General features: G+C 46.3%; 44 protein-coding genes and 5 tRNA genes (2 of these 49 only partly in view). 38 read left to right on the forward strand and 11 right to left on the reverse strand.

Annotated features, from left to right (window positions below):
* Positions 1-439 carry the 3' portion of a Nif3-like dinuclear metal center hexameric protein gene (locus AC1RR2_RS03555; RefSeq protein WP_493220921.1) on the forward strand. Its footprint begins 329 nt before the window's first position, so 439 of the gene's 768 nt are visible here — the last part of the coding sequence; its start codon lies off the left edge, out of view; it ends in the stop codon at positions 437-439.
* Positions 440-521: 82 nt separating this feature from the next.
* Here the strand turns inward: AC1RR2_RS03555 and mscL are convergent, their stop codons facing one another.
* Complete coding sequence (gene mscL, locus AC1RR2_RS03560) at positions 522-953, reverse strand: large conductance mechanosensitive channel protein MscL (protein WP_493220922.1); 432 nt, start codon at positions 951-953, stop codon at positions 522-524.
* Between the two features lie 394 nt (positions 954-1,347).
* Here mscL and petA point away from each other — a divergent pair, with 394 nt between their 5' ends.
* The 8 genes from petA to AC1RR2_RS03600 all read left to right on the forward strand — a co-directional run bounded on the left by petA (position 1,348) and on the right by AC1RR2_RS03600 (position 7,037).
* Positions 1,348-1,962, forward strand: a complete 615-nt coding sequence (gene petA / locus AC1RR2_RS03565) for a ubiquinol-cytochrome c reductase iron-sulfur subunit (protein WP_493220923.1) — start codon at positions 1,348-1,350, stop codon at positions 1,960-1,962.
* On the forward strand, positions 1,962-3,374 hold the full coding sequence (locus AC1RR2_RS03570; protein WP_493221005.1) for a cytochrome b N-terminal domain-containing protein: 1,413 nt from the start codon (positions 1,962-1,964) through the stop codon (positions 3,372-3,374). The genes petA and AC1RR2_RS03570 overlap by 1 nt, the downstream gene beginning before the upstream one ends.
* A 24-nt stretch (positions 3,375-3,398) precedes the next feature.
* Complete coding sequence (locus AC1RR2_RS03575) at positions 3,399-4,163, forward strand: cytochrome c1 (RefSeq protein WP_493220924.1); 765 nt, start codon at positions 3,399-3,401, stop codon at positions 4,161-4,163.
* Positions 4,164-4,266: 103 nt separating this feature from the next.
* Complete coding sequence (locus tag AC1RR2_RS03580) at positions 4,267-4,878, forward strand: glutathione S-transferase N-terminal domain-containing protein (protein WP_186921835.1); 612 nt, start codon at positions 4,267-4,269, stop codon at positions 4,876-4,878.
* Positions 4,879-4,966: 88 nt separating this feature from the next.
* A complete protein-coding gene (locus AC1RR2_RS03585; protein ID WP_493220925.1) occupies positions 4,967-5,449 on the forward strand; it encodes a ClpXP protease specificity-enhancing factor in 483 nt (160 codons plus the stop codon).
* Between the two features lie 69 nt (positions 5,450-5,518).
* A tRNA-Thr gene (locus tag AC1RR2_RS03590) sits at positions 5,519-5,594 on the forward strand.
* A 308-nt stretch (positions 5,595-5,902) separates the two neighbouring features.
* Positions 5,903-6,295 carry a CidA/LrgA family protein gene (locus AC1RR2_RS03595; RefSeq protein WP_493220926.1) on the forward strand — a complete coding sequence of 131 codons (393 nt, stop codon included), beginning with the start codon at positions 5,903-5,905 and terminating at the stop codon, positions 6,293-6,295.
* Between the two features lies 1 nt (position 6,296).
* Positions 6,297-7,037, forward strand: a complete 741-nt coding sequence (locus AC1RR2_RS03600) for an LrgB family protein (RefSeq protein WP_493220927.1) — start codon at positions 6,297-6,299, stop codon at positions 7,035-7,037.
* A 17-nt stretch (positions 7,038-7,054) separates the two neighbouring features.
* Here AC1RR2_RS03600 and AC1RR2_RS03605 read toward each other — a convergent pair whose 3' ends face one another.
* Positions 7,055-7,261 (reverse strand): heavy-metal-associated domain-containing protein, encoded by a 207-nt coding sequence (locus tag AC1RR2_RS03605; protein ID WP_493220928.1) that lies wholly within the window; start codon positions 7,259-7,261, stop codon positions 7,055-7,057.
* A gap of 235 nt (positions 7,262-7,496) precedes the next feature.
* On the opposite strand from AC1RR2_RS03605, the gene AC1RR2_RS03610 reads away from it, so the two are divergent.
* From AC1RR2_RS03610 to AC1RR2_RS03645, 8 genes are all read left to right on the forward strand, one after another.
* The gene (locus AC1RR2_RS03610) at positions 7,497-9,893 is read left to right on the forward strand and encodes a heavy metal translocating P-type ATPase (protein WP_493220929.1); all 2,397 of its coding nucleotides are present in this window, start codon (positions 7,497-7,499) and stop codon (positions 9,891-9,893) included.
* A gap of 304 nt (positions 9,894-10,197) precedes the next feature.
* On the forward strand, positions 10,198-11,385 hold the full coding sequence (locus AC1RR2_RS03615) for a hybrid sensor histidine kinase/response regulator (protein WP_493220930.1): 1,188 nt from the start codon (positions 10,198-10,200) through the stop codon (positions 11,383-11,385).
* Complete coding sequence (locus AC1RR2_RS03620) at positions 11,382-12,023, forward strand: response regulator transcription factor (RefSeq protein ID WP_493220931.1); 642 nt, start codon at positions 11,382-11,384, stop codon at positions 12,021-12,023. The genes AC1RR2_RS03615 and AC1RR2_RS03620 overlap by 4 nt, the downstream gene beginning before the upstream one ends.
* A 120-nt stretch (positions 12,024-12,143) precedes the next feature.
* A complete protein-coding gene (locus AC1RR2_RS03625) occupies positions 12,144-12,524 on the forward strand; it encodes a response regulator transcription factor (RefSeq protein WP_493220932.1) in 381 nt (126 codons plus the stop codon).
* 190 nt (positions 12,525-12,714) lie between these two features.
* Positions 12,715-13,233: a chemotaxis protein CheW gene (locus AC1RR2_RS03630; protein WP_493220933.1), complete on the forward strand. Its 519-nt coding sequence runs from the start codon at positions 12,715-12,717 to the stop codon at positions 13,231-13,233.
* Positions 13,234-13,333: 100 nt separating this feature from the next.
* Complete coding sequence (locus tag AC1RR2_RS03635) at positions 13,334-15,037, forward strand: methyl-accepting chemotaxis protein (protein ID WP_493220934.1); 1,704 nt, start codon at positions 13,334-13,336, stop codon at positions 15,035-15,037.
* A 578-nt stretch (positions 15,038-15,615) separates the two neighbouring features.
* Positions 15,616-17,319 (forward strand): methyl-accepting chemotaxis protein, encoded by a 1,704-nt coding sequence (locus AC1RR2_RS03640; protein ID WP_493220935.1) that lies wholly within the window; start codon positions 15,616-15,618, stop codon positions 17,317-17,319.
* 139 nt (positions 17,320-17,458) lie between these two features.
* The gene (locus AC1RR2_RS03645) at positions 17,459-21,106 is read left to right on the forward strand and encodes an ATP-binding protein (RefSeq protein ID WP_493220936.1); all 3,648 of its coding nucleotides are present in this window, start codon (positions 17,459-17,461) and stop codon (positions 21,104-21,106) included.
* 174 nt (positions 21,107-21,280) lie between these two features.
* Here the strand turns inward: AC1RR2_RS03645 and AC1RR2_RS03650 are convergent, their stop codons facing one another.
* The 3 genes from AC1RR2_RS03650 to AC1RR2_RS03660 form a co-directional block, all read right to left on the reverse strand.
* Positions 21,281-21,565, reverse strand: coding sequence for a PsiF family protein (locus AC1RR2_RS03650; RefSeq protein WP_493220937.1), 285 nt, complete (start codon positions 21,563-21,565; stop codon positions 21,281-21,283).
* Positions 21,566-21,715: 150 nt separating this feature from the next.
* Positions 21,716-22,567, reverse strand: coding sequence for a transporter substrate-binding domain-containing protein (locus AC1RR2_RS03655; protein ID WP_493220938.1), 852 nt, complete (start codon positions 22,565-22,567; stop codon positions 21,716-21,718).
* Between the two features lie 194 nt (positions 22,568-22,761).
* The gene (locus AC1RR2_RS03660) at positions 22,762-23,382 is read right to left on the reverse strand and encodes a DUF938 domain-containing protein (protein WP_493220939.1); all 621 of its coding nucleotides are present in this window, start codon (positions 23,380-23,382) and stop codon (positions 22,762-22,764) included.
* A 271-nt stretch (positions 23,383-23,653) separates the two neighbouring features.
* On the opposite strand from AC1RR2_RS03660, the gene AC1RR2_RS03665 reads away from it, so the two are divergent.
* On the forward strand, positions 23,654-26,167 hold the full coding sequence (locus tag AC1RR2_RS03665; protein WP_493220940.1) for a TonB-dependent receptor plug domain-containing protein: 2,514 nt from the start codon (positions 23,654-23,656) through the stop codon (positions 26,165-26,167).
* 103 nt (positions 26,168-26,270) lie between these two features.
* On the opposite strand, the gene AC1RR2_RS03670 is transcribed toward AC1RR2_RS03665, so the two are convergent.
* Positions 26,271-27,587: a hypothetical protein gene (locus AC1RR2_RS03670; RefSeq protein WP_493220941.1), complete on the reverse strand. Its 1,317-nt coding sequence runs from the start codon at positions 27,585-27,587 to the stop codon at positions 26,271-26,273.
* 246 nt (positions 27,588-27,833) lie between these two features.
* On the opposite strand from AC1RR2_RS03670, the gene AC1RR2_RS03675 reads away from it, so the two are divergent.
* Entirely contained in the window at positions 27,834-28,166 is a 333-nt protein-coding gene (locus tag AC1RR2_RS03675) for an ArsR/SmtB family transcription factor (protein WP_493220942.1), read from the forward strand.
* A gap of 68 nt (positions 28,167-28,234) precedes the next feature.
* Positions 28,235-28,666, forward strand: a complete 432-nt coding sequence (gene arsC, locus AC1RR2_RS03680) for an arsenate reductase (glutaredoxin) (RefSeq protein ID WP_493220943.1) — start codon at positions 28,235-28,237, stop codon at positions 28,664-28,666.
* Positions 28,667-28,971: 305 nt separating this feature from the next.
* Here arsC and AC1RR2_RS03685 read toward each other — a convergent pair whose 3' ends face one another.
* Positions 28,972-29,481, reverse strand: coding sequence for a YciI family protein (locus AC1RR2_RS03685; protein WP_493220944.1), 510 nt, complete (start codon positions 29,479-29,481; stop codon positions 28,972-28,974).
* A 470-nt stretch (positions 29,482-29,951) separates the two neighbouring features.
* Here AC1RR2_RS03685 and AC1RR2_RS03690 point away from each other — a divergent pair, with 470 nt between their 5' ends.
* Together AC1RR2_RS03690 and AC1RR2_RS03695 are read left to right on the forward strand one after the other, a co-directional pair.
* Positions 29,952-30,731 carry a type 2 periplasmic-binding domain-containing protein gene (locus AC1RR2_RS03690; protein ID WP_493220945.1) on the forward strand — a complete coding sequence of 260 codons (780 nt, stop codon included), beginning with the start codon at positions 29,952-29,954 and terminating at the stop codon, positions 30,729-30,731.
* Positions 30,732-30,934: 203 nt separating this feature from the next.
* Positions 30,935-33,910, forward strand: coding sequence for a S9 family peptidase (locus AC1RR2_RS03695; protein WP_493220946.1), 2,976 nt, complete (start codon positions 30,935-30,937; stop codon positions 33,908-33,910).
* Between the two features lie 88 nt (positions 33,911-33,998).
* On the opposite strand, the gene AC1RR2_RS03700 is transcribed toward AC1RR2_RS03695, so the two are convergent.
* The 3 genes from AC1RR2_RS03700 to AC1RR2_RS03710 form a co-directional block, all read right to left on the reverse strand.
* Positions 33,999-36,272 (reverse strand): ATP-binding protein, encoded by a 2,274-nt coding sequence (locus AC1RR2_RS03700; protein ID WP_493220947.1) that lies wholly within the window; start codon positions 36,270-36,272, stop codon positions 33,999-34,001.
* A 19-nt stretch (positions 36,273-36,291) separates the two neighbouring features.
* On the reverse strand, positions 36,292-36,783 hold the full coding sequence (locus tag AC1RR2_RS03705; RefSeq protein WP_493220948.1) for a cache domain-containing protein: 492 nt from the start codon (positions 36,781-36,783) through the stop codon (positions 36,292-36,294).
* A gap of 188 nt (positions 36,784-36,971) precedes the next feature.
* Positions 36,972-38,885, reverse strand: coding sequence for a DUF885 domain-containing protein (locus tag AC1RR2_RS03710; protein ID WP_493220949.1), 1,914 nt, complete (start codon positions 38,883-38,885; stop codon positions 36,972-36,974).
* A gap of 300 nt (positions 38,886-39,185) precedes the next feature.
* Between AC1RR2_RS03710 and AC1RR2_RS03715 the strand changes: the two genes are divergently transcribed.
* From AC1RR2_RS03715 to AC1RR2_RS03790, 16 genes are all read left to right on the forward strand, one after another.
* On the forward strand, positions 39,186-39,932 hold the full coding sequence (locus tag AC1RR2_RS03715) for an MgtC/SapB family protein (RefSeq protein WP_493220950.1): 747 nt from the start codon (positions 39,186-39,188) through the stop codon (positions 39,930-39,932).
* 122 nt (positions 39,933-40,054) lie between these two features.
* Positions 40,055-40,139: transfer RNA gene (locus AC1RR2_RS03720), tRNA-Tyr, on the forward strand.
* A 42-nt stretch (positions 40,140-40,181) separates the two neighbouring features.
* Positions 40,182-40,255: transfer RNA gene (locus AC1RR2_RS03725), tRNA-Gly, on the forward strand.
* A gap of 42 nt (positions 40,256-40,297) precedes the next feature.
* Positions 40,298-40,372, forward strand: a tRNA-Thr gene (locus AC1RR2_RS03730).
* A 91-nt stretch (positions 40,373-40,463) separates the two neighbouring features.
* Complete coding sequence (tuf, locus tag AC1RR2_RS03735) at positions 40,464-41,657, forward strand: elongation factor Tu (RefSeq protein ID WP_493220951.1); 1,194 nt, start codon at positions 40,464-40,466, stop codon at positions 41,655-41,657.
* 73 nt (positions 41,658-41,730) lie between these two features.
* Positions 41,731-41,806: transfer RNA gene (locus tag AC1RR2_RS03740), tRNA-Trp, on the forward strand.
* 37 nt (positions 41,807-41,843) lie between these two features.
* The gene (gene secE, locus AC1RR2_RS03745) at positions 41,844-42,224 is read left to right on the forward strand and encodes a preprotein translocase subunit SecE (RefSeq protein ID WP_493220952.1); all 381 of its coding nucleotides are present in this window, start codon (positions 41,844-41,846) and stop codon (positions 42,222-42,224) included.
* A complete protein-coding gene (gene nusG / locus AC1RR2_RS03750) occupies positions 42,224-42,829 on the forward strand; it encodes a transcription termination/antitermination protein NusG (RefSeq protein WP_493220953.1) in 606 nt (201 codons plus the stop codon). Before secE ends, nusG begins: the two co-directional genes overlap by 1 nt.
* Positions 42,830-42,955: 126 nt before the next feature.
* Positions 42,956-43,387, forward strand: coding sequence for a 50S ribosomal protein L11 (rplK, locus tag AC1RR2_RS03755; RefSeq protein WP_315469670.1), 432 nt, complete (start codon positions 42,956-42,958; stop codon positions 43,385-43,387).
* Positions 43,387-44,082, forward strand: coding sequence for a 50S ribosomal protein L1 (gene rplA / locus AC1RR2_RS03760; protein WP_186891710.1), 696 nt, complete (start codon positions 43,387-43,389; stop codon positions 44,080-44,082). The genes rplK and rplA overlap by 1 nt, the downstream gene beginning before the upstream one ends.
* Before the next feature lie 319 nt (positions 44,083-44,401).
* Positions 44,402-44,938, forward strand: a complete 537-nt coding sequence (rplJ, locus tag AC1RR2_RS03765) for a 50S ribosomal protein L10 (protein ID WP_186921955.1) — start codon at positions 44,402-44,404, stop codon at positions 44,936-44,938.
* A 50-nt stretch (positions 44,939-44,988) separates the two neighbouring features.
* Entirely contained in the window at positions 44,989-45,360 is a 372-nt protein-coding gene (gene rplL, locus AC1RR2_RS03770; protein WP_186921956.1) for a 50S ribosomal protein L7/L12, read from the forward strand.
* A 261-nt stretch (positions 45,361-45,621) separates the two neighbouring features.
* Positions 45,622-49,728, forward strand: a complete 4,107-nt coding sequence (rpoB, locus tag AC1RR2_RS03775; RefSeq protein ID WP_493220954.1) for a DNA-directed RNA polymerase subunit beta — start codon at positions 45,622-45,624, stop codon at positions 49,726-49,728.
* A gap of 325 nt (positions 49,729-50,053) precedes the next feature.
* A complete protein-coding gene (rpoC, locus tag AC1RR2_RS03780) occupies positions 50,054-54,283 on the forward strand; it encodes a DNA-directed RNA polymerase subunit beta' (RefSeq protein ID WP_493220955.1) in 4,230 nt (1,409 codons plus the stop codon).
* Positions 54,284-54,731: 448 nt separating this feature from the next.
* Entirely contained in the window at positions 54,732-56,018 is a 1,287-nt protein-coding gene (locus AC1RR2_RS03785; protein WP_493220956.1) for a Glu/Leu/Phe/Val family dehydrogenase, read from the forward strand.
* A gap of 413 nt (positions 56,019-56,431) precedes the next feature.
* On the forward strand, positions 56,432-57,310 hold the full coding sequence (locus AC1RR2_RS03790; RefSeq protein ID WP_493220957.1) for an amino acid ABC transporter substrate-binding protein: 879 nt from the start codon (positions 56,432-56,434) through the stop codon (positions 57,308-57,310).
* A 261-nt stretch (positions 57,311-57,571) separates the two neighbouring features.
* Here AC1RR2_RS03790 and AC1RR2_RS03795 read toward each other — a convergent pair whose 3' ends face one another.
* Positions 57,572-57,671, reverse strand: partial view of a type II toxin-antitoxin system RelE/ParE family toxin gene (locus AC1RR2_RS03795; protein WP_493220958.1) — the 3' portion only. Its footprint extends 242 nt past the window's final position; the window shows 100 of its 342 coding nt (coding positions 243-342); its start codon lies off the right edge, out of view; the stop codon is at positions 57,572-57,574.

The following is a 57,671-nucleotide window of genomic DNA, read 5'->3' on the forward strand; positions in this document are numbered from 1 at the left end:
TATGGGAAATAACGCGCAACTGGCGAAGCTATTTGGATTTGAAGTGACGGGGCGTTTTGGCGACGATGATTTGGGTTGGCTGGGAAAATGGTCGGAGACGGCTTCGGCAAGCGCTGGCGATGTGGCTACCCGTATTTCAAACAAACTAGGACGAGAGGCGTTATTGATAGGGAATGCCGATCAGCCTGTAACTACGATAGCCTGGTGCTCAGGTGCCGCGCAAAACATGCTGAACGCAGCGATTGATGCTGGCGCGAGTATTTATATCAGCGGTGAAATTTCTGAGCCTACTGTACACTTGGCGCGCGAATCTGGCGCGGCCTATTTGGCTTGTGGGCATCATGCCAGCGAGCGTTATGGCGTGCAAGCTTTGGGGCAATGTATTGCGCAGCAATTTGGAATAGAACATCAGTTTGTCGATATTGATAATCCAGTTTAGTTGCACGGCAAATCAAAATGCCACAGCGCAGCTGGCATTTTGATTTACTTAAGATTGCTTCTTGATACTATTTTGATGCAAATTATTTCTTCAATGCGTCGCGAATTTCACGTAATAAGACCACGTCTTCTGGTGTTGGTGCTGGTTCTGCTGGCGCTGCTGCCGCTGCCGCTGCATCTTTTTTCTTCATTAAATTTACCAAACGTACCATTTGAAAAATGATGAAGGCGAGGATGAGGAAGTTCAATGAAATCGTTAAGAAATTACCATACGCCAACACAGCACCGGCTTTTTTTGCTTCGACCAAGGTCAAGCTACTAGCTTGACCATTGAGCGGCAGATAGTAGTTGGCGAAGTCTAAGCCTCCAAAAATTTTCCCTACCACCGGCATCACAATGTCACCCACCAAGGAATCAACGATTTTGCCGAAGGCGGCACCGATGATCACACCTACGGCTAGATCTACTACGTTACCTTGTGCCGCAAAGCTCTTAAATTCTTGCATCATGCCCATAAAATCCCCCTAAATAGTTTAAATGACTCAATTCGGCGCTGTCTGTCGATTGAGATCTGGCTTGTCATTAATTTCTCACCAGTAAAATATGGTAAAACGGCAATATAGTAATCCGCAAATTCAGCTATGTCTGCCGAATTATTGTCAAATCTTGTCAAGTCAGGGTCAAATTGTTGTAATTCAAGGTAGTGTTTTACCTTAAATCAGAGGATTTTCGGGTAATTTCGGTTCAGTTTTGTGAATTTGAGAGGAAAAAACCCGTAAATCGTCCTGCAAAGCATCTTTTTCTTTAAATCACCACTCAGCTCCTTTATAATTTAAGGTTGTAAGAAGTGTAGGGTCATTAGACTCTGGTGCTTCGTCAAGTTTTGATTTTTGATAGATTGGGGTTTGTATGAGTATCGAAAAGCAGGTCGATTCAGGCCGTCGCGGTCTACTCGTTGCAACGTGCGCGGCAGGTGGCGCGGCAGGATTGGCAACGGCAGGTGCGCTAGTTAGTACTTTTCAACCATCCGAGCGAGCGAAAGCTGCCGGTGCGCCAGTTGAAGTGGATATTTCTGCTTTGCAACCAGGTGAGATGAAAACAACAGAGTGGCGCGGTAAGCCAGTCTGGATTTTAAAACGTACGCCAGAGATGATGGAAAGTCTGAAAAAGACTGAAGATAAAGTCGCAGACCCAAAATCTGAAAAACCATACACCATGGATATGCCAGCGTATTGCGACAAACAAACTCGTTCACGTAAAGAGCATAGCGATATTTTGGTGACAGTGGGTATTTGTTCTCACTTGGGTTGCTCACCTAGCTCCAAATTTACGCCTGGTGCGCAAGCCTCTTTGCCAGATGATTGGCAAGGCGGTTTTATTTGTCCATGCCACGGTTCTACATTTGATTTGGCTGGTCGCGTTTATAAGAACAAACCAGCTCCACAAAATCTGGATGTGCCACCTCACATGTTTTTATCAGATACCAAAATCATCATCGGTAAAGATGAGAAAGGCGAGGCTTAATCATGGCATTTGTTGAGAAAAAACTCCCGGACGACGCTCCAGCGTTGGATAAGGCTTTGAATTGGGTCGATTCCCGTTTTCCACTAACTAAATTGTGGAATGATCAATGGGGTAAATACTACGCGCCGAAGAATTTCAACTTCTGGTACATCTTTGGCTCACTGGCGATGTTGGTGTTGGTGATTCAGATTGTTACTGGTATTTTCCTTGTGATGCATTACAAGCCAGATGCTACATTAGCGTTTGCTTCGGTTGAATACATCATGCGCGAAGTGCCGTCTGGCTGGCTGGTGCGTTATATGCACTCTACTGGCGCCTCTGCTTTCTTCATTATCGTGTATTTACACATGACCCGTGCTTTGCTCTACGGTTCATATCGTAAGCCTCGTGAATTGATCTGGTTGTTCGGTTTTGCGATCTTCTTGTGTTTGATGGCGGAAGCCTTCTTTGGTTACCTCCTGCCATGGGGTCAAATGTCTTACTGGGGCGCACAGGTTATCGTTAACTTGTTTGGTGCTATTCCATTCATCGGTCCAGATTTGTCTTTGTGGATTCGTGGTGACTATGTGGTGTCTGATGCGACATTAAATCGCTTCTTCTCTTTCCACGTTATTGCTATTCCTTTGGTCTTGTTGGGCTTGGTGGTTGCGCATTTGATCGCTTTGCATGAAGTGGGCTCTAACAACCCAGATGGTATTGAAATCAAAGAAAACTTAGATGCAGATGGTCACCCAGTGGATGGCGTACCTTCACATCCATACTACACATTCCACGATATTTTTGGCGTGACCGTGTTCTTGACGATTTTCAGCGCGATTGTTTTCTTTGCTCCTGAAATGGGTGGTTACTTCCTCGAGTACAACAACTTTATCCCTGCGGATCCTTTGAAAACGCCTCCGCATATTGCACCTACATGGTATTTCACACCGTTCTACTCCATCTTGCGTGCAACCACTTCTGAGTTCTTGTATGTGGTGCAGGCCGGTGTTGCCGCTTATGTGGCTTTGATCTGGTTGAAATCTAAGCTGAACTTCATGATTAAAGTTGCGATTGCAGTAGTAGCCTTGTTGGCGATTATCGGCATGATGCCTTTTGGTCTGGATGCGAAATTCTGGGGTGTGGTTTTGTTTGGTGGTTCTGTTGTGATCTTGGCGTTCTTGCCTTGGTTAGACGTATCTCCAGTGAAATCGATTCGTTATCGTCCAGATTGGCACAAATATGTGTATATCGTTTTCGGTATTTCGTTCGTGATTTTGGGTTACCTTGGCGTACAAGCACCTTCCCCAACTGGCGAACGCGTATCTCAGGTTTGTGCATTAATCTACTATGGCTTCTTCTTATTGATGCCTTGGTGGAGTGCGATGGGTACCTTCAAACCTGTGCCTAAACGCGTAACATTTGCAGCGCATTGATCAGATAAGCGAGGAAGAATTAGCATGAAATTACTTAAAAAACTGATCGTTACTTTGGCATTTGCACCGGCACTAGCTTTGGCTAATAGTGGTGGATACCCATTAGATCGCGCTCCAGATCGTGCAACTGATCTGCCAGCATTGCAAAATGGTGCAAAGTTGTTCGTTAATTACTGTCTGAATTGTCACTCAGCAGTCTCCATGCGTTACAACCGTTTGCGTGATTTGGGCTTGACTGAAGATCAAATCAAAAACAACTTATTGTTTACTGGCGAAAAAGTGGGCGAGTTGATGAAAACCAGCTTGAGCGCAAAAGATGCTAAAGAATGGTTTGGCGCAGTGCCACCGGACTTATCCGTAATTGCTCGCGCCAAAGCATCCGGTGAAGGCTCCGGCGCTGACTGGTTGTACACGTATCTGCGTACTTACTACAAAGATGATAGCCGTCCAACTGGTTGGAACAATATGCTGTTTCCAAACGTTGGTATGCCACATGCTTTGTGGGAATTGCAAGGCGTGCGCAGTGCGAAATTTGAAGAAGTGAAAGACGCACATGATGCATCCAAAACCGAACACAAATTTGCAGGCTTTGAAACTGTCTCCGCTGGCAAATTAAGCGCGGTGGAGTACGATAATGCCGTCGGTGATCTGGTTGCTTATTTGCAGTGGATGGGTGAGCCAGCACAAAATAGCCGTAAGCGTTTAGGCGTCTGGGTAGTTTTGTTCATGGGTTTACTGGCAACACTGGCATGGCGCTTGAATGCTTCTTACTGGAAAGAAGTGAAGTAAGTGTAAATTAGTCGTCCACTAACATCGTTGGTGGATGTGTCATCCCAGGGTGAGGTACGCTTTGATTGCGCCTCGCCCTAATCGTTTTTAAGGAACTATAAAAATGATGGTTCTCTACTCAGGTACAACCTGCCCATTTTCGCAACGTTGCCGCTTAGTCCTGTTTGAAAAAGGTATGGACTTTGAAATTCGCGATGTCGATTTGTTCAATAAACCAGAAGATATCTCGACCATGAATCCTTATGGTCAGGTACCGATTTTGGTGGAACGTGAATTGATTTTGTACGAATCCAACATCATCAATGAATACATCGATGAGCGTTTTCCGCATCCGCAGTTAATGCCTGCAGATCCTTTGCAACGTGCCCGTGCGCGTTTGATGTTGTTCAATTTCGAAAAAGAATTATTTGTTCATGTGCATACTTTAGAGAATGAAAAGAATAGTTCTTCTTCCAAAGTATTGGACAAAGCACGTGCAGAAATTCGCGATCGTTTGACGCAATTAGCGCCATTGTTTGTGAAGAATAAGTACATGCTGGGTGAAGAGTTCTCTATGCTAGACGTGGCAGTGGCGCCATTGTTGTGGCGCCTCGATCACTACGGTATTGATTTGTCTAAAACAGCAGCACCATTGTTGAAATATGCAGAACGTATTTTCTCTCGTCCTGCTTATATCGAAGCATTGACGCCATCTGAAAAAGTAATGCGTCGTTAAAATGTTGTCTTATCCAGCATGATCTTCCTTGGTGTTCGTCATGCTGGATACTTGAAATGAATTTTTACTTGAAAGTACTGCCAAGCTCATGTCAGAAATCTCAACAAAACCTTATTTAATACGCGCTATTTATGAGTGGTGCACGGATAACGGCTTTACGCCTTATATCTCGGTCAAGGTTAACGCGGCGGTGCAAGTTCCTATGGAGTTTGTGCGCAAAGGAGAGATTGTATTAAACATTGCTTTCACCGCGACCAGCGGTTTGACTATGGACAATGAGGCGGTCAAGTTCAAGGCACGTTTTGGCGGTGTTTCGCGTGACATCTATGTTCCCATCGCCAATGTACAGGCAATCTTTGCCAGTGAAAATGGACAGGGCATGGTGTTTGACCAAGTCGAATTCGAAGATGAGCCTTTGCCGTCAATGACTGCAGAACCGGCCAAGCCTGTTTTAGGACTGGCATCGGTTTCAGTGCGTGAAGCCGAGGCGCCGGCAGCTACCGAAAAAACAGAGCTTGAAGAAAAAAATCAAAAAAAATCAGAAAAGCCTTCCCTAAAAATCATAAAGTAGTCTATAATTTTGTTCTTCAAGATTCGTTGCAAAACAAAACGGATTGCAAATAGTCTTGAAACGATTTTCGCCGGTTTAGCTCACTTGGTAGAGCAGTTGACTTGTAATCATCAGGTAGCCAGTTCGATTCCGGCAACCGGCACCAGTAGTACTAAGGGCTCACAGAAATGTGAGCCCTTTTTTATTGTGTAAAACTAAATGTAGTTTGAGTTTAAAAACGAAATTCATCGTTTTATACAGTCTCTATTGCGAGGCTAAGTTGAGCCGCAAAATGCTATTTGCCCCAATTCCCACAAATAAATCCTAACAGTGCCTAGCTTTAGGCTTGTTGATCTGCAATTCCTCGGATACGCTCAAATATTCCTCGAAAATACTGCGCCCGTCCTGAAGTTAAAGTTCCAAAGTGTCGGTGTCATCGAGCCTTGTCTGCCTTTCATATTTTGACTGACTACTATGCTTTACACACTTGCCGTCTTAATGATTTTTCAGTGCCTCGGTGAAGCGCTGGCGTACTTATTAAAGTGGAATATCCCGGGGCCCGTGCTAGGGATGTTATTACTATTTGTTGCCTTGCTTATCTCGCCGCGTCTGATGGAAAAAATAGAGGAGTCTAGTCATCAAGTGCTGAAGCATATGTCACTTTTCTTCATTCCTGCGGGTGTCGGGATCATGGTGTCTGCCAGCGGTATTGCACAGCATTGGCTGGCCTTGGTGCTCGCGGTAGTGATTAGCACTCTACTGACTTTGGCCGTGACAGCCTTCAGTATGCGGTTTTTGATGGGATCACAGGGCAGTCATGCCAATTCAGTGCAGGACCAGGCTGCACCATCCGAGGCGGATAAATAATATGCACTATGTTCCTGAATTGAGCCTGGTCTGGACGTATGTAATGCACTCGCCCTTGGTGGCGATAGCTTTGACTCTATCGGCCTATCTATGTGCGTTGTGGATATCAGCACGATTCAATTTTTCACCTTTGGCCAATCCTGTTGTGATCGCCGTATTGATGGTGATTTTGGTCTTGAGTACATCAGGTATTTCTTATGCAGAATATTTTTCTGCCGCGCAGCCTATACATCTGATGTTGGGACCTGTGACGGTTGCATTAGCCATACCGCTGGCACGTCAGTTGCCACGATTGCGCCGCAGTTTTTTGCCAATAAGTGTGGGCCTTGTGCTGGGGTCGCTTACCGCAATCACCTCGGCCGTTTTGATTACGATTTGGATGCATGGTTCTTACGAACTTGCGCTTTCGATCGGGCCAAAGTCGGCGACTACGCCTATCGCCATGGGTATCGCTGAAAAGATCGGTGGCATTCCTTCGATCGCAGCAGCGATCGTGATTTTAACGGGAGCATTTGGTGCTCTGGTTGCGCGCTATTTATTTAACTGGATGCGTATTAGCTCACCGGAGATCCGTGGTTTCGCATTGGGTCTGGCGGCACATGGCATTGGTACTGCGCGAGCATTTCAAGTGAGTAAAGAGATTGGTACTTTTGCGGGTTTGGGTATGGGACTAAATGGTATTCTGACAGCGCTAATGGCACCGACTCTGGTGCCATTGATTGTGAATTACTTCTTTCGCTAAATCCACGTATTTTGCACTTACTCTGAGCTCACTAAGACCGGGCTATAGCCCGCTTCACGGATAACTTTTTCTAATGCTGTTGCATTGTGACTTGATTGTATGCTCAGCGTATGAGTGCTCAGATCTACAGAGATTAGCGCCTGCGCGTCAAGTTCCTTAATTGCAGTGCTGATATTCGCTTCGCAATGTTTGCAGGTCATATCTTGAACTTGAAATTGCGGCATAGTGTTGCTCCTGATTTTTCGATTATGGCCATTGTAGAGTTTTTTTGCGCCTCGATAGGTAGCGATAGTAAATCTTTTGCGTTTGCTCATTGTTTAGCAGATTAGCGGAAGATTTGCGGCAGGTTCTCTTGACCTTCCCATGATGATAAGCTGTACTGTGGTGTCAACCTCCGATCTTAGTATACTGTCACAGCCAAGTTTTCTTCCCTTTTCGTTAGAAAAAATCGAGCAAAATATGAATACCAAAATGAGTCTAAAAATTGAAGGAATGAGCTGTGCATCGTGCGTGGCGCGGGTTGAAAAGGCTTTGTCCGCTGTCCCTAGCGTGCTGAATGCTAGCGTGAATTTGGCCACCGAAAAAGCGAGTATCGAAACTGAAGTGGGCGTGAGTGTAGACAGTTTGATAGCCGCAGTGGAAAAAGCAGGTTATCAGGTAGCGACTAAAAATGTGGTGCTGAACATCGTTGATATGACCTGCGCTTCGTGTGTAGGACGGGTTGAAAAAGCTTTGCGAGCAGTGCCTGGCGTCATCACTGTTAGCGTGAATCTGGCGACTGAAAAAGCACAGGTGAAAATGCAAATAGAGAGTGATATTCAGCACTTGTTGGCAGCTAGCAAGAAGGCAGGTTACTTGGCTCAGGTGGCGCAAGATGGCGTGGGTATGACGCAAGTTAAAACAAGTCAGGGAAATGCTCAGGGCTGGCGAGTTGTATGCGCGGCCGCTTTGAGTCTGCCATTGATGGCACCAATGTTGTTGGCTTTATTTGGAATCGAATTGATGATTCCCGGCTGGGTACAGCTGCTGCTGGCGACACCTGTGCAATTCTGGTTAGGCGCACGCTTTTATAGGGCGGCTTGGAATGCAGTGCGCTCAGGTAGCGGTAATATGGATTTGTTGGTGGCAATCGGCACCAGTTCAGCTTATGGTTTGTCGCTGTTTTTGCTGTTTGAACAAAACGCTCATATTGCCCATGGCATGAGCCATTTGTACTTCGAATCTTCCGCCGTTGTTATTACCTTAGTTTTACTAGGTAAATACTTGGAAGCGCGCGCCAAGCATCAGACCGTACAGGCACTACGTGCTTTAGAAGCTTTGCGTCCGACCACGGCATTCGTGCGGCGTGCTGGTATTGATTGCGAAGTGCCAGTTTCGCAAGTAGGTTTGGGTGAGCTTGTTATCGTGCGTCCCGGCGATAGAGTGGCAGTTGATGCCGAGATAGTGGAAGGGAGTAGTCATCTTGATGAATCCTTATTGACTGGCGAGAGTCTGCCTGTGAGTAAGCATGAGGGTGATATGGCGATTGCGGGCTCTATCAATGCTGATGGACTATTGTTGGTCAGAGCCACAGCGATCGGTGGCGCCACCATGCTCTCGCAAATTATTCGATTGGTGGAAGATGCACAGGCGGTTAAGGCCCCAATACAAGCCTTGGTCGACAGAGTAAGTGCCGTTTTTGTGCCGGTCGTGCTCGCTATTTCCGTACTGACCTTAGTGGCGTGGGGTGTGTTCACCGGAGATTGGCAGGCTGCTTTACTCAATGCGGTCGCGGTGCAAGTAATTGCCTGTCCTTGTGCCTTGGGTTTAGCAACGCCGACCGCGATTATGGTAGGGACTGGCGTGGCGGCGAAATATGGCATTTTAATTAAAGATGCCTATGCCTTAGAAATCGCCCATGGATTAACGGCGATTGCATTTGATAAAACGGGAACCTTGACCGAAGGTAAACCCGCGCTGGTGAAAGTGATTAGCCGCGACTACACAGAGGTACAAATACTGGAATGGGCAGCCGCTGTGCAGCAACATAGTCAACATCCATTAGCGCGGGCGGTGCTGCAGAAGGCCGCACAGCTTGGTGTCGTTTGCCCGCAAGTGAGTGATGCCAAAGCAATACCTGGACATGGCGTACAAGCGAGCTTAAATGAGGTCACGATTTACCTAGGGAATTTAACTTGGATGCAAGCGCTCGGCATTAATACAGAGAGCCTGGATGAGGCCGTGCAGCTGGAGCAGCATGCAGGGCGATCGGTTTCTTGCCTGGCTTTGCAAAGCAATGGACAACAGGATGCAGTGCAATTAGCAGCTGTGCTGAGTTTTGGTGATAGCGTGAAAGCAAAGTCGCGTGAAGCAGTAGCGCGCTTGCAGGCGCTCGGTGTCAAATCGATTATGCTGAGTGGCGATAATTATGGCAGCGCCAATGCGGTGGCCATGGTGCTTGGGATTACCGATGTCAGAGCGGAAGTCCTGCCCGCGCATAAAGCGAATGTGGTACGTGAATTGCAGCAAGCAGGCTATCGAGTTGGCATGGTTGGAGATGGCATCAATGATGCCCCGGCATTGGCGGCGGCGGATGTCGGAATTGCGATGTCCACCGGCACCGATGTCGCCATGCATACGGCTGGTATCACCTTAATGCGTGGCGATCCGGTTTTGGTGGCAGAGGCAATTTCGATTTCGAAAAGAACTTATCGCAAAATTCGTCAAAATCTGGGCTGGGCTTTTATCTACAATATTGTGGGCATTCCACTTGCTGCATTCGGCTACTTAAATCCCATGATCGCTGGTGCGGCGATGGCACTTTCTAGTGTTAGTGTGGTGTCGAATGCTTTATTGCTGCGGAGTTGGAAACCCTAAGCGTGACATGCTAGTTGGTCTGAGCATGAACGCATCGCTACTGCCAATTTGTGACAGCCGAACTACAATTGAATGGCCAGAATGCCCTGTGCTTAATGAATTGTCCGCAGCCAATACATCTTGAGATGTGTTGAATTCTTGGATAAGCCCGATAGAGATACCTCATCGTTTGTGACAGTTTGTAGCAAGTGTTGTTAATTTGCTGGGTAGGTTTACTTCCAGCTTGCAACTTCGACTTGCTAGATTATGATGATGATCAATATTGAGACGAAAGAATTTCAGCTATGCAACAGGACAAGCAACAATGAACGAAGGCAATTTACTAATTGTTGATGATAATCCCAATAATTTGCAGATATTGCATCAGATCTTGGCAGAGGCTGGTTACAAAGTCAGACCCGCACTTTCAGGTGACATCGCGCTCAAGGCCATAGAGGCCGCTATGCCAGATCTCATCCTGTTGGATGTGCGGATGGCCGGTATGGACGGCTATCAAGTTTGTAAAATATTGAAAGCCAATCCAAAAACTGAAGGCATACCGGTAATCTTTATCAGTGCATTGCAGGAAGTGCAAGATAAGTTAAATGCCTTCCAAGCGGGTGGGGTGGACTATGTATCCAAACCCTTTCAAGAAGAAGAAGTTTTAGCCAGAGTGAAGACCCATTTGCAAATACATCATTTGCAAAAATATCTAGCCTATCAAAATCAATACCTGAATGAATTAGTCGAAATAAAAGCGGCACAACTTGCTACTGCAGAGCGTGAGGCGAGCAATCGACTTGACCAAATTGCCCACTTGAATCGCAGCATTACTTCGTCGATTTTTTCGTCAGCGATTGCACATGATTTACGTCAACCTTTGGCGGCGATTTTAAGTAATGCCGAAGCAGCAGAATTATTTCTGCAACAAGAGACACTTCCATTGCAAGTATTGAAGGACATCATGGCCGACATACGCCGTGATAACCAACGTGCCTCGCAGATTATTGATCGTATGCGACGAATGTTAAACAAGGGCGAGAGTCAGATTGTTCTCTGTAGTTTCAATAACATCGTTGAAGAGGTTTTGAGTTTCTTATCGGTGGAGGCAAAGCAGCGCAAGATTAGCATAGTCGCGGACCTGGATTGCTCGGTCTTTTTGGTCAAAGTGGATGCGATCCAAATTCAGCAAGTGATCGTGAATATGGTGTTAAACAGTATGGATGCCATCGCCGATTTACAAGATGAACAGCGTCGTATTCTGATTACGACCCGACCCAGCGGCGACAATGTCGAATTTGTCGTGGAAGACCGCGGCGTAGGATTTGGCGATAATTCAAGCCGTGTATTTGAATCATTTTTTACGACGAAACAACAAGGCATGGGGATGGGACTGGCGATCAGTGCCTCATTGATTCATGCACACCAAGGACAAATCGGCGCCCATAATAATCCGGGAGGTGGTGCTATCGTATTCTTCAAACTACCTCTGCAAAGCATGGAGTCGGAATGAAGGACTTCGCCGCGGCAATGCCGCAACGGGTGTATATCGTTGACGATGACGCCTCATTACGCACGGCGCTGGCACGCTTGCTCAGCGCATCAGGTTATAGCGTCGTTTTGTTTGAATCCGCCACACAATTTTTGCAACAGTTGCAGGCGACATCGCTTGAGCCAGGATGTATTTTGCTGGACATTAATTTGCCAGGCTTAAATGGCATGCAGTTACATGAAAAATTGATACAACAAGCGAATCGTATGCCAGTCATTTATTTGACAGGCGAAGGCAATATCGCGATGAGTGTACGTGCGATCAAAGACGGTGCCGAAGATTTTTTGACTAAGCCGGTAGAAAAAGAAGCCTTGTTGACGGCTATTGCCAACGCTCTGCAAAGATTCCAGGCGAACGACTCTCAATATCAATACCTGCAAGATATCCAGCGACGTGCTAATTCACTGACCGCGCGGGAAAAGGAAGTGTTTGACCTCGTCATTTTAGGGTTGCTGAACAAACAAATCGCCTTTCAGTTGGGCAATGCCGAACGCACAGTCAAAGCGCATCGCCACTGCATCATGGAGAAAATGCAAGTCAATTCTTTGGCCGAGTTGGTGTTGATGGCGTCGCAACTTGGATTGCTCGATAAAAAATAAATAGGCGTCTTAATTGCGGCGATATGCACTAAAGTGCAGGTTACAAAATTTTTGATAGTGGTTATAGTTTCTTTACGGGAGTTTCTCCACTGCGAGAGAGTTCTTAGTGGAGAAAAGGATATGCCAAATATTAATCAAGTGATCGCTGTGATAGAGAACGATGTCAGTCTCTTGAAGGCGATTGGGCGCCTCATATTTGCGATTGGCTATGAAGTAGAAACCTATGTCTCTGCCGAACTTTATCTAGATCGAATAAATAGCAAGCCAGTTGATTGTCTCTTGTTAGATATCAATTTAGATGGCATGTCAGGATTAGAGCTGCAGAAAATCTTACGTGGCCGTCAATTACATTATCCAATTATTTTTATCTCAGGCCGTGATGATGAGCAGACCATAGGTCAAGCCATCGATCAGCACTGCGCCGCTTACTTGCATAAGCCTTTTGATTCTTATGCACTGCAATCGATACTGGCAAATTTACTCGGCGAGCCGCGCGCTTAGTCACTAGTAAACCGATTTAAATTCCCCATCCATCCATCCGATCAAGTCGACGGCTAGGCTTCGCTCAGGCCTGTCATCTAGCTTAGGTTTCTTCTATAGATAATGTTGCTACATAGCACTAAAGTGCAAGTTACAGATCGAACTAACTTGATTACAGTGTCCTCCAGAATTTGTTAAATGGAGGATCATCATGTCAGATCAAGTCATCGAACTCAATCAATTAGCTGGGCAGAAACAAGAAGCTCGTGCATCAGCTAGCTTGCGCCAGTTTCTCGCCTTTACTTTGGGTAGTGAGGAATATGGATTGGATTTGTTACAGGTTCAAGAACTACGCGAGTACGAGAAAGTAACGCAGATAGCGAATGCACCGGCCTTTCTAAAAGGGGTGATCAATTTACGCGGCATCATCGTACCGATTATGGATATGCGCATCAAACTGGGTTTTCCTGACGTCAGCTACACGGAAATGACGGTGGTGATTATCTTAAATGTTCGTGGGCGCACCGTGGGTATGGTCGTTGATAGCGTATCGGATGTCATTAATTTGAGCCAGGAACATATGAAACCAGCGCCAGAAATGGGCACCGCTGTCGATGCAGATTACCTGATCGGCCTCGGTACGGTTGATGAACGGATGATTATTCTGGTTGATATCGATCGCATGCTGTCAAGTAAAGATATCGGGCTATTGGCAGATGCGGCAGCTTAAATATTGATAAGCAACGAAGTTATAGACAGGCGCCGAGAATGAGCTGGTCAGCATAAATGACAGTAAGTACTGGGTGAAATAGAAAATTGGGAGAATACCGATGTTAAGAAATACCATGATTAAATCACGCCTAATCTTCGTGATTGGATTTTTATCTGTGCTGATGATAGTCATTGGTGTATTAGGATTAACTAGCCTGGCGAATGTGAATGATTCGCTACGCAGCGTCTACGAAGATCGCTTAATTGCGATGGGCCAGCTCGATAGTGTGATACGTGGCTTAAATCGCAATCAACTTGCGATTGCACGTGCAATTACTGGTGATCCAGCAAATATCGCCGCAGCTGTGGAAGAAGTAGAAACGGGCAAAGCCGATGTTTCGAAAGTGTGGGATGCTTATATGGCAACCTTCCTTACACCGGAAGAAAAGAAACTGGCCGAAAAATTTAGCCTTGCCAGAAAAACCTTTATAGAACAAGGTTTGAATCTCGCGCAAGCCGCATTACGCAAGCAGGATACGGCCTTGGCAACGGAGATTTTGCATAAAAAGATGGAGCCCTTGTTTAAAGATGTTCGTAGCTCGGTGGGTGAACTGATTAGTTTGCAAATGAATGAAGGGAAGAAGGAATACGAGGCAGCTCAGAAAAATTACAACACCGTTCGCACTGTCTCAATCGTCGTTATTCTACTCGGTGTGATCTCAGGCATTGCGGTTGGTATTTGGTTAGTGCGAGGCATTTCAGGACCCTTAAATTATGCAGTAGAAATTGCGCAAGGTATCGCTGCGGGTGATCTCACGCAAGAGATTACAGTCGAATCACGAAACGAAACGGGTCAATTGTTAGAGGCACTCAAAGACATGAACCGTAGTCTGGTGCAAACCGTATCCGAGGTTCGCATCAGTACCGACACTATCGCCACCGCCTCGAGTGAAATTGCAGCGGGCAATTTGGATTTGTCTTCGCGCACGGAAGAGCAAGCTGCGAGTTTGGAGGAAACCGCCTCGTCGATGGAAGAGTTGACTAGCACAGTCAAGCAAAATGCCGATAACGCGAGACAAGCCAATCAAATGGTGGTGTCTGCTTCAGATTATGCGGTCAAAGGTGGCCAGGTGGTGGCACAAGTGGTTGATACTATGGGCTCGATTAAAGAGAGCTCACGCAAAATTGTCGACATTATCGGTGTCATCGATGGCATCGCTTTCCAAACCAATATCCTGGCTTTAAATGCAGCGGTTGAAGCGGCGCGTGCCGGTGAGCAAGGTCGCGGTTTTGCCGTGGTCGCGTCCGAAGTACGCAGTCTGGCACAACGCTCAGCGGCAGCCGCGAAAGAAATTAAGGGATTGATCGGTGACTCGGTCGAAAAAGTGGATGCTGGTGGTCGCTTAGTGGATGAGACTGGCGAGACCATGAATCAAATCGTGACAGCGGTAAAACAAGTCGCCGACATCATGAGTGAAATCGCCGCTGCCAGCGCAGAGCAAAGTTCAGGTATAGAACAAGTGAATATTGCGATCACGCAAATGGATGAAGTCACTCAACAAAATGCCGCTTTGGTAGAAGAGGCCGCAGCAGCCTCATCGAGCATGCAAGATCAGGCTGCCAATTTGGCCGCCACGGTTGCCGTCTTTAAACTGACAAATACGGCGCAAGCTCAGTATGGATCGCACAGCACCGTTAAACGACCCCAGTTGAAAACAGCGCCAGTCAGTGTCAGGACAATTTCAAAAGCGAAACCTGTAGCAAGCAATGCTAAAGCGATCGCCAATAGTTCAGTACAAGACACTGATTGGGAAGAGTTTTGATTGGTTTGTGAGTAGTTAGGCTGATTGGTATAGTTGCCTGGATTTTGCTGATTGATCCAGGCTAAAAAATAGTTCTTTGCGACAAAATCCTCGTCTCCATCATCGTTTTTTTAAAAGCCATTTATTCCCGAATGTTTGGGGGGGTGAATGGTTTTTTTTCAACCGGTGCGCACTATTTGAGTGCATTTCTTCCATCTGAGCTTAGAAAAAAAGCGGGAATACAGAATAGTGTTGCATATAGGCACATCGAGCTTGAAATTCTTTCTCCTGATTTCATAGCACTTGGCTATAGGCGTAAGATTACTGACAGGTAGACATAATTTGTGTTTGTTTTTAGTCTGACTGCAGAATGGAAAGCGTCACTCTTTATCGTCGAGTTACATGAGCATGATTTCCTTTTTTGCCCAAGCTTCATCATAAGCTGCCCCTGAAAACAGCAGCTACACATAGCACCAAAGTGCAGGTTACAAAACTGGCAAATGCAACTACAGTCAACTGTGAAGTTGCTTAGTTTCATCTTGAATATTCTAAATGTGCTTAGTTCAGCATGTTAAGTATTGTCACCCCGGAGAGATATCATGTTAAAGAATACAATGATCAAATCGCGGCTTATCTTTGTGATTGGCTTTTTAGCGCTATTGATGATCTTGATTGGCGTCTTAGGCATAACGAGTTTGAGCACAGTCAATCAGTCTTTGAAAACAGTTTATGAAGATAGATTAATTGCGGTTGGTCAGTTAGATAGCGTGATACGCGGCATCAATCGTAATCAACTGGCGATCGCGAAAGCGATTACCGGTGACCCGGCTAACATAGCGAAAACCCTGGATGAAGTTGAAAAGAACAAAGCCGAAGTGACTAAGGTCTGGGAGGCTTACTCAGCAACCTACATGACACCGGAAGAAAAACAATTAGCTGCGAAATTTGCAGCTGCCCGCAAGCTGTTTGTTGAGCAGGGCTTAAGTAAAGCAGAAGACGCACTGCGTGCGCAAAATATTCCTTTGGCGACCGAGCTCTTGCAAGGAAAAATGGATCACCTGTATCAAGATGTGCGTCTGCCTATGTCGGATTTGATTAAGTTGCAATTAGATGTGGGCAAGCAAGAGTTCGAAGCCTCGCAAGCGAAATACAGTAGCGTGCGTATGATGTCGATAGCGATGGTTTTACTCGGATTAGGCGCCGGCTTTGTTGTGGGCATGTGGTTGGTGAAGAGTATTTCAGCCCCCTTAAATTATGCGGTAGAGATAGCACAAGGTATTGCTGGTGGTGATTTGACCCAAGACATCGAGGTCGATTCTGATAATGAGACCGGACAATTACTGGCCGCGCTTAAGCAGATGAATGCGAGCCTGGTTAATACGGTGTCCGAGGTTCGCATCAGTACCGACACCATCGCCACCGCCTCGAGTGAAATTGCAGCGGGCAATTTGGATCTGTCTTCGCGCACGGAAGAGCAAGCTGCGAGTTTGGAAGAAACCGCCTCGTCGATGGAAGAGTTGACCAGCACAGTCAAACAAAATGCCGATAACGCGAGACAAGCCAATCAAATGGTGGTGTCTGCTTCAGATTATGCGGTCAAAGGTGGTCAGGTCGTGGCACAAGTGGTTGATACTATGGGCTCGATTAAAGAGAGCTCACGCAAAATTGTCGACATTATCGGTGTCATCGATGGCATCGCTTTCCAAACCAATATCCTGGCTTTAAATGCAGCGGTTGAAGCGGCGCGTGCCGGTGAGCAAGGCCGCGGTTTTGCCGTGGTCGCCTCCGAAGTTCGCAGTCTGGCACAACGCTCAGCGGCAGCTGCGAAAGAAATTAAGGGATTGATCGGTGACTCAGTCGAAAAAGTGGATGCCGGTGGTCGCTTAGTGGATGAGACAGGCGCGACCATGAATCAAATCGTGACAGCGGTAAAACAAGTCGCCGACATCATGAGTGAAATCGCCGCTGCCAGCGCCGAGCAAAGTTCGGGTATAGAACAAGTGAATATTGCGATCACGCAAATGGATGAAGTCACTCAACAAAATGCCGCTTTGGTAGAAGAGGCCGCAGCAGCCTCATCGAGTATGCAAGATCAGGCCGCCAATTTGGCGAGAACGGTGGCTGTCTTTAAAATTGCTCAGGGTACCCAAAGCTTTGGTAGCAGCATGTCTGCACCAAGCCGGGCGGCGCCAGCGCGTCCGACTATGCCTAAATCAGCTCCGCGTGCAATCGCGAATAAAGCGGCTAGTAACAAGAATACCAAGAGCGGTGGCGCTGCCGACGCTGATTGGGAAGAGTTCTAAGGCTGGCGATACGCCGATAAATTGTAATCTAATGCACTTCTTGGTTTTGACATCTGAAAGATGGATGCAAGCTCGAAGTGCATTTTTTTTGTGATCTATTCGGTAGAATAGTGCAAGCTCAATACCACATGGGACGCCTATGACACGATCTGGCCAAACAGCGCTTAGACCAGGATTAACCACGATTTTTTGGATAGCCAATTGCCTGTTTGCGCTGGTGCTGGTGCTAGTGCTGTGGGTAAGTTACCGGCAGCATTTAGAAAATGCCCGGGCACAGACTGATAACGTCACCTTGACGCTAGATTACAGTGTGTCTGGTATGCTCAGTCAGGTCGATCTTTCACTGATTGCGATGGTGAATAAGTTGGAGGACTCCTTACTTCGAGATCAGTTGACGGAGACCGCGGCCGATGCCCTGATGGCGCGTATGGTGGAACAAGTTCCTAGTATTAGTCGCATAGGGTTTTCTGATGTGAATGGACGTGCCAGATCGTATGCTTTATCGGGCAGCGGCATCGCACCTTTGAATATAGCTGACCGCGAATATTTCTTAACTTTACAAGCCAACCCTCATTTGGGTTTAGTCAGATCCAAACCGACCACAGGGCGGGTATCGGGGCGCCTAGTAATCGTGTTCGCGCGGGCATATCGGGATGCCGAAAGCAAGTTTGCAGGTGTCGTGTTTGCCAGCGTTGAATTAAGTAAATTCTTGGATCTGTTTTCGGCACTGCAATTGGGAAAACATTCTACTGTCACCTTGGTGTCGGATAAGGATTATTTGAATCTGGTACGTTATCCAGTCGCCAGTGATCCTAACATCAGTGGTAAGCGCCTTTCTGTGCAAGCATTTATTGACAAGATGGAAGAGAATAATTCCCCTGTCAATATGATAGAAACCTCTAAGGCTGATAATGTTGAACGTATTTACACGTTAAGGCATTTGCGTATCTATCCGTACTGGCTAGGTGTGGGTTTGGGTTTGCAAGAGACCTTAACGCCTTGGTATAAGCAAGTCGTTTTGGCCTGTATTGTCATGTTGATTTTTGCCTTGTTGACCGGTGCCGCAGCCACACGTGTACATGCAGATTGGAGGCGTCGCGAAGAGACGTTATTTGTCCTAAAAAATACCTTGGAGGCCACCGAAAACGGGATTTTGGTTACCAGTGATCAAGGGCTAGGTGTACATGCCAATCAACGGTTTTCACAGATATGGGGAATCCCACCCGATATTGTGATCGATGGCAATCAAAAGGCAATGCGCAATGCAGTGAAGGAGCAACTGATTGATCCTGAGGGTTTTGTGAACCAGATTGAGCGTCTGTATTTGCACCCGGAAGAGGTCTTAATTGATCAATTGCAATTCAAAGATGGTAGGGTTATCGAGCGCGTTGTAAGACCCATGATGATGAATGAGAAACCGACTGGTCGGGTCTGGAGTTTCTTGGATATTACCGAACGTAAGCATATCGACGATCTGCTGAATTTTATCGCTCAGCGCGTCTGGACCGGGCAGCACATGGATTTCCTCCCCGCGCTGGCTCAGCATCTGGGCAAGATGTTGGATTTGCATTACGTGTTTATAGGAAAATTGGGATCTGATGCCACGATGGTGGAGACGGTGACAGCCTATGCTCATGGCCAGATACTCGCCAATTTTTCGTACGCCTTAGACGACACGCCATGTCAGTTTGTACTTCAGCGGAAAGACGGAAGCTATCCGCAGGCAGTGCAACAGCACTTTCCTAAATCTTCGCTGTTAGCTGGCATACGGGCGGAAGCTTATATCGGCGTGCCACTACAGGATTCACATGGAACAACCATAGGCTTGATCGCTGTATTGCACGAACAAAGTCTGCAACACACGGAACATATTCGAGCTGTCTTACAATTGGTTGGCAATGCCGCTGGTGCGGAACTTGAGCGCCAACGAGAAGAGCGGAACTTACGTAGAGAACGTGATCGTGCGCAGAATTATTTAGATACCGTGGAGGCGATGATAGTCGCTTTAGATAAAGAGGCGAATGTCATTCAATTGAACCGTAAAGGTAGCCAGGTATTGGGTTGGCAGGAGGCGCAGTTGTTGGGTAAAAATTGGTTTGAGCTGTGCCGGCCAGTTGCGCTTGCTGGGGAGCAGGCAAGAATGGATTTTGCCAGGATGATGCGTGGTGACATTACCCACCTTGGATACTATGAAAATCAAATTGTCACACATACAGGTGAAGTAAGGGATATCGCCTGGCATTCCTCACTATTACGTGATGACCATGGTGAGGTAATTGGTGTATTAAAAGCCGGTGAAGATATTACCGAGCGTAAACGGCGTGATATTGAGTTGGATGGCTATCGTCATAGGTTAGAAGATCTGGTGGAAGTTCGCACCCATCAGTTGGCGAAAACCAAAGAAGAAGCGGAGGCCGCGAATCGTGCTAAAAGCGTATTTTTAGCTAACATGAGTCATGAACTTCGTACGCCACTCAATGCTATTTTGGGATTTGCTCGATTACTCGATCGTGATCCCGGTATCGCCGAGGATAGCAGGCGCAACCTCGCTACCATCAATAATGCAGGCCAACATTTGTTAGCGTTGATTAATGATGTGTTGGAAATTTCACGTATAGAAACAGGCTATGGCGACAGCAAAGTAACGACCTTTGATTTGCCTGCTGTGCTAGCTGAAGTCAGTGACATGATACGTTTAAAAGCACAGCAAAAATCTTTGTCGTTTCAGTCCTATTTGCCTGAAGACTTGCCGCGTTTTGTACAAGGTGACGAGCAACACTTGCGGCAGATTTTGCTGAATCTTTTGGGAAATGCGGTGAAATATACAGAACACGGCGGTGTCAGTATGCGGGTGCAAGCGAATGATGATCACTATTGTTTCTCCGTCAGTGATACGGGCCCGGGCATCTCCAATGATGACCTGGATCACTTATTTCAACCGTTTTATCAGACCGAAGTGGGCATTAATAAAGGCGAAGGTACAGGCTTGGGTTTGGTCATCAGTCGTGAGTGCGCACGCTTGATGGGGGCTAAATTGGATGTGGAGAGTCAATTAGGGCTAGGTAGTACATTTATTCTCAGTGTGCCCCTGACGCGCGTCAGTGACTTTAGTCCGGCGACAGTGAGCGCGCCACGCCAAATCATAGGTTTAGAACAAGATCCTAAACAGCTCAGGATTTTGGTGGTTGACGATAAAGACGATAATCGTGAACTGGTACGTCAAGTCTTGCAATTGATTGGTATCGAGGCACAAACCGCGGACAATGGACAGAGCGCGGTGCAGATATTTACACAATGGCAGCCACAACTGATCTGGATGGATATGCGCATGCCTGTGATGGATGGTTATGAGGCGACCAGACTGATACGGCAGCTGCCTGGCGGTAAAGAGGTAAAGATAGTCGCTCTGACCGCAAGTGCCTTTGAGGAAGACCGGCAAGCCATACTGGATGCAGGATGTGATCAGATGTTGAGAAAGCCAGTAGATCAAGATTTATTGTTCGAGGTCATGGGTGGCTTATTGGATTTACGTTACCAGTATGCGCAAATGTTGGCTGATGAGAAGCTTGAATATGAGTTTGATTTGTCGCCCTTATCTGATGAGCTTTTGCTGCAATTACAAAACGCAGCAGAACAACTTGACCTGGAATTGACTTGTACCGCGATTAGGAAGATTGTTGACTTGCACGGTGTCAGTGTGGCGGATAAGCTGATGCAGATGCTGAACGACTATCGCTTTGACCTGATTACAACTGCATGCGAGGAAGCGCGATCTAAACAGAAATAATCGCGCTATTACGAAAATTTGCTTGTTGCTCGACGGGTTTTTGTCTGCCACTTACAAAACAAATTCGCCCGAAACTATTTAGCTTGTTTCGGGCGAATGCAAGAGATGACTAGATGCGATCACGGCTCCAATGCGAGCCCTTTTTGTCTTGTGACTATAAATTCATGCCTTGCTTTATTTCTTTAAGCATGTAGACATAAATTTCTTGCGCTCATCTCCTTTCATGCCTTTAGCGTCAGCATTACAGGATTTCATTTTTTCCTGCTGTGGCGTCATCTTTTTTTCTTCGCTGGCTGCTGGTTTGGCTGATAAACATTCTTTCATAAAGGCTTTGCGCTCATCGCCTTTCTTACCAGTGGCGTCTTTATTGCAAGAAGTCATTTTGGATTGTTGTGCGGTCGTTGCGTGTACCATCACTGCGGGACAGATAAGAGCGAGGGCGAGAACCAGTTTTTTCATGCTGAACTCCAAATTAAGGGAATGGGGGGACTGCTAACTTAATATAAAAGAGATGTACCAAGAATTCAATTTAACTTATATGAAAAATTGTAAAATTTTATCGCTATTTAGGCTCTTTCATTTGGGCTCGAAAGAGCAAGTTTGAACGGCTCAGTAAACCCCAGCAGCGTTCATCAATTGCTTGTACTCGGGTGTAGCGCGTACTTGACGTATCATATTCCAGATGGCCAGAATGCGAGCTGGATCCCGTGCATAAGTTTGTTGGTTGATAGGCAGATACATAGGTAAATAAAGAAAGTGAGGTGTGATGCTCAGGATCTTTTGCCTGTAGTTTGAATCAAGCTTAACCAGATTTTCGGCGTCTGCGCCCTGCAAGATAGCGACTTCAGCTTTGCCTGAGGCGAGTAGCTGCAAGGCTTCGTGAATAGTGCGGACTTCCCGGACTTGAAATCCTTTTTGTTGCAAGATGTTGGCAACCAGATAGGCGCGCTGAACTAGGACAGGCTGGTTCACATTGATCAGATTTTTGCCATCCCAGCTTACTTTGCTGCCATTGCGGATGTAGACGCGGGCATGATCTTCATTCAATGCGGCGCTACTGTCATCGGAACCATCAGGATTGCTGGGAAATAGGGCGAATTGCCGACGTTCGGCGGACACCGCTGAACCAAAAACACCATCTTGTACGCCGGTTTTTAATTCATCCAAGCAGCGTTTCCAGGGTTTGGCGGAAAACTCAAATTTTTCACCTAACTGTAGTGCTACTCGCTTTAGTAATTCAATATTTAAGCCCGTGCCGTCAGGCATAGTCCATGGCGCTTGCGGCGTATCTTCGAAGCATAATTTTAAAGGCGTTACAGTTTGTGCTGAACTGGTATGCCATGCCAACAAAATCAAGCCAAACAACAATGCGACGGTGATGTTTTTTATCGACTTGTACAGGGCGCTCAAGTGCGTTGAACCTCGCCATAGCGTGCTTGTCTGCGGCATAGTTGGTATCATTTTCTGTCCTGTGATTTTTGCGCTGTGGAGCCCAATTTACACTGAAAATAGCTTATTCGTGATTACTTTGCCTGTATCAAATATTAAACAGATACGCCGGTGAACATCGCAAGCGTATTGAATTGTGGCGTCATAACTTGGATCAATCATAGAGTGCAAGATAGATAGTTGCAATTAAAACTAAAGCGAAACGATCAAGCAGCCACTTTGGAAAATATCAAAAGACGATTATTGGCGGGCATGGCAATATCTGCCGTCAGTTGCATATGCGTTTTTGTTGCTAACTGACGCATGTCGGCGATATCGCGAATGCCACGGTGCGGCATTTGCAATCGAAGCGAGGCGTCAAAAGCCTGGTTGCTGCTACTGGTGAATTGACCGTCGTAATTGAATGGGCCATAAATAGCAAATATGCCATCCGAACGCAGTATCCGAGATACGCCCCGAAACATATGCTCGACCTCAGGCCATGCCATGATGTGACAGGTATTGGCGCTAAAGGCCGCATCAAATTCCTGTGTGGGCCATGCTGATAGGGCGACATCTAAATGGGTTGGTGGCAGTAGGTTTTTTCCTTCATAAGTCGCAAGCCAGGCCAGAATGCTAGGGTGATTTTCTGCTCTATCGCTGGTGTGCCAAGTAATATGCGGTAAGTGTCGAGCAAAAAAGACGGCATGCTGACCTGTGCCACTGCCGATTTCCAAGACCGTTCTAGAGGACTTAAAAAATACAGTCAACTGTTCCAAGATTGGCGCCTGATTTCTGGCACATGCGGGCGAGAATAACTGCTGCGGATTACTTGTTGTGTTGGACATTATTGGCTAAGTTGATTGTAAAATTGTTTATATGATTTATGGCATCGGTTTCAAACATGCTGTACTAGGTGAGTTTGCAGACCAGCTATTGTCGCTCTATTTGTGTGCGTATTTCAGCTAGTTAGCGATATACCTCAATTTACTGTTGTATCTAAGTGGCGTTAATTGACTTCAAATTTTCTTAATGTCATGATGGATTCACGTTCTCGCACGTCTGCACACCCCATTTCTGTTTTTTCACTTCGTGAGATTTTTTGTTTGGAGGTCTTCAATGCAGCACTTCAGTCCTAAAAAACCAGTTCTCGCTATCGCAATTTCTTCTTTGTTTATCGCGCCTTTCACGCTAGTACAAAGCTCTCACGCGCAAGCAGTTAATCAGACAAAAACGGATGAGAAGCCAGTCGCTGTGATCGTGACAGGCACACGCATGCCCAATCGATCTGCAACCGATACTTCTGCACCTATCGATGTGATTTCTGGGGAATCACTGAAAAATATGGGGGTGAGTGAAATCAATCAAGCGCTGTCGGTCGCTTTGCCTTCCTTGAACTTCCCTCGCCCCGGTTTGACCGATGGTACGGATACGATACGCCCGGCGACTTTACGCGGATTGGGGCCGGATCAGACCTTGGTGTTAGTGAATTCCAAGCGACGCCATTCTTCGGCATTGGTGAATGTCAATGGCACAGTTGGACGTGGTGCTGCCGCGGTCGATTTAAATACCATACCTACCGCGATCGTCAAAAATATCGAAGTGCTGCGTGATGGCGCTTCTGCGCAATATGGGTCGGACGCTTTATCGGGCGTTATTAACTTGCGCTTGCGTCAGGATAGAGATGGTGGTGAAGTGACGGCGAGTTATGGGGAACGGATTACAGAATACGATTACCTACCAGGTACGACGCCAACTGGCGCAAGCTGGACCGCACCGGGTACCTCGCGCAGTCGGCATGATGGCAATACTGCTACCGTCAGTTTGTGGAAGGGCTTATCTTTTGGTGAGACTGGCTTTGTCACTGTCGCAGCAGAATTTAAAGATCAAAAAAATACAGAGCGTGCTGGTTGGGATTTCCGTCAGCAATACCCTTTAATTAATGGTGCATTCGACCCTAAAGAAAAAACAGCGAATCGATTTAACGCCTGGTATGGTGAACCGGATCTAAATCAATCGTCGGTGTTCGTCAACGCGGGTGAAACGATAGGTGATGGCGTTAAATTGTATGCGTGGTCTAGTTACCAAAGACGCGACGCCTTATCAGCGGGCTTCTTCCGTCGTCCTTTACAAGATCAAAATATCATTAGCGTTTATCCCGATGGTTTTTTGCCCAAGATAGCACCTCAGGTCGATGACTATAGTGCGACAGGAGGAGTGAGTTGGACGGCGGGCATGTGGGATATGGATGCTTCTTTAGGTTACGGCAAAAATAAAATGCAGTTCACGATTAAGGACACGATTAATCGTTCGATTGGTCCTTCCAGTAAAAAGCAATTCTTTGCCGGTGGCTTTGCATATGATCAATTGGTATTCAACTTATCCGCGGTGCGCAGTTTTACTATGCCAGAATTGGCAGGACCATTAAGTTTTGCGACAGGCTTTGAAGCACGTCGTGAAGGATATAGCTTGTTCGCTGGCGAGCCAGATTCGTACCGTTTTGGTGGCGAAAAACTAAGTAGTGGTCTGCCGACGGCACCCGGTGCCCAAGTCTTCCCCGGTTTCACCCCAGCCAATGCGTCGAATAATAATCGTAGCGCAATTGGTGCGTATATTGATTTGGAAACCAATTTCACCAAAGAGTGGCAAGCATCGGCAGCGATACGCGCTGAACACTACTCCGATTTCGGTAGCAATGTGACCGGAAAATTCGCGACACGCTATGATTTCAATAAAGAATTTGGCTTGCGTGGCTCAGTCCAAAACGGCTTCAGAGCGCCTTCGCCACAACAGCAATTCTTCACTTCTACAGCCACGAATTTTATCAATGGCGTACCGTTCGAAATCACGACCTTTAAACCCACTGATCCTGCCGCTGTCGCTTTGGGGGCAAAACCACTGGATGCAGAAAAATCCTTTAATCAATCTTTCGGGGCGGTATTTAGCTTTGGTAAGTTAGGGGTCACCGTCGATGCCTATCGTATTCAATTAAGTAATCGCATCGTTTTATCTGAAAATCTAACTGCCACCAATGTCCGTAATTATTTGACGGCGCAAGGCTTCATAGGCGTCGGTGGTGGGCGTTTTTTTATTAATGGTGTAGACACGACAACCAAGGGTGTCGATATCGTTTCTAACTGGCCCTTGTTGACCGAATCTGCCGGCCGATTTGATTTTACTTTGGCGGGAAATTTTACAAAAACGGAGGTTACCAAAGTACCGCAGACGGCGCAGCTAGCAGCATTGACGCCAGCTCCGGTGTTGTTTGACAGAATTAATGTTTTGTCTTTGGAGCGAGGACAGCCACGGAATAAAATCAATGCCAGCGTCGATTGGAAATTAGGTGATTACGCTTCCACTGTGCGTGCGACTCGTTATGGTGAAGTCTTAGATCCGGGAACAACGGCGGCACTGGATCAAGTCTTGTCACCGAAAACTTTGGTGGATATCGAGTTTCGTTATCAACTCAGTAAAAAGTTCAAGGTCGCTGTTGGTGCCGACAATGTGTTTGATGTCTACGCCGATCCGCGCTTGCCCGCTTTGAATACCACGGGCGCTACTTCATTTTCTAATTTCTCACCATTTGGTCGCTCCGGCCGTTTTGTTTATATGCGTGTAAGTTATAGTTTGTAAATATGGCATCGGCTTGGATGTCGCAGCGTATAAGGGATCAAATTGAGGTGAATTTTTTCGTCCAATTTGATCCCTTGCTGTATCTGTTTATTTCGCATATTCCTTAGACTGGATAGACGGGAGCAAAGCCGCCACCGTTGGTACGAAAATTGGTGGTCTGGCCTTGGTAGAGGCGCGCGGCCAGCCATTGTAGTTTGCCCGCATAAGTATAAGCCCGTAAATCAAATTTCATTTTTCCTTCGCCGTCGATATTCGATAAACAGCGTTCTCCGGGAGTAATCAAGGTCTGCGCCACGTAGTCTCCGGCCAGAATTTCTTGCCATACTCTTGTCGTCAATTTGTCTCCGCGATAGGCGGCTCGACTACCAAAACCGGTGCAGGGTTTAAAGAAAAATTGACGTCGATTTTTCCACAAAAAGTCGGCTTTTTCTGCGCTGACTAATTCTGTATGCGGCACATATTTCAGTAATAGATGTTGGATTTCTGATGGCACGCCCAAGGCTTCTAACTCCTGATGACTACTGAAGATCACCAAATTACTTTTATCGGCATACAAAGCATGAGCCTGCGGATGCGGCGTCATCACGATGGCATCGCTCAAATACGCTTGATGTAAGTGTTGGTGCTGAGCTTGTTCCAGATAAAAATCGGTCAGGCGGTTGTAAATCATATCGATGGGCTTACCTCGATAATTGACGATACCATTTTCAAAAAACAATTGATCCGGATTGCAAATCACTGCGTCGATATCATGCTTTTTGAATAAATTTTGAAAGAGTAAGAACTCTGGGTAAAGATATTGAGCACTTACATTTTCATCCACGATTGCAATGCGTTTTAAACGCGACGGTTTTCCACTAAGCTGCCACTCTTGTTGAAACATAGCGATAATGTCGGTCTCGAAATGACTAATTTGCGTGCCCGACATGAGTGTCTGCTGCACCGCTTCACAACAAGCGCGTTGGGCTCTGGCCAACATCGCATTGAGCATTGCGCCACCCGCATTGGTGTTGATTTCTATCAGACCTAATTCTTCTTGATTGACATGGAAATCGTAACCAAAGAAAACGCCACGCACATGACGGGTATTATGCCTGGCAATCGCGGGTGCATTTTTCAATACATGAGCGCGATAGCTGGGTAAGGCAACTATGCTCTCGATTCCGCGTATCAGTTGTTGAATTTCAGTGATTCTTTGTCTATCAATAAAAACCGGATGTGCTGCAAATAGATGAGGGCAACGTTCTTGCACTAATTGATACACGGTGTCATCACCGACTTCTTTGCGAAACGCCAATGCTAGCGCCTCATGATCCAAGCTAATGCAGAAACAATGCGAATTGAGTTCGCTGTGATTATTTTTGAAGTTGTCGCAAGTAGTGGGTTTGCTTATGTCTTTTGCTGATATCTGGGGATACATTTTCAATTCCTGAAAAAATCTTTACTTCTATATTTCCATTATTATAGAATTATGACGAATAAATGCAATGTGAGATCTGCCTAAGAGTGATTTGAAAGGCCTTGCTTTGCCAACACTTTAAATTTTCAGTTAAGAAAGCGATGAACAAGCGTCACCGCACACAATGCACCTCATTATTTTGCGCTAAGTTGCTCCGCTAGCTTTGATGCAAGTCAATAGACCCTAATGAGAAGATAGAAGAGAATTATGGAGACTAAACAGGTAATCAGAGCCTTGACTGCGATTGCTCAGGAATCACGCCTGGCAGTTTTCCGTTTGCTGATACAAACCGGAAAAGAGGGTATGAAGGCTAGCAAAATTGCGGAACGTTTGATGATTCCTGCATCGTCTTTGTCGTTTCATTTAAAAGAATTGAGTCACGCAAATTTGATCACGGCGCAACCAGAAGGACGCTACATTACTTACCGTGCCAATTACGAGGTGATGAACGCCTTACTGGGTTTCTTAACTGAGAATTGCTGCAGCGGTGCAACTTGTAATGACCATCAAAAGATCGAAAAAAAAGACCTTAAGCCATAAGCGTATATCAATGCACTGTAGCTGCGGCTGGATTTATCCCATTCTCGTTTCATCACTATAGGAATACCATGACAATCACGATTTATCACAATTCCAAATGCGGCACGTCACGCAATACCTTGGCGCTCATTCGGAATACCGGTGAAGAACCCGAAGTTATTGAGTATCTCGTCCAAGTGCCCTGTAAATCACGCTTGAAAGAATTAATCGCAGCGATGGATCTGCCTGTGCGTGAGGTAATGCGTCAGAAAGAAAAAATATATGAAGAACTGCAGTTGGCTGATGCCAAATGGAGTGACGAGGCCTTGATCGACTTCATGTTGCAACATCCGATTTTGATTAATCGACCTATTGTCGTGACTGAATTGGGCGTGCGTCTATGCAGGCCTTCTGAACTTGTGCTCGATCTTTTAGCTGCGCCGCAACTAGGCGCTTTTAGCAAAGAAGATGGAGAGCAAGTGATTGATGCTGCCGGTTTGCGGGTGACGGCTAAGGCATAATTTTTGATGTAAATCGAAGTTGAAAAGAAGTCTTCTTAGATTTTTTTTCGACACAAAAAAGGGGAAGCTACGTTGTATTGCCCGTCAGTTATGCGAACAAGTGCTTAGTTATGCTTCAAAACCCATCAACGCCGCGACGCCGCGACGCAGAGTCGCCGAGGAGCGCAGAGAAAAGCGAAGATTTTACTGGGTTTCGCTGCGTATCTCCGCGTCTCGGCGTTGAGATGTTCTCATCTTCGTCTTAACTGAACGAGGACATACGTCGCGTCATATATCCCTTTTTTTATACCCGTGGAAGCTTCTGTTTATGGATTTTTCTCGCTTAAGGTCTCATGTACGCGTCCCACATCCATTAAGGCGGCTGAACCATACCACTTGTGATATTCGGCTATCATCTCACCTTTGATGATCACTGGATCGGTCGCTGTCAATTGTTTGGCCTCTTCAATATCTTTGACCGCGAATATAAATAGACCTCGCCAACCATCTACGCCATCAAATGGACCGGCTAAAGCCAGCTTCCCTTCCGCTGCGAGCCGTTTCATATTGGCAAAATGGCCGGCAAACATCTCGTCGCGTTCTTTGCCAGCAGCCACTTTATTCGGGCCGGTTTTCAGTACCACCAAAACATAACTACGCATACCTCGCTGATCAGCGCCCATACGTTTGGCCGCATCTGCATCGTACTTGGGGTTGGTTGCGGGTGAGTTCGATTGCGCCATACATGTAGCGTTGATAAGGGTGAAGCTCATCAAGAGAAAACTAAGCAATTTCATTAATGAAGCTAAGGCTGATTGTGGTTTTAAATAGTGCATGTGGTGCTCCTTGATAGTGTGAGTCGATTCAAGAATTGCTTTTTTTCTCCGCTCGTTAGTATAGGATATGCCATGATGTTCTCCTATATTTTGTCGGAGCAGCGATGCAAATCCTTGGTCAGATTAATGGAATGGCTTATGGTTTGAATATGTTATTTATTTAATCTGTCGTTTATCTCCGACAGCTATGATGATGGACTTCTATAAATTACTTTTTTTCGATTGCCGGGCATAGGCATCCGGAAAATTTAAGCGCAAAATGATTTAATTACTGCAGCCTACTTTCGGTGAGCCCGCATCAAAAGCGCCACGCTTGGGATTTTTACTAAGCGTGACTTTTTGTGAGTCAAGAGTGATGCCGGATTGAATTGTCTCCTTCCATCAAGCGACTTTTTATGTACGACAGCATACAATTGGGTAAGCAGCATAAGCATAAAGCTCTTCGGTTGATCTTAATACCAGTGATGCTTTTGTGCGCGCAAAATGTTTATGCAAGATGTTCTCGTCCCATCCAGGTTCCTGTATCGGCTTACAGCTATACCGTGGTGGTAAAAGGGAATCAATTTTCAGGCATACTACCTGAAGTACTGAGCGCGATAGAAGCGAAGAGCAACTGTAAATTCGTATATACGCTAGTACCCAAAAATCGCCAGGAAATCTTATTCGAGACTGGGCAATCAGATTTATTAGTCAGCGCTGTGAAAACGACGCGTCGCGATAAGTTTGGTACTTTTTTTCCTTTTGTACAGTTACGCGCAGCCTTGATTTCTATTGATGGCCAATTTCCGCCGCTACACAGTGCCAAAGATATTATTGCGCGTTCAGAGATGAAATTGGTGGTGGTTCGGGCTTATGATTACGGCCCGGCTTACCTGTCTATTGTTGATGAAATGAGTAAGTTGGGTCGAGTTATCGTCGAGCCTGATCCGATTTCTGTAGCCAAGCTTATCAGGAGTAATCCTAAGTACGTCACCATCATGGCGCCCACTATTTTTTCTGGTATTGTGCAATCCGAGCCCGTACTGGGAAACCTGAATGGAAAAATTCGTTTTGAAAAATTGGACGAACTACAGTGGACTGATAGTGGCGTCTATATTTCAAAAATGTCGCTGAGTGCGATTGATCAGGCCTACTTGAAAACGCAATTCGATAAGCATGCCAATATGGATAGTATTTGGAGATCCTACCTTAATTACTATCCGCCCGAAGTAATCAAGATAGGTATACGCCCGCGTGAGAACGGACATTAAAATTTTGCCGATGGGACTTCGAGTATGTTCTGCTTTTTTGCCACCTGAATTGGTGGCATTTTCATTTTTATTGTCGCGCTAGTTGGGTCTTGTTGCGTCGTATTTCCATCATTCTGAACTAAGTTGTGATGCGCTTGTCAATAGACTCTGGTATTGTCTTTTCTCTTTTTATTTTCTCTTCCTTCTTTACTTTGGAGCGTCAAATGCGTCCTGCTTTTCCTTTAGTAAGTTTAAGCTTTTTGTTGGCAAGCTCTGAATTGCTGGCACAGACCAGTACACCAGTCAACGCGACTAAGGAGTTGCCCGCGCTGAGTGCCAGTGAAAAGAAAGCTGATGTTAAGCCCGAAGCAAAAGCACAGCCGGCAGTGCCGCGTCCAATTGAAATTGCCGATATGGGAGCGTGGAAAGGTATCAGTTCTGCAGCGATTGCTGCTAACGGCCAATGGGCTGCCTGGCGTATCAGTGAATCCGAAGGCGATGCGAACGTCGTCGTCAAATCGCTCAATGGCAAGGAAGAATATAGTTTTCCGGCAGGGCAGGGCGCGGGCTCTTTAGAATTTTCCGATGATGGTTTATGGCTGGCATTCACGGCGCACCTGAGCAAAAAAGATCAGGACGCGGCAAAAAAAGCCAAGAAACCTATACAGACCAAAGTGACTTTGGTTGATCTTAAAACCGGCAAAGCCACGACAGTGGACAAAGTACGTAAATTCGCCTTCGCCAATCAACGTGGCGGCTGGATCGCGATGCATAAAGCGATGGCCGATGGTGCTGCAGCTGCGGCGCCCGCACCCGCAGTCCCGGGAGCACCTCCAGTGCCGGCGAAGCCAAAAGGTTCTGATTTACTCTTGAAGAATTTAAAGACCGGTGTTTCGCTGAATTTGGGCAATGTCTCAGAATTTGAATTTGATCATCAAGGACGCTTTTTGGCATATCTGGTCGACGCCGCAGACAAGTCGGGTAATGCGGTCATCGTGCAGACCCTCGATAGCGGCGCCAGTCAGGTTTTGGATGAAGGTGAGGTGGTTTACGAAAAATTATTGTGGAATGACAAAGGCAACGGTTTTACGGTTTTAAAAGGTATAGAAGACAAAGCTTACCAAGACAAATTGTGGAATGCTCTGGGCTTCCGTCTCGAAGCGAATAGTAGTTTTACGAAAACGATTATCGATCCCGCCAAGTTGAAGGACTTTCCGGCAGACATGACGATTTCAGGTGATGCGCAACCGCGTTGGAGTAAAGACTTTGCCTGGATTTCATTCGGTATTAAAGAAGCCAAGAAAAAGCCAAAAGAAGAAAAGAAAGAGCCTGAAGCAGACGAAAAAGTAAATCTGGTGTTATGGCATCATCAAGACAAACGTTTGCCGACTCAGCAAAAAGTACAACAGGACATGGACAAGAAGCGTTCCGCTGCAGCGCTGTATCGTGTCGCGGAAGATAAATTTGTGCGCTTGGGCGATGAGAAATTGACCAGTGTCTCCCTGCCATCGGCGGGTGATTGGGCATTGGCGCAAGACGATAGCGAATACCAGCGCCAGGCCAGTATGGATGGTCGTCGTTTTAGTGATGTCTATGCGGTGAACTTGAAAAATGGTGAGCGCCGTTTGTTGAATAAGCAAGCCAGTTGGACTTTCGGCCTTGCCTACGATGGTCGCCATTACTTGCATTACGAAGACGGACACTTCTTTAGCGTAGAAATGGCAAGCGGCAAACGCCACAATTTAACCGCAGGCTTGAGCGCCAGTTTTATCAATTTGGACGATGATCACAATCTGGTCAAACCACCTGTGCAGCCGTTTGGTTGGAGCGCTGATAGCCGCTTTGTGTTGCTAAGTGATGGTTGGGATATTTGGAAAATGCCAGCGGAAGGTGGCAAAGCGGTGCAGTTGACCACCGACGGTCAGCGTGATCAGGTTCGTTACCAGCGTCGTCTGGTGCTCGATCCAGATGAAAAGGGCATTGATCTGAGCAAGCCACAGTATTTTAGCGCCTACGGGGAATGGACCAAGAAAGCGGGCTTTTTGCGGCTTGAGCCAAATGCTAGTGTAAAACGTTTGGCTTTTGATGATGCTTCTTATCGCCGTTTAATGAAGGCAGAAAAAGCAGATGTCTTTTTGATGTCGAAAGAGACTTCGATTGCGCCGCCAGATTTGTACGTCAGCGGTGAGCAACTTAACGATGCGCGTAAGCTCACAGATCTCTCCAGCCAGGAAAAAAATTACACCATGGGCAGTGGCGCCATGTTGGTCAACTATGTCGGCACTGATGGCAAAAAATTACAGGGTGCTTTGTTTTTACCGACTAATTATCAAGCCGGTAAAGCCTATCCAACCATCGTGTACATCTATGAAAAATTGAGTCAGGGTTTGAATAGCTATACGCCACCCGTAGTTGGCGGCGGCGGTTTTAATCGTTCTTACTATACTAGTCATGGCTATGCCGTATTTAATCCCGATATCACTTATCGTTTAAATGATCCTGGTGTCAGTGCTAAAGAAAGTGTCTTGCCCGCCCTGCAGGCAGCGATCGCAACGGGTGTAGTGGATGCCAAGCGTGTTGGTTTGCAGGGCCATAGCTGGGGTGGCTACCAAACTGCTTTTTTAGTCACGCAAACGGATGTGTTTAAAGCAGCGTCTGCTGGCGCTGCGTTGACCAATATGATCAGTATGTACAGTTTGGTGTATAAAAACTCCGGTAGCACCAATCAAGCGATTTTCGAGAGTAGTCAAGGGCGTTTCCTTGGTGCGTACAACGATCATTGGGAAGCCTATGTACGTAATAGCCCCGTGTTCTTTGCCAAGAATGTGAAGACGCCTTTACTGATGTTGCAAAATGATGTGGATGGTGCGGTGGATTACACGCAGGGCGTGGAGTATTTCAATACCTTACGTCGTGCTGGTAAAGACGTCATCATGCTGGAGTATCCAGGAGAAAATCATGGCTTGGTGAAGAAACCAAATCAAAAGGATTATATGCAGCGTATGAAAGAGTTTTTTGATTTTCATTTGAAAGATAAGGCCGCACCGGAATGGTTGAGTAAAGGCGTTGCCTGGTTGAAAATGGAAGAACACTTGAAAGAACGTGCTAGTCTGGTGAAACCACCAGAAGTAAAGGCACCTGTTAAGGCGGATGAAAAGAAAGTAGCCGATCCAAAAACGGCTGAAGTGAAGGCACCTTAATCTGCTTCTATTCAATGCGCTTACATAGAGTATAGGCTCAATCGCAGTGAAGACAAAAAGCCACAGTTCGCTGTGGCTTTTTGCTTGACTACTCAATTTTTTTATCTTTTACAGCTGCTTTTTTGGGCAACACAAATCTGAATTGCGTGCCGTGATTGACCTTGCTTTCTAAGCTAACACTGCCGCCCAGAACTTCCGTGACCAAATTGTAGACTATGTGTAATCCCAGGCCCGAGCCACCTTGTCCCAACTTGGTGGTAAAGAAAGGATCAAACACGCGTTTAATATGCTCTGGCGGTATGCCCACGCCATCATCTTTGAACACAATTTCTATCTCATTTTCGTTGAGTTCTTTGGCGCTTAAGTGCATTTGACCGTGATCCCTGCCCTCAAAACCGTGGCTCACTGCATTATTGATGGTGTTGGTTAAAATTTGTGCCAGAGCACCTGGATAACTCTCCATTAGCACGCCTTCCTGCAGGCTCACAGTGAGTTGAAAGTTGGTTCGCCTGTAGATGGGTTCCAGCGTGAGCAAGACTTCTTCCAGACTTGATTTTAAATCGAACAAGCGATATTGATCACTCGATTGATCGACCGCAACTTGCTTAAAACTGAATATTAATTGTGCTGCTCTTTGCAAATTGCGTAGCAAGATATCGGCGCCTTTTTTGCTATCTTCAACTAATTGTAAGAGGCGCGTTTTGCGCAATTGTCCTGCGTTAATTTCATTGGCTAACGTTTGCGTATAGTCGTGAATGGTGCTGGCAACCATCAAACTATTGCCTATCGGTGTATTTAATTCATGAGAAATCCCCGCGACCAGATAACCCAGCGCTGCCATTTTTTCGGAGCGGAACATTTCATCTTGCATCGCTTTCATCGTATTTAAAGCTTGCTCTAGTTCTTTATTGGCATCGGCCAGGCTTTGTGTTCGTTCTAATACTTTTTCTTCCAACTGGGTATTGAGCGTGCGCAATTGTGATTCGACGTGGCGTAAATGAGAGATGTCTAGTGGTGAAAAAATCAATAACTGTTCCGCATTTGATACAAATCGCTTGGATGAAATTTGGCAAATGTGTGAATGACCTTGGCTGTCACATAAACCGACTTCATATTGCTTCACGACGCCTTGTTCTAGTAAGAGTTTGTTGTGTTGATTCGCATCCGCTTGATTCGTCCAAATATTCAAGTCGTGCAGAGACTTGTGCATTGCTTGTTCGGCGCTGTAACCCCATTGCCGTAATAAATAGTCATTGATTGCTAATATTCTTTGATCACTGAAGCGCAGCAATGCCAATGGTACAGGGGAATTCTCAAACAGGTCAGCGAACTTACTTTCACTGGATTTTAAATGGGCTTCTGAGGCTCGCAGAGATTGCTCAGATTGATGCAAACGCTGGAATTGTCGCCATAAGAATAAGCAAAGTAAGACCAGCAATAAAATAATTATCGATGAAAATAGTATCCTATTTTGACTACGCTCTTGCCATGGGCTTAAGATGGTATCGGTATCGCGCGCGAAAATTGAAATGACGGGGTAATCCTTGAATTTTCGAAAGGTGTACAGGCCAGGTTTAGCATTCGTATCGTTTAAAAAGCTGTGATCTTCAAACATACCTTCTTCGGTGGATTTGTTGAGATGCGCTATCATGGCTGACTTTGAAAGATCTTGGCCTACCTGATTGGATATGAACGGAAAGCGCACGATAATCACGCCGGTGTTGGTGAATAGTGCGACGATCGCTTTACTATCGCGTGCGACACGTTGGTAGACATTGCTAAAATAGGAAACGCTGATATCAGTGCTGATAATGCCAAGATAGTGACCATTATCCGTAAACACATTTCGCGCAACCGGGACGACTAATTCTCCATCATAAAAGCGCTGGAATGGGCGCCCTAAAAGTAGCTTTCTATCTTCACGGTGCTGTAGCAAATAGGGAATATAAGTTCTGTCGTCAGCATCGGTCTGGTAGGCTGGATAATCGATAGAGCTAACCCAGGCCTGTCCATCCGGATTGACAAATTGCAATGCTTTGAGTACGCGATTGAAGGGCTGAGCTTTGGTTAAAACCTCACGAATGACCGTGTCGGTAATAGGTTTTTGTTTGCCCTCACTTAAAATAGCATTGACCACGGTATCGAGATTACGCTCTGCGTCGTGCAAGGTTTGAGTTGCATGCTCTTCTAAAAGACGCACTGCCACCAGTCCATGCTGGTACTCTGAGTCGATGGTCAGTTTGCGATCTTGATTAATGGCCCACCAGGATTGCGAGATGATTGCTGCAATAATTAACCCTGTGAACAGTGCTAATAGCAGGCCGATCGTCGTTAGTGAGAATTTATTTTGTTTGATTGCCATTGTGGCGCGTTCTTCTTTTTTATCGATAAATACCGGTACCTAAACACAGGTCTAATCCAGGTACACGTTCGACATAGCCTTGTTTCGGTTCAACCTCTTTCGTTACTGGATTTGGCCAGCGGTATTTGGTCCAGCCTTTGCCTTCTTTCGACGTAAAGCAGATTTTTACCATCGCAGCAATCAGATAGACACCATCGATGTCACGCATCTCTAACATGACTTTGCCTCGGATTTTGGGATTTTTCCCGTGTACTGCTTGATACCCCTTGGAATCCAAGGTGTACAGATAAAGATCACCATTTGGATTGATTTCGCTCTTAGAGTTAAAAGGGCTGTCTAGTCGGTTAAATTCAATGATACTTTTCTCCAGACCATTTTTTTGCAAATAGGCCTGGGCTTTTTGTATAAGCGCGGTGGCGGCACGTGCATCGCTACGTTCAATCGCAAAGCTGCCGGCGATATTCGGGCAGATCATAATGACAATAAATACGCCTATAGCTAGGTAACGCATTGTTTTCTCCTTAATCATCATAGCGCTAGCAATGGTGGATAGTTTGTTGAATCGCAAAAAATGCCACAGCTTGCTTGTCATTCCTGAATCCTTGTAATTCATTGTAATGTAAAAAACTCTTGTTCCAAAGAAAAAGGCCTCGAATTTGTTCGAGGCCTTTCGCTGTTGTCTTAGCGCGTTGGTCGATCTTACTTTTTATCTTTTTTGCTTCGTTTAGCCCATTCCATCATTTCACTTTCTAATATGGATAAAGGAACAGAGCCAAGGCTTAGCAACTTGTCGTGAAAGGCGCGCACATCAAATTGATCGCCGAGAATTTGTTCTGCTTTTTTGCGCGTCTCACGAATTTTCAGTTCGCCAAGTTTATAGGCCAGAGCTTGACCGGGCCAGGAGATGTAGCGGTCCACTTCGGTCGTAATTTCATGTTCTGACATGGCGGTGTTTTCGCGCATGAATGTTTGTGCTTGTTCACGCGTCCAACTCTTGGCATGCATGCCCGTGTCGACCACTAAACGAGTGGCGCGCCACATTTCATAGACCAGACGTCCGAAGTGATGATAATGATTTTCGTAAAAGCCCATTTCCACACCCAAATGCTCAGCGTACAAACCCCAGCCTTCGCCAAATGCGGAGATGTAGGAGCTGCGTCGAAATTCTGGTTGTTCTGCTTGTTCACCTGCTAAGGCGATTTGCAGATGATGGCCTGGCACTGCTTCATGTAAAGTGAGCGCAGGCAAAGCCCACATAGGCCGCTGATCAAGTAATGAAGTATTTACCCAGTAGTTCGAGGGGCGATTCGCATCGCCGCTGCCAGCATAACGGCCTGCGGTATAGGTTGGCGCAATGTCGGCAGGCACAGGTTGAATGCCATAAGGCTTGCGCGGTAGTCGGCCAAAATAGCGTATTAACAGACCATCCGCTTTCTTTGCCCAGTATGCGGCTTCGGCTAATAGTTCATGGGGGGTCTTGGCATAAAATTGCGGATCGGTGCGTAAAAAATGCAAGAAGGCGGGGAAGTCGCCGTTGAACTTAAGATCCGCAATGATTATGTGCATATCATTACGGATGCGAGCAACCTCCGACAAGCCTATAGCATGGATTTCTTCAGGACTGGTGTCCAGGGTCGTGTACTCTAAAATCTGGGCGCGATAGAAGGCTTTGCCGTTTGGTAGGTCATATGCCGCGATAGTTTTGCGTGCATTCGGCATGTAATCATTGCGAATAAAAGTCAGCAATTCCTGGTAGGCGGGGATTACTTTTTCAGCGATTAATTTTTTCGCCCGCTTCTGTAAATCTTGTTGCTGCGTTGGTGTGATACTCACTGGGAGTTGTGAGAATGCTTTATAAAACACACTTTGTTCTATGTCGCTAACCACATGCCTTTGTATGCTGGCATCACGTCCTGTCAATACGACTTGGGGCATGGTCATGCCGCGTTCTATGCCCAACTTCATCAACGCAATTTTTTGACTAAAATTGCGCGGAATACTGGCGAGTTGCTTTAAGTATTGTTCGCAGGCTTTGAGATTGGTGCAGCGCGTCGATTCAGCTGCACCAGCGGTGCCGGCCCAAAACTGACTATCTGAGTTGAAAGTGAGCAAATGCGCATTTAAGCTAATTGCATTGATGCGATTGGTGAGTTGGTCAGAAAAAATTCTCAGGTTAATTTTCGATTCATTGGACAGGGAATTTGCAGGAATATTCTGTGCTTCCCTAGCGAAACCGCGCCACACCGCAAGACGTCTTTGTTCCGCAGCATCACTATAGTCGGCGATTGTGATTTCATCTTCATCATCGGCCTGACGGCGACCGGGAAATTCCTTATTTCTATAGGCGGCTTCTTTTTGATAAAGCTCTTTGAATGCTTTTTCAGCTTGCTCTTGCTCGGCATTCGATTTGGCATTGCTAATGACACTAGCGGCTTGATCCTTAACTTTGCTAGCAATCGCTTTTTCTTTGATAGTCTCGCTTATCTGGCTATTCGCATACGCTGGATTGATAGAGAAACTACTAATTGCCGCGATTAAGCTTAGCATCAGTGGCCGCAGAGCGATGGCGGGTTTATCTAGTGAAAGTGTCGAACTCTTCTTTTTGTGGTGCATAGATGTCTCCTGGAGAGCAATAAAAATTGACGCATGGAAATTAAATATACTACAAATATACCCGGTAGTCCCTTTGAATTTAAGATCGCATAGGCGGGTCTATTTGACTATTTAAAAGACTATTGTTGATATTTGCTTCAAATCGGGTCGTCATAACTATGTGCGTTCTGAGCGGTTCGCGGTGCGAAAGTTCATTGTTGTAGTAATGTGCAAAATGCTTAGGCAGAGCTACATTTCTTAGACAGCTTGTGGTTGGCTTGATAAACTGAAAATTATATAAATCAAATACGAGCACATCGCATGACTACCTTGGCTTCATACACCGCCCATTTCTGGTCTAGTGCAGAATTAGGGACAAATTCCATTATTTTTCTAAATCTGACTGGCGCCATGCTACTTGGCTTTTTAGTCGGATATGAGCGCTCTTATCACGGGCGTGCAGCCGGCATGCGAACCTATGGCTTGGTTTGTATGGCTTCAGCAGCCTTGGTCGTGATCGCTGGCTATCCAGATTTTTGGTTTGGTGCTCGTTCGCTGGCACCAGTTGCATTGGATCCTTCTCGAACCATACAAGGCATCGTTACCGGCATAGGTTTTCTTGGGGCCGGGGTGATTATGAAAGAAGGCTTTAGCATTAGTGGATTAACAACGGCGGCATCGTTGTGGGCTTCGTCTGCGATAGGTATCTTGGTGGGAGTTGGCTTCTATGCGGCAGCGATACTGCTGGCCTTTCTTTCCGCAGCCTGTATGATCTGGGTATATAAGCTGGAAGCATGGTTGCCAGCGAGACAAGCAATCTCTATCGTGATGCAATTCAGAGAGGGCTTTACCGCAAATGAAGCTGCAATACGCAAATTGGCAATGGAACGTGGTTATGAGGTTGCTGGGGGCACCATTATCATCTCCTTAAAAGATGGAAAAACAGAATGGCGTTTTGTGGCGGTCGCGCTAAATCGTAAATCAGCTAACTCAATCAGCGCACTTTCAGAAGAAATGAATAAATTTGAGGGCTTGGTTTCTTATCAACTTGCACATGCTCGCAATTAGTTTATTTGTTAAATTTGCAGGTGAAGCCCCCTAAGTTTTTTCAAAAAACAGAAAAAAATGCGGGCGATCCTAAAAAGCTATTGACAGCTAAAACAAACATCTCCATAATTCGGGGTTCCCTGGGAGGGGTGGCCGAGTGGTTAAAGGCGACAGACTGTAAATCTGTTCTCTCTGAGTACGCTGGTTCGAATCCAGCCCCCTCCACCAGGCAGAATTTGTGGCTGAAGTTGTTTCGAATCAGTTTCGTATGCGGGTGTAGCTCAATGGTAGAGCCGAAGCCTTCCAAGCTTAAGACGAGGGTTCGATTCCCTTCACCCGCTCCAAGTTTAAAGTTTTGTCTCTGCATGTGTGTTGTGCAAAGAGCTGCCCTTGTAGCTCAGTGGTAGAGCACTCCCTTGGTAAGGGAGAGGCCACGTGTTCAATCCACGTCAAGGGCACCAGTGTAGTTTTAAATCATCGTCTTCGCATTGTTATTATCAGGCGTGTGCTTGGTAGCTTAAGAAGATCTCTCACAATCGTTAGGAGTCTAAAATGGCAAAAGGTAAGTTCGAACGCACCAAGCCGCACGTTAACGTCGGTACAATTGGTCACGTGGATCACGGTAAAACGACATTGACAGCAGCGATTGCGACAGTATTGTCTAAGAAATTTGGCGGCGAAGCTAAAGCATACGACCAGATCGATGCAGCTCCAGAAGAAAAAGCACGTGGTATTACGATTAATACTGCGCACGTAGAATACGAAACAGCAGGCCGTCACTATGCTCACGTTGACTGCCCAGGCCATGCTGACTATGTTAAAAACATGATTACTGGTGCTGCTCAGATGGACGGCGCTATTCTGGTTTGCTCCGCAGCTGACGGTCCAATGCCACAGACACGTGAGCACATCTTGTTGGCACGTCAAGTTGGTGTTCCATACATCATCGTATTCTTGAACAAATGCGACATGGTTGATGACGCTGAGTTGTTGGAATTGGTTGAAATGGAAGTTCGTGAATTATTGTCTAAATACGAATTCCCAGGTGACGATTTGCCTATCATCCAAGGTTCCGCAAAAATGGCGCTCGAAGGCGACAAGGGTCCATTGGGCGAAGAAGCGATCATGAAATTGGCTGATGCTTTGGATTCTTATATCCCAACACCAGAACGTGCTGTTGACGGCGCATTCTTGTTGCCAGTGGAAGACGTGTTCTCCATTTCTGGTCGCGGTACAGTGGTAACGGGTCGTATCGAACGCGGTATCATCAAAGTCGGCGAAGAAATCGAAATCGTTGGTATTAAAGATACAGTCAAAACAACATGTACTGGTGTTGAAATGTTCCGCAAATTGCTGGATCAAGGTCAAGCTGGTGACAACGTGGGTGTCTTGTTGCGCGGTACTAAGCGTGAAGATATTCAACGTGGTCAAGTTTTGGCGAAACCAGGTTCAATCAAGCCGCATGATCATTTCACAGGCGAGATCTACGTTTTGTCTAAAGATGAAGGTGGTCGTCATACACCATTCTTCAATAACTATCGTCCACAGTTCTACTTCCGTACAACGGACGTAACTGGTTCAATCGAGTTGCCGAAGGATAAAGAAATGGTGATGCCAGGTGATAACGTCTCTATCACAGTTAAGTTGATCAACCCGATCGCGATGGAAGAAGGTCTCCGTTTCGCGATTCGTGAAGGTGGTCGTACTGTTGGTGCGGGTGTTGTTGCAAAAATTATCGCTGGTTAATAGTTTTAAGTAGTAAAGACGAATTGGATAGTGGCTTAAAAAGTTGCTGTCCTCTTCGTTTGTAAAAAGCTGTAGGGGTGTAGCTCAACTGGCAGAGCGTCGGTCTCCAAAACCGAAGGTCGTAAGTTCGATCCTTACCGCCCCTGCCACCATCAAGGCCAAAAGGCATCGAAAGTAAAAATCAGCATGTCTAACCAAACCGTTCAAACTGTCAGTACTTCCAGTGATAAATATAAAATCATTTTGGCGGTGATTGCTGCTGTTGCTGGTGTCGTTGCATTTTATGTTCTCGCTGGTCAAGCGAAGTATGTGCGTTTAGGTGCTTTGTTTGGTGGTCTTGCATTAGCTCTGATATTGGTCTTTATCTCTGAGACAGGTCGCGAGCTGGTGTCGTTTGCTAAAGAATCGATTCGTGAAGCTAAGAAAGTGGTTTGGCCCACTCGCAAAGAGGCGGGGCAAATGACTGCGGTGGTATTCGGATTTGTATTGATTATGTCAATCTTCTTGTTTACGACTGATAAAGTTCTTGAATATTTAATTATGAATGTAATTCTTGGGCTTAAATAATGAGCGAACAAATCACAGACAAAAATGCAGATAATGCGCCAGAGCAAGACTCTGGTGTTTCTGTCCCTAAGAGTGCAAAGAAATGGTATGCCGTGCATGCCTATTCTGGTATGGAAAAGAGTGTTCAGCGTGCATTGACGGAGCGCATTGAGCGCGCCGAAATGCAGGATATGTTTGGACAGATTTTGGTGCCTACCGAAGAAGTGATAGAAGTTAAGAATGGTAAGAAAAGTGTTACAGAGCGTCGTTTGTTTCCTAGTTACGTTTTCGTGGAAATGGAAATGACAGATGATACCTGGCACTTAGTGAAGAATACGAGCAAAGTGACTGGTTTTATTGGTGGAAAATCGAATAAGCCAGCGCCAATTCCGCGTCACGAAATAGAAAAAGTGTTGCAACAGGTGCAGGATGGGGTTGAAAAACCAAGGCCAAAAGTGTTGTACGAAGTTGGCGAAGTGGTCCGTATTAAAGAAGGCCCATTCACAGATTTCAACGGTAATGTCGAAGAAGTCAATTACGCGAAATCTAAGGTGCGTGTGAATGTGACTATTTTTGGACGCGCAACTCCAGTGGATCTGGAATTCGGTCAAGTCGAAAAAGTATAAGTAGTAAATGTAGTAAGCGGGGCTGGCACCGCACAGAAATGTAAAGGCTGGTGAAAAAAAGCGAGGAGCCTGTTGGTTGGTCATATGACCAAGAGGCGCTACCACTCAACCATAGAAGGAGCCATCATGGCAAAGAAAATTATTGGTTTTATCAAGCTGCAAGTTCCAGCTGGTAAAGCAAATCCATCCCCACCAATCGGTCCAGCATTGGGTCAACGTGGTTTGAATATCATGGAATTCTGCAAAGCATTTAATGCGCAGACTCAAGGTATGGAACCAGGTATGCCAATTCCAGTTGTGATCACCGCATTTGCTGATAAGTCTTTCACATTCGTGATGAAGACGCCGCCAGCAACTTACATGATCAAAAAAGCAGCTGGCATCACTAAAGGTTCTGCTAAACCACATACAGACAAGGTTGGCAAAATCAGTCGTGCGCAAGCCGAAGAAATCGCAACAGCTAAGCAAAAAGACTTGACTGCTGCAGATATGGAAGCAGCTGTGCGTACAATCGCAGGTTCTGCTCGTTCCATGGGCATCACGGTGGAGGGTCTGTAATGGCTAAGTTATCTAAAAAAGCAAAATTGCTGAAGACAAAAGTAGATCGTTTGAAGGTTTACCCATTTGATAACGCTATCGCGTTGATCAAAGAATGCGCAACTGCAAAATTTAATGAATCTATCGACGTTTCTGTTCAACTCGGCGTTGATCCTAAGAAATCTGACCAAGTAGTTCGTGGCGCGGTTGTTTTGCCAGCTGGTACAGGTAAAACAGTACGCGTAGCGGTATTCGCACAAGGCGCTAAAGCTGAAGAAGCTAAAGCCGCTGGCGCAGATATCGTTGGTATGGAAGATTTGGCTGAGCGTATCAAAGCTGGCGACATGCCATTTGATATCGTTATTGCTTCTCCAGATACTATGCGTATCGTTGGTACTTTGGGTCAAGTTTTGGGTCCACGTGGTTTGATGCCAAACCCGAAAGTCGGTACTGTGACTCCTGACGTTGCAACAGCAGTTAAAAATGCTAAAGCAGGTCAAGTTCAATACCGTACTGATAAGGCAGGTATTATCCACACAACAATCGGTCGTAAATCATTCGCTGATGGCGATTTGAAATCGAACTTGTTGGCCTTGATCGAAGCATTGAACAAAGCTAAACCAGCGACAAGCAAAGGTGTTTATCTGCGTAAAATCTCCATCTCATCCACTATGGGTGCTGGCGTACGCGTAGATCACATTAATTTGTCTGCGTAATAGCTAAAAGTAGTAATAAGAATTAAGTCCATTCATCTTTTAGGTGAGTGGCGCATCTTTGGGCTGTTTGCTATTGCTTGCTTCGGTAGGTGTTGGCAAACAGAGTGTCAAAGACCGTTGGGCTTTTTAAATTCGTTTAGAAAGTTAATTGTTGAGAAGTGATTCTTGATGCCCAACGCAGATGGTGTACCCGAGCAAGTTTTGTAGTGACTACTGGTAATCCAGTGAAGCTCCTAACTTCGGACGCCGTGTTCGAAACGATATGAGGGAAGTGCATCATTGTGGTGTATCGACTGAGTATCATTTAAGGAGGTTGACCGTGAGTCTCAATCTGAATGACAAAAAGGCTGTTGTCGCCGAAGTCTCTGCAAAAGTAGCAAAAGCGCAGACTATCGTCGTAGCCGAATACCGTGGCATACAGGTCGGTCATTTGACGCAATTACGTGCTAGCGCACGTGCTCAAGGCGTATACATGCGCGTGTTGAAAAACACACTCGCACGTCGCGCTGTAGAGGGAACTGCATTTGCAAGCCTCGCTAACGAAATGACAGGTCCGTTGATCTATGCGATCTCGGAAGATGCTGTTGCTGCTGCTAAAGTTGTTCAAGACTTTGCAAAAAGCAATGACAAGTTAGTCGTTAAAGCTGGTAACTACGCTGGTAAATCTTTGGATAAAGCTGGTGTTATCGCGTTGGCAAGCATTCCTGCTCGTGAAGTATTGTTGGCGCAAGTGTTGGGTATGATGCAGGCTCCTGTATCAGCATTCGCACGTGCATTGGCAGCACTCGCAGCAAAACAAGAATCTGGTTCACCAGCAGCACCGGCAGCAGAAGTTGCCGAAGCAGCAGCTGAGTAAGATTTTTCGTCAAATACCGAATCATAGTAATTTAAATATTGGAGTTTCAAATGGCAATTAGCAAAGACGATATCCTGGAAGCCGTAGGCGCGATGTCCGTAATGGACTTGAACGACCTGGTTAAGGCATTCGAAGAAAAATTTGGCGTTTCCGCTGCTGCAATGTCAGCTGGCCCAGCTGCTGGTGCTGCTGCTGCTGCTGTTGAAGAGCAAACAGAATTCAACGTTATTTTGTCTGAAGTTGGCGCAAATAAAGTTGGCGTAATTAAAGCTGTTCGTGAATTGACAGGTCTGGGCTTGAAAGAAGCTAAAGACGTAGTTGATGGCGCGCCAAAAACAGTTAAAGAAGCTGTTTCTAAAGCGGATGCTGAAGCTGCTAAGAAGAAATTGGAAGAAGCTGGTGCGAAAGCAGACATCAAGTAATTCCATGTTATACTGGCGGACTTTCGAGTTTGCCTAAGTCAAAGGAAGGAATCTTCTTGCAAGAGAAGGTTCCTCTTTGGCTTCTCTGTCGTTCTCACGGCAGAATTGTTTGTAAGTTGTTTGAAATTTCCTAAGCCGAATCTCATAAGGTGAGGGCTGAGACTTGAGGTTTCTTGATGGTTTTTCTTGTAGTGTCATTTACCTGGAAAAAAGTTTTGAAATCTGAATTCTCCATCCTTCCTTGCCACTCACGGAGTGTCCATGCACTACTCATTTACTGAGAAGAAGCGCATTCGCAAATCTTTTGCGAAACGCGCTAACGTCCACCACGTTCCGTTCCTGCTGGCGACCCAGCTCGAGTCATATCATAGTTTTTTACAGCAAGACAAAGTTGCGTCTGTGCGTAAAAATGAAGGCCTTCAATCGGCCTTTACTTCGATATTTCCGATCGTGTCGCACAATGGGTTCGCTCGTTTAGAATTTCTATCCTACGTTTTAGGCGATCCAGCCTTTGACGTCAAGGAATGTCAACTGCGCGGTTTGACATTTGCCTCTCCTTTGCGTGCCAAAGTGCGTTTGGTGATTCTCGATAAAGAATCTCCAACCAAGCCTGTCGTTAAAGAAATGAAAGAACAAGAAGTGTACATGGGTGAATTGCCGCTCATGACTAACACGGGTTCTTTCGTGATCAACGGTACTGAGCGCGTTATCGTGTCTCAGTTGCACCGTTCACCAGGCGTGTTCTTTGAGCATGATCGCGGCAAGACACATTCTTCCGGTAAATTGCTGTTCTCAGCAAGGATCATTCCTTACCGTGGCTCATGGCTCGATTTCGAATTCGACCCTAAAGACATCCTGTTCTTCCGTATTGACCGTCGTCGTAAGATGCCTGTCACTATTTTGTTACGTGCTATCGGCATGAGCAATGAACAAATCCTGGCGAACTTCTTTGTTTTTGATAATTTCGGCTTACATAGCGATGGCGCAGAAATGGAATTCGTAGCAGAACGTTTGCGTGGTGAAGTAGCGCGTTTTGATATCTCTGACAAAGCAGGCAAATTGATCGTTGCAAAAGACAAGCGTATCAATTCCAAGCATGTACGTGAAATCGAATCTGCTGGTATCAAGATGATCTCCGTGCCTGAAGATTACTTGCTCGGTCGCGTGTTGGCGAAAAATATCGTTGATGCCGATACAGGCGAAGTCGTTGCGAACGCCAATGATGAGTTGACAGAAGAATTGTTGGCGAAATTGCGTGACGCAAAAGTGACTGATATTCAAACTTTGTACACCAATGATCTCGATCAAGGTGCTTACATTTCTCAGACTTTGCGTGCTGATGACACCGCTGACCAAATGGCAGCACGTGTCGCAATCTATCGCATGATGCGTCCTGGCGAACCACCAACAGAAGATTCTGTTGAGGCCTTGTTTAATGGCTTGTTCTACAACGAAGATCGTTACGATTTGTCTGCTGTGGGTCGTATGAAATTCAACCGCCGTATTGGGCGCGATGAATTGACTGGCGCCATGACTTTGTCAGACGACGACGTTTTGGCCGTGATAAAGATCTTGGTTGAGTTGCGCAATGGTCGCGGCGAAGTCGATGATATCGATCACTTAGGTAATCGTCGCGTGCGTTGCGTGGGTGAATTAGCTGAGAATCAATTCCGCGCTGGTTTGGTGCGTGTTGAACGTGCTGTCAAAGAGCGCTTAGGTCAGGCTGAAGCGGATAATTTGATGCCGCATGATTTGATCAATTCTAAGCCTATCTCTGCAGCGATTCGTGAGTTCTTCGGTTCCTCACAATTGTCCCAGTTTATGGATCAAACTAACCCATTGTCTGAGATCACGCATAAGCGTCGTATTTCTGCCCTGGGACCTGGTGGTTTGACACGCGAACGTGCGGGCTTTGAAGTACGTGACGTTCATCCAACTCACTACGGTCGCGTATGTCCGATCGAAACGCCAGAGGGACCAAACATTGGTTTGATCAACTCGCTCGCTCTGTATGCGCGCTTGAACGAATACGGTTTCTTGGAAACGCCATACCGTAAAGTTATCGACGGCAAAATCACGACGCAAATTGATTATCTGTCCGCGATTGAAGAAGGTCGTTACATCATCGCTCAGGCGAATGCGACGATTGATGGCGCGGGTATGCTGAGCGATGAATTGGTTTCTTCTCGTCAGGCTGGTGAGACAATTCTGGTTTCCCCAGAGCGCGTTCAATACATGGACGTTGCGACAGGTCAGGTCGTTTCTGTTGCGGCATCCTTGATTCCGTTCTTGGAACACGATGATGCGAACCGTGCCTTGATGGGTGCCAACATGCAACGTCAAGCAGTTCCTTGCTTGCGTCCAGAAAAAGCCTTGGTCGGTACAGGTATCGAACGTACCGTAGCGGTCGATTCTGGTACCACAGTACAAGCATTGCGCGGCGGTAAAGTCGATTATATCGATGCGGGTCGTATTGTTATTCGTGTCAATGACGCGGAAGCTTTGGCCGGTGAAGTCGGTGTTGATATCTATAACCTGATCAAGTACACACGTTCTAACCAAAACACGAATATTAACCAACGTCCTATCGTTAAAGTCGGTGACGTGGTTGCTAAAGGTGACGTGTTGGCGGATGGTGCGTCCACCGATTTAGGTGAATTGGCGCTCGGTCAAAATATGTTGATCGCGTTTATGCCATGGAACGGTTACAACTTCGAAGATTCGATTCTGATTTCAGAAAAAGTGGTAGCGGATGATCGCTATACATCGATTCATATCGAAGAGTTGTCCGCAGTTGCGCGTGATACGAAGTTGGGTGCCGAAGAAATCACACGTGATATCTCTAACCTCGCTGAAAACCAATTGGCGCGTTTGGATGAGTCCGGCATTGTGTATATCGGTGCTGAGGTAACTGCTGGCGACACATTGGTTGGTAAAGTAACGCCAAAAGGCGAAACACAATTAACGCCAGAAGAAAAACTTCTGCGTGCGATCTTCGGTGAAAAAGCATCTGACGTTAAAGATACTTCTCTGCGCGTGCCTTCTGGCATGGTGGGTACGGTTATTGACGTTCAAGTTTTCACACGTGAAGGTATACAGCGCGACAAACGTGCACAACAAATTATCGATGATGAATTGAAGCGCTATCGCCTCGATTTGAACGATCAGTTGCGTATTGTGGAAGGCGACGCTTTCGAACGTTTGCAACGTATGTTGATTGGTAAAGTCGCTAACGGTGGCCCAAATAAGTTGGCTAAAGGCGCGACGATTACTAAAGAATACTTTGCCGAAGTTGATAAGTACCACTGGTTCGATATCCGTCCTGCAGACGAAGATGCCGCTCGCGCTATCGAAGCGATTAAAGATTCCATCGCTGAAAAACGTCACCAATTTGATTTGGCGTTTGAAGAGAAGCGTACGAAATTGACACAAGGCGATGAGTTGCCACCAGGCGTACAAAAAATGGTTAAGGTTTACTTAGCTGTTAAGCGTCGTTTGCAACCTGGTGACAAGATGGCGGGTCGTCACGGTAACAAGGGTGTGGTTTCACGCATTGTTCCAGTGGAAGATATGCCTTACATGGCCGACGGTACACCTGCCGATATCGTGTTGAACCCGTTGGGTGTTCCATCACGGATGAACGTGGGTCAGGTTCTCGAGGTTCACTTGGGTTGGGCTGCTAAAGGTCTGGGCTTGCGTATCGGCGAAATGTTGAATGCGAAAGTCAAGGTTGAAGAGTTGCGTGGCTTCTTGAAACAAATCTATAACGAGTCTGGTAAGTCGGAAGACATCGATGGTTTGTCTGATCATGAAATCATGGAACTGACGTCCAATCTGAAGAACGGTGTCCCATTTGCAACGCCAGTGTTTGACGGTGCACATGAGTCCGAAATTCGTCGTATGTTGGATCTGGCCTATCCAGATCCTATCGCGAAGCAATTGGGTATGACACCTTCTAAGAATCAAGTTACTTTGTATGACGGTCGTACGGGCGAAGCCTTTGAGCGTAACGTCACCGTCGGTTACATGCACGTCTTGAAATTGCATCACTTGGTCGATGACAAGATGCATGCACGTTCGACTGGTCCATACTCTCTCGTGACGCAACAACCTCTGGGCGGTAAAGCACAGTTCGGTGGTCAGCGTTTCGGTGAGATGGAGGTGTGGGCACTCGAAGCCTACGGCGCGTCTTATGTCTTGCAAGAGATGTTGACTGTGAAGTCCGATGACGTGAATGGTCGTACTAAAGTGTACGAAAATCTCGTTAAGGGTGATCACGTGATCGACGCTGGTATGCCAGAGTCCTTCAACGTTCTTGTGAAAGAGATCCGTTCTTTGGGTATCGATATCGATCTCGAACGTAATTAAGTCATGAAAGCAAAAAGCTAAACCGCAGAGGCGCAGAGTAAGCAGAGATTTTTTGAGAATTTCTCTGCGTACTCTGCGCCTCTGCGGCGAATGTTTTTGATTTTGTACCAAATTTTAGTAGCATCCCAATGCCCGAATTTACTTCGGGCTTTGGTCATTCAGATGGCTCCGAATTTTTAGTGTTTTTTGTTCCCGGTATCAGCGGAACTTGCGTCGATTCAGATATCGACCTGGCTCTCCCGCTCATGCGAACAGGGTTAAACCTAAGGCATTTTAAGTCGACCATCAGCGCACAGCGATTCAACTCTTCACTGGAGTGATATACATGAAAGCCCTGCTCGATCTATTCAAGCAAGTTCAGCCCAATGAACAATTCGACGCGATCAAAATTGGTCTCGCGTCTCCAGAAAAAATCCGTTCATGGTCCTATGGCGAAGTAAAAAAGCCAGAGACAATTAACTACCGTACGTTCAAACCTGAACGTGATGGCTTGTTCTGCGCGAAAATTTTTGGCCCAATTAAAGATTACGAATGCCTGTGCGGTAAGTACAAGCGTTTGAAACATCGCGGTGTGATCTGCGAAAAGTGCGGCGTTGAAGTGACATTGGCAAAAGTGCGTCGTGAACGCATGGGCCATATCGAATTGGCTTCCCCAACAGCACATATCTGGTTCTTGAAATCCTTGCCATCCCGTTTGGGTATGGTTTTGGACATGACTTTGCGTGATATCGAACGCGTATTGTATTTTGAAGCCTATGTAGTCACCGATCCAGGTATGACTCCGCTGAAAAAATGCCAGATCATGTCTGAAGATGATTACGCAGCGAAGTACGAAGAGCATGGTGATGAATTCACTGCGTTCATGGGTGCAGAAGGTATCCGTGAATTGTTGCGCTCTATCGATATCGATCGTGATGCAGAAACTTTGCGTACTGAACTCAAAGAATCTAAATCTGAAGCAAAGATCAAGAAGTATTCTAAGCGTTTGAAAGTATTGGAAGCCTTCCAACGTTCTGGCATTAAGCCAGACTGGATGATCATGGAAGTGTTGCCAGTATTGCCGCCAGAATTGCGTCCATTGGTACCTTTGGATGGCGGTCGTTTTGCGACTTCCGATTTGAACGATTTGTATCGTCGCGTCATTAACCGTAATAACCGTTTGAAGCGCCTGATGGAATTGCGCGCTCCGGAAATCATTACGCGCAATGAAAAGCGTATGTTGCAAGAAGCGGTCGATTCCTTGTTGGATAACGGTCGTCGCGGTAAGGCAATGACTGGTGCGAATAAGCGTCCTCTGAAATCTTTGGCAGAAATGATCAAAGGTAAGGGCGGTCGTTTCCGTCAAAACTTGTTGGGTAAGCGCGTCGATTACTCTGGTCGTTCCGTTATCGTGGTTGGTCCACAGTTGAAATTGCATCAATGCGGTTTGCCAAAATTGATGGCTTTGGAATTGTTCAAACCATTCATTTTCAATAAATTGGAATTGATGGGCTTGGCGACAACGATTAAAGCAGCGAAGAAACTCGTTGAAATTCAAGAGCCAGTCGTTTGGGATATCTTGGAAGAAGTGATTCGCGAACATCCTATCATGTTGAACCGTGCGCCAACCTTGCACCGTTTAGGTATTCAAGCGTTTGAGCCGGTATTGATTGAAGGTAAAGCGATCCAATTGCACCCACTGGTCTGCGCGGCGTTCAACGCCGACTTCGACGGTGATCAAATGGCGGTTCACGTTCCTTTGTCTATCGAAGCACAAATGGAAGCACGCACATTGATGCTCGCTTCTAACAATATTTTGTTCCCATCCAACGGCGAACCATCTATTGTGCCTTCTCAAGATATCGTGTTGGGTCTCTACTATGCATCGCGCGAAGCCATCAATGGCAAAGGCGAAGGCATGATGTTCCCAGACGTTTCTGAAGCGATTCGTGCTTGGGATAACAAAGAAGTGGAATTGGCGACACGTATTACTGTACGTATTACTGAATATCCAAAAGACAAAGCCACTGGCGAATTCGTTAAAACAGTTAAGCGTTACGAAACCACAGTGGGTCGTGCGATCTTGTCTGAGATCTTGCCAAAAGGCTTGCCATTCTCGGTCTTGAATCGTCCCTTGAAGAAGAAAGAAATTTCTAAATTGATCGATACATCCTTCCGTAAGTGCGGCTTGCGCGCGACGGTGGTGTTTGCCGATCAATTGATGCAGTCTGGTTTCCGTTTGGCGACTCGTGCTGGTATTTCCATCTGTATCGACGACATGTTAGTACCACCACAAAAAGTCACTTTGTTGGCAGCGGCTGAGCACGAAGTTAAACAAATCGAGCAGCAATATGCTTCTGGTTTGGTGACTGCGGGCGAACGTTACAACAAGGTTGTTGATATTTGGGGTAAGACCGGTGATGAAGTCGGCAAGGCGATGATGGAACAACTCAAAGTTGAACCAGTCACACGTCGTGATGGCACAGTTGGTACGCAAGAATCTTTCAACGCGATTTACATGATGGCTGACTCTGGTGCGCGTGGTTCTGCAGCGCAGATTCGTCAGTTAGCTGGTATGCGTGGTCTGATGGCGAAACCAGATGGCTCCATTATCGAAACGCCGATTACCGCGAACTTCCGCGAAGGTCTGAACGTTTTGCAGTACTTTATTTCTACGCACGGTGCACGTAAAGGTCTGGCCGATACCGCGTTGAAAACAGCGAACTCTGGTTACTTGACTCGTCGTCTGGTTGACGTTACGCAAGATTTGGTCGTGATCGAAGATGATTGCGGCACATCGAATGGCGCGTCCATGAAAGCGATCGTTGAAGGCGGTGAAGTTAATGTACCGTTGCGCGATTTGATCTTGGGTCGCGTTGCTGCGAACGATATCGTTAATCCAGAAACGCAAGAAACTTTGTTGGCAGCGGGTACTTTGCTCGACGAATTCATGGTTGAAGAAATCGAGTCTTTGGGTATTGATGAAGTCAAAGTACGTACACCATTAACTTGCGACACACGCTACGGTTTGTGCGCCATGTGTTATGGTCGTGACCTCGGTCGCGGTCAGATGGTCAACGCGGGTGAAGCAGTTGGTGTTATCGCTGCACAGTCCATCGGTGAACCAGGTACTCAGTTGACGATGCGTACCTTCCACATCGGTGGTGCGGCTTCTCGTGCAGCGATTGCTTCTTCTGTTGAAGCGAAATCTAACGGTACGATACGTTTCACAGCAACGATGCGTTATGTGACCAATGGTAAAGGCGATCAGATCGTGATTTCCCGTTCTGGTGAAGTCTTGATCACGGATGATCATGGTCGTGAACGTGAACGTCATAAAGTCCCTTACGGTGCAACTTTGATCGTGAAAGATGGTATGACGATCAAAGCTGGTACGGATTTGGCGACTTGGGATCCATTGACCCGTCCAATCATTACCGAATACACCGGTCAGGTGAAGTTTGAAAACGTCGAAGAAGGCGTGACCGTTGCTAAGCAGGTTGATGATGTCACTGGTTTGTCCACTTTGGTGGTAATCGATGCGAAACGTCGTGGTTCTGCTGCGGGTAAGAGCTTGCGTCCACAAGTTAAATTGTTGAACGAAGCTGGTGAAGAAGTGAAAATTTCTGGCACTGAGCACGCGGTAACAATTGGCTTCCAGGTTGGCGCTTTGATTACCGTGAAAGACGGTCAGCAAGTACACGTTGGTGAAGTATTGGCGCGTATCCCGACTGAATCACAAAAGACTCGTGATATTACCGGTGGTCTCCCACGTGTTGCTGAGTTGTTCGAAGCACGTTCACCAAAAGACGCTGGTATGTTGGCAGAAGTGACTGGTACGGTTGCGTTTGGTAAAGAAACCAAAGGTAAGCAACGTCTGGAAATCACCGACATGGATGGCGAGAAGCATGAGTTCCTGATCACCAAAGACAAACAAGTCTTGGTGCATGACGGCCAGGTGGTGAACAAAGGTGAGATGATTGTTGACGGCCCAGCTGATCCACAAGACATCTTGCGCTTGTTAGGTATCGAAGCTCTGGCACGTTACATCGTTGATGAAGTTCAAGACGTGTATCGCTTACAAGGCGTTAAGATCAATGACAAGCACATTGAAGTCATCGTTCGTCAGATGTTGCGTCGTGTTGTCGTGGTGAATCCAGGCGATGCGAACTACATCATGGGCGAACAAGTTGAACGTTCTGATTTGTTGGGTGAAAACGATCGAGTGGTCGCGGCTGGCGGTATTCCTGCAACCTATGAAAATATCTTGTTGGGTATTACCAAAGCTTCCTTGTCGACAGATTCCTTTATCTCTGCCGCATCCTTCCAAGAGACTACACGTGTTCTCACAGAAGCTGCGATCATGGGCAAGAAAGATACTCTGCGCGGCTTGAAAGAAAACGTCATCGTGGGTCGTTTGATACCTGCAGGTACAGGGTTGGCCTACCACCGTGCTCGCAAGTTGAAAGAAACTTGGGAAGCGGACGAACGTGCAGCCTTGTTGCAAGCGGAAAAAGAAATTTTTGCGCCTGCTGCAGAAGCAACTGAGCCTGAATCTAGCGGACCAACTATGTAATTCGCTTAATTTTTTGGCGATTTGGACGCCACCACGAGTGATCGTGGTGGCGTTTTTTATTGCCCATCCAATTTTCACCACGAAGCATTTTCAAGCAAGCGGAGGTGCCGATATTCCTGCTCGGTCAGTCAATGCAATAACGGCTTCACAGCCTCGTGTCCGAAGAATAGTAGTCTCAGTGTCAGCTCTAAATCTGGATAGAAGTACGTTTCAAAATCCCTAATTTTGCGACGAGCCCTCAAATTCAGAAGCGAGCTCTATTTTGAGTTTTAAATAACTATGCGTGACGTGCATAGTTGGATGCAAACAAAGCATTGGAGAGGATAAGGACATTTGTCTTAAGATGCGCTGCCTTTCACCTGAACCAAAAAGATAAATAGGGTGAAGCGGGCGCAATAGCGTCAAACCAATTATCCAAGACTACTTATTCAAAGAATCGAGACTTACCATGTCGAGTAATCACCAAATCCCGTCCTATCTGACCCCACATGCGACTGGCCCATGGAATGTATACCTTGAGCAAATCGACCGCGTCACGCCTTACCTCGGCGGCCTGTCACGCTGGGTCGAAACTTTAAAACGTCCTAAGCGTATTCTCATCGTCGATGTCCCTATCGAACGTGATGATGGCACTATTGCTCATTTCGAAGGCTATCGTGTGCAACACAATACATCGCGTGGTCCGGGTAAAGGTGGTGTGCGTTTTCATCAAGACGTGACTTTGTCCGAAGTGATGGCTTTGTCGGCTTGGATGACAATTAAGAACTCTGCAGTCAATGTGCCATACGGTGGCGCCAAAGGCGGTATCCGCGTTGATCCTAAGACTCTGTCACGGGGCGAATTAATGCGCATGACGCGTCGATATACATCCGAAATCGGTATCATCATCGGCCCAGATAAAGACATTCCAGCGCCTGACGTCAATACCAATGAGCAAACCATGGCATGGATGATGGATACCTATTCCATGAATGAAGGCCGCACGGCAACAGGTGTAGTCACAGGTAAGCCAATTTCTCTCGGCGGTAGTTTGGGCCGTCGTGAAGCGACAGGTCGCGGCGTATTCGTCGTTGGTTGCGAAGCCGCTGCAAAAAAAGGCGTGACGATTGCAGGCGCAAAAATTGCGGTGCAAGGTTTTGGTAACGTCGGTGGTATCGCGGCACGCTTGTTCGCTGAAGCGGGTTCTAAAATCGTTGCAGTGCAAGATCACGGCGGTACGATTTTTCACTCGAACGGTTTGGATGTGCCGAAGCTGTTGGATCACGTTGCAGCACACGGCAGTGTGGCTGGCTTTGAAGGTATAGAAGCGGTATTGCCTAACAATGAATTTTGGTCAGTCAATTGCGACATCATGATCCCAGCTGCATTGGAACAGCAAATTACGGAAGCCAACGCGAACGAGATCAAAGCCAAGATCATTCTCGAAGGCGCGAACGGCCCAACCACACCAGAAGCCGATGATATTTTGCGTGACCGTGGCGTGTTGGTCGTACCAGACGTGATCGCAAATGCCGGTGGTGTGACGGTGTCGTACTTCGAATGGGTGCAAGATTTCTCCAGCTATTTCTGGACTGAGGATGAAATCAATAATCGCTTAACACGCATTATGAAAGAAGCTTTCCAATCAGTGTGGCAAGTCACGGAAGACAAAAAAGTATCGTTGCGGACTGCGGCGTTTATTATCGGTTGTACGCGAGTGCTACAGGCACGAGAAGTCCGAGGTCTCTACCCCTGATAAATCCGATTTCCGGGCGCTGTGCGTTGTTGCTTGTCCTCGCAATACTAGTGTATTGCTGCGGGAAGCGCCTAGCACAGCGTCCCGAGAATCGAATTTCTCAATAAAGGAGAATGGATACCGGTAGTAGAGTGCAGCTCGGCGTTGCAAATGCTCGCAATACTGACATATTGCTCCGCCGAAGTTCAAAATTCAGCCTTGCTCTGCATCCCGAGAATCAAATTTCTCTTGGCTCAATGTCTCGCGAGTTTAGATAAAGAAAAGTGAGTAGCCGTTGGGCCACCTCCGGCCAGAGGTCGCAAAGTTTAGCCGCTAAAGTTGAAAGAGATTTAAAAGCAAATTAGCCCCCACGTACGCACAAACCTCTCAAAGTGTAAAATACCACGGCAAACATTTCCCCACGAAGGAACACCGTGTTCAAGCTGTTAAGTTACATCCTAGTCTTGCTATTCGCAACAGAATCCAACGCCGCCGAGACCCTGGCGCGTATCAAAGAACGCAAAACCATCATCATCGCGCATCGCGAAGCCAGTATTCCTATCTCTTACTTATCCGAAGATAGCAAGCCCATAGGCTATGCGATGGATATCTGCGGCAAAGTTGTCGAGCGTATTAAACGTGAATTGAAAATGCCACAACTCACAGTCAGTTATTTGCTGGTCAATTCATCGAATCGTTTTGTAGCGATACAGGAAGGCAGAGCCGATTTTGAATGTGGCACCACCGCCAACACTGCAGAACGCCGTAAACAAATGGCGTTTTCCATCCCCTATTTTTTCTCAGCAACCCGCCTATTAACGAGTGCAGATTCAACGATTAAAAATTGGACAGACTTATCGAAAAAACGCGTCGTTGTGGTGCGCGGTAGCCTCGCTTTAAGTTTATTAAGGCAGCAAACACAACTGAAATTTTCAGAATTAAAAATCACTGAAAGCAATTCTTCTCACGCTGCTTTTGAGATGCTACAACTAGGACAGGTAGACGCTTTTGTTAGTGAAGAAGTGGTATTAGCTGGTTTGCGTGCCAGCGCAGATCAAATTCAACATTGGAAAATCACAGGCGACGGTATAGGTATAGAAGCCCAAACCATCATGTTAGCTAAAGAGGATCCCGTTTTGAAAGCCTTGATCGACAAAGAAATCGCCAGACTGATGAATGAAGGTGAACTGAACAAACTCTATGAAAAATGGTTCATGCAGCCATTGCCAACCACAGGTGTGAACTATGCTTTGCCTATGAGTTTTTTACTGCGAGATAGTATGCGGTTTCCTTCGGATAAGGTGTTTAATTAAGTTCGTCGCGCCTACTTTTCGATGTTGAGCCGTTCAGTCAGAAGTGATTTCCGTAACAGTAACGCCTCATCATAGTTGATGAATTCTGAACGAGCATCTGTGCATCTAGCAACTATTGAAGTCGGGCGATGGGTTTGCTTAACTCAGCACTCGATAGGTCGCGCCATATAGCTTTCACGCGCAGATTCTTTTTTGAAGTATTCGATTGAAATATCTTTAGGTTTAAAAACCATGTCTTCAAGCGCAACCGCACTTATTGTCTCAAGCATTAACGTCGCTCAACAACCAAGTAGGCATGTCGCGTTGTTGATGCAAGATACGCCAGATGTCAATGCAATTTGATTGCTCGAGATAGAAAATA

The sequence above is a fragment of the Undibacterium sp. GW821-FHT11H02 genome, from assembly GCF_058808015.1.

Excerpts from the sequence above, each read along its gene's own strand:
- AC1RR2_RS03630 (WP_493220933.1), top strand. The coding sequence starts at position 12,715 with ATGTCAGATCAAGTCATCGAACTCAATCAATTAGCTGGGCAGAAACAA.
- AC1RR2_RS03665 (WP_493220940.1), top strand. The coding sequence starts at position 23,654 with ATGCAGCACTTCAGTCCTAAAAAACCAGTTCTCGCTATCGCAATTTCT.
- AC1RR2_RS03595 (WP_493220926.1), top strand. The coding sequence starts at position 5,903 with ATGCTTTACACACTTGCCGTCTTAATGATTTTTCAGTGCCTCGGTGAA.
- mscL (WP_493220922.1), bottom strand. The coding sequence starts at position 953 with ATGGGCATGATGCAAGAATTTAAGAGCTTTGCGGCACAAGGTAACGTA.
- AC1RR2_RS03675 (WP_493220942.1), top strand. The coding sequence starts at position 27,834 with ATGGAGACTAAACAGGTAATCAGAGCCTTGACTGCGATTGCTCAGGAA.
- AC1RR2_RS03575 (WP_493220924.1), top strand. The coding sequence starts at position 3,399 with ATGAAATTACTTAAAAAACTGATCGTTACTTTGGCATTTGCACCGGCA.
- AC1RR2_RS03660 (WP_493220939.1), bottom strand. The coding sequence starts at position 23,382 with ATGTCCAACACAACAAGTAATCCGCAGCAGTTATTCTCGCCCGCATGT.
- arsC (WP_493220943.1), top strand. The coding sequence starts at position 28,235 with ATGACAATCACGATTTATCACAATTCCAAATGCGGCACGTCACGCAAT.
- AC1RR2_RS03650 (WP_493220937.1), bottom strand. The coding sequence starts at position 21,565 with ATGAAAAAACTGGTTCTCGCCCTCGCTCTTATCTGTCCCGCAGTGATG.
- rplA (WP_186891710.1), top strand. The coding sequence starts at position 43,387 with ATGGCTAAGTTATCTAAAAAAGCAAAATTGCTGAAGACAAAAGTAGAT.
- rpoC (WP_493220955.1), top strand. The coding sequence starts at position 50,054 with ATGAAAGCCCTGCTCGATCTATTCAAGCAAGTTCAGCCCAATGAACAA.
- AC1RR2_RS03695 (WP_493220946.1), top strand. The coding sequence starts at position 30,935 with ATGCGTCCTGCTTTTCCTTTAGTAAGTTTAAGCTTTTTGTTGGCAAGC.
- secE (WP_493220952.1), top strand. The coding sequence starts at position 41,844 with ATGTCTAACCAAACCGTTCAAACTGTCAGTACTTCCAGTGATAAATAT.
- petA (WP_493220923.1), top strand. The coding sequence starts at position 1,348 with ATGAGTATCGAAAAGCAGGTCGATTCAGGCCGTCGCGGTCTACTCGTT.
- AC1RR2_RS03625 (WP_493220932.1), top strand. The coding sequence starts at position 12,144 with ATGCCAAATATTAATCAAGTGATCGCTGTGATAGAGAACGATGTCAGT.
- AC1RR2_RS03705 (WP_493220948.1), bottom strand. The coding sequence starts at position 36,783 with ATGCGTTACCTAGCTATAGGCGTATTTATTGTCATTATGATCTGCCCG.
- nusG (WP_493220953.1), top strand. The coding sequence starts at position 42,224 with ATGAGCGAACAAATCACAGACAAAAATGCAGATAATGCGCCAGAGCAA.
- AC1RR2_RS03635 (WP_493220934.1), top strand. The coding sequence starts at position 13,334 with ATGTTAAGAAATACCATGATTAAATCACGCCTAATCTTCGTGATTGGA.
- AC1RR2_RS03670 (WP_493220941.1), bottom strand. The coding sequence starts at position 27,587 with ATGTATCCCCAGATATCAGCAAAAGACATAAGCAAACCCACTACTTGC.
- AC1RR2_RS03585 (WP_493220925.1), top strand. The coding sequence starts at position 4,967 with ATGTCAGAAATCTCAACAAAACCTTATTTAATACGCGCTATTTATGAG.
- AC1RR2_RS03785 (WP_493220956.1), top strand. The coding sequence starts at position 54,732 with ATGTCGAGTAATCACCAAATCCCGTCCTATCTGACCCCACATGCGACT.
- AC1RR2_RS03580 (WP_186921835.1), top strand. The coding sequence starts at position 4,267 with ATGATGGTTCTCTACTCAGGTACAACCTGCCCATTTTCGCAACGTTGC.
- AC1RR2_RS03620 (WP_493220931.1), top strand. The coding sequence starts at position 11,382 with ATGAAGGACTTCGCCGCGGCAATGCCGCAACGGGTGTATATCGTTGAC.
- AC1RR2_RS03715 (WP_493220950.1), top strand. The coding sequence starts at position 39,186 with ATGACTACCTTGGCTTCATACACCGCCCATTTCTGGTCTAGTGCAGAA.
- AC1RR2_RS03685 (WP_493220944.1), bottom strand. The coding sequence starts at position 29,481 with ATGCACTATTTAAAACCACAATCAGCCTTAGCTTCATTAATGAAATTG.
- tuf (WP_493220951.1), top strand. The coding sequence starts at position 40,464 with ATGGCAAAAGGTAAGTTCGAACGCACCAAGCCGCACGTTAACGTCGGT.
- AC1RR2_RS03600 (WP_493220927.1), top strand. The coding sequence starts at position 6,297 with ATGCACTATGTTCCTGAATTGAGCCTGGTCTGGACGTATGTAATGCAC.
- AC1RR2_RS03645 (WP_493220936.1), top strand. The coding sequence starts at position 17,459 with ATGACACGATCTGGCCAAACAGCGCTTAGACCAGGATTAACCACGATT.
- AC1RR2_RS03655 (WP_493220938.1), bottom strand. The coding sequence starts at position 22,567 with ATGATACCAACTATGCCGCAGACAAGCACGCTATGGCGAGGTTCAACG.
- AC1RR2_RS03610 (WP_493220929.1), top strand. The coding sequence starts at position 7,497 with ATGAATACCAAAATGAGTCTAAAAATTGAAGGAATGAGCTGTGCATCG.
- rplL (WP_186921956.1), top strand. The coding sequence starts at position 44,989 with ATGGCAATTAGCAAAGACGATATCCTGGAAGCCGTAGGCGCGATGTCC.
- rpoB (WP_493220954.1), top strand. The coding sequence starts at position 45,622 with ATGCACTACTCATTTACTGAGAAGAAGCGCATTCGCAAATCTTTTGCG.
- rplK (WP_315469670.1), top strand. The coding sequence starts at position 42,956 with ATGGCAAAGAAAATTATTGGTTTTATCAAGCTGCAAGTTCCAGCTGGT.
- AC1RR2_RS03605 (WP_493220928.1), bottom strand. The coding sequence starts at position 7,261 with ATGCCGCAATTTCAAGTTCAAGATATGACCTGCAAACATTGCGAAGCG.
- AC1RR2_RS03710 (WP_493220949.1), bottom strand. The coding sequence starts at position 38,885 with ATGCACCACAAAAAGAAGAGTTCGACACTTTCACTAGATAAACCCGCC.
- AC1RR2_RS03700 (WP_493220947.1), bottom strand. The coding sequence starts at position 36,272 with ATGGCAATCAAACAAAATAAATTCTCACTAACGACGATCGGCCTGCTA.
- AC1RR2_RS03615 (WP_493220930.1), top strand. The coding sequence starts at position 10,198 with ATGAACGAAGGCAATTTACTAATTGTTGATGATAATCCCAATAATTTG.
- AC1RR2_RS03640 (WP_493220935.1), top strand. The coding sequence starts at position 15,616 with ATGTTAAAGAATACAATGATCAAATCGCGGCTTATCTTTGTGATTGGC.